The sequence below is a fragment of the Inquilinus sp. CAU 1745 genome (assembly GCF_039839375.1).
Taxonomy (GTDB): Bacteria; Pseudomonadota; Alphaproteobacteria; order DSM-16000; family Inquilinaceae; genus JBDOQU01.
Window position 1 is genome coordinate 1 of the sequence record NZ_JBDOQU010000008.1, and the last position, 55,788, is coordinate 55,788.

General features: G+C 66.8%; 56 protein-coding genes (1 of these 56 only partly in view). 34 read left to right on the plus strand and 22 right to left on the minus strand.

Annotation, left to right across the window (positions count from 1 at the left end; genetic code table 11):
• Positions 1–232: 232 nt before the first annotated feature.
• Positions 233–754, plus strand: coding sequence for a hypothetical protein (locus AAFN89_RS11200; protein ID WP_347539077.1), 522 nt, complete (start codon positions 233–235; stop codon positions 752–754).
• Here the strand turns inward: AAFN89_RS11200 and AAFN89_RS11205 are convergent.
• The gene (locus AAFN89_RS11205) at positions 711–2,009 is read right to left on the minus strand and encodes a LysM peptidoglycan-binding domain-containing protein (protein ID WP_347539079.1); all 1,299 of its coding nucleotides are present in this window, start codon (positions 2,007–2,009) and stop codon (positions 711–713) included. The two genes, AAFN89_RS11200 and AAFN89_RS11205, sit on opposite strands and share 44 nt — an antisense overlap.
• A 261-nt stretch (positions 2,010–2,270) precedes the next feature.
• Here AAFN89_RS11205 and AAFN89_RS11210 point away from each other — a divergent pair, with 261 nt between their 5' ends.
• Positions 2,271–2,855, plus strand: a complete 585-nt coding sequence (locus AAFN89_RS11210) for a TIGR00730 family Rossman fold protein (protein ID WP_347539081.1) — start codon at positions 2,271–2,273, stop codon at positions 2,853–2,855.
• 26 nt (positions 2,856–2,881) lie between these two features.
• Positions 2,882–3,622 carry a pyridoxine 5'-phosphate synthase gene (locus AAFN89_RS11215; protein WP_347539084.1) on the plus strand — a complete coding sequence of 247 codons (741 nt, stop codon included), beginning with the start codon at positions 2,882–2,884 and terminating at the stop codon, positions 3,620–3,622.
• Between the two features lie 17 nt (positions 3,623–3,639).
• Here the strand turns inward: AAFN89_RS11215 and AAFN89_RS11220 are convergent, their stop codons facing one another.
• On the minus strand, positions 3,640–3,909 hold the full coding sequence (locus AAFN89_RS11220) for a hypothetical protein (RefSeq protein WP_347539086.1): 270 nt from the start codon (positions 3,907–3,909) through the stop codon (positions 3,640–3,642).
• 187 nt (positions 3,910–4,096) lie between these two features.
• Between AAFN89_RS11220 and AAFN89_RS11225 the strand changes: the two genes are divergently transcribed.
• Positions 4,097–5,317: an NADP-dependent isocitrate dehydrogenase gene (locus tag AAFN89_RS11225; RefSeq protein WP_347539088.1), complete on the plus strand. Its 1,221-nt coding sequence runs from the start codon at positions 4,097–4,099 to the stop codon at positions 5,315–5,317.
• Positions 5,318–5,490: 173 nt separating this feature from the next.
• Here the strand turns inward: AAFN89_RS11225 and AAFN89_RS11230 are convergent, their stop codons facing one another.
• The 3 genes from AAFN89_RS11230 to alaS form a co-directional block, all read right to left on the minus strand.
• Positions 5,491–5,934: a GcrA family cell cycle regulator gene (locus AAFN89_RS11230; protein WP_347539091.1), complete on the minus strand. Its 444-nt coding sequence runs from the start codon at positions 5,932–5,934 to the stop codon at positions 5,491–5,493.
• Positions 5,935–6,200: 266 nt separating this feature from the next.
• Positions 6,201–6,542, minus strand: coding sequence for a hypothetical protein (locus AAFN89_RS11235; protein WP_347539093.1), 342 nt, complete (start codon positions 6,540–6,542; stop codon positions 6,201–6,203).
• A gap of 126 nt (positions 6,543–6,668) precedes the next feature.
• On the minus strand, positions 6,669–9,317 hold the full coding sequence (gene alaS, locus AAFN89_RS11240) for an alanine--tRNA ligase (protein WP_347539095.1): 2,649 nt from the start codon (positions 9,315–9,317) through the stop codon (positions 6,669–6,671).
• A gap of 198 nt (positions 9,318–9,515) precedes the next feature.
• On the opposite strand from alaS, the gene AAFN89_RS11245 reads away from it, so the two are divergent.
• The 3 genes from AAFN89_RS11245 to AAFN89_RS11255 all read left to right on the plus strand — a co-directional run bounded on the left by AAFN89_RS11245 (position 9,516) and on the right by AAFN89_RS11255 (position 10,495).
• Positions 9,516–9,785 (plus strand): type II toxin-antitoxin system ParD family antitoxin, encoded by a 270-nt coding sequence (locus AAFN89_RS11245; RefSeq protein WP_347539097.1) that lies wholly within the window; start codon positions 9,516–9,518, stop codon positions 9,783–9,785.
• Positions 9,785–10,090, plus strand: a complete 306-nt coding sequence (locus AAFN89_RS11250; protein ID WP_347539099.1) for a type II toxin-antitoxin system RelE/ParE family toxin — start codon at positions 9,785–9,787, stop codon at positions 10,088–10,090. Before AAFN89_RS11245 ends, AAFN89_RS11250 begins: the two co-directional genes overlap by 1 nt.
• A 201-nt stretch (positions 10,091–10,291) precedes the next feature.
• A complete protein-coding gene (locus tag AAFN89_RS11255) occupies positions 10,292–10,495 on the plus strand; it encodes a hypothetical protein (protein WP_347539101.1) in 204 nt (67 codons plus the stop codon).
• Positions 10,496–10,546: 51 nt separating this feature from the next.
• On the opposite strand, the gene recA is transcribed toward AAFN89_RS11255, so the two are convergent.
• Positions 10,547–11,623 carry a recombinase RecA gene (gene recA, locus AAFN89_RS11260; protein ID WP_347539103.1) on the minus strand — a complete coding sequence of 359 codons (1,077 nt, stop codon included), beginning with the start codon at positions 11,621–11,623 and terminating at the stop codon, positions 10,547–10,549.
• 182 nt (positions 11,624–11,805) lie between these two features.
• On the opposite strand from recA, the gene AAFN89_RS11265 reads away from it, so the two are divergent.
• Positions 11,806–12,051, plus strand: coding sequence for a type II toxin-antitoxin system ParD family antitoxin (locus AAFN89_RS11265; protein ID WP_347539105.1), 246 nt, complete (start codon positions 11,806–11,808; stop codon positions 12,049–12,051).
• Positions 12,052–12,177: 126 nt separating this feature from the next.
• Here the strand turns inward: AAFN89_RS11265 and AAFN89_RS11270 are convergent, their stop codons facing one another.
• The 8 genes from AAFN89_RS11270 to flgB form a co-directional block, all read right to left on the minus strand.
• Positions 12,178–12,336 carry a hypothetical protein gene (locus AAFN89_RS11270; RefSeq protein ID WP_347539107.1) on the minus strand — a complete coding sequence of 53 codons (159 nt, stop codon included), beginning with the start codon at positions 12,334–12,336 and terminating at the stop codon, positions 12,178–12,180.
• 107 nt (positions 12,337–12,443) lie between these two features.
• Complete coding sequence (locus AAFN89_RS11275; RefSeq protein WP_347539108.1) at positions 12,444–14,954, minus strand: PAS domain S-box protein; 2,511 nt, start codon at positions 14,952–14,954, stop codon at positions 12,444–12,446.
• A 91-nt stretch (positions 14,955–15,045) separates the two neighbouring features.
• Positions 15,046–16,131, minus strand: a complete 1,086-nt coding sequence (gene flhB, locus AAFN89_RS11280; protein ID WP_347539109.1) for a flagellar biosynthesis protein FlhB — start codon at positions 16,129–16,131, stop codon at positions 15,046–15,048.
• Between the two features lie 14 nt (positions 16,132–16,145).
• Positions 16,146–16,913 (minus strand): flagellar biosynthetic protein FliR, encoded by a 768-nt coding sequence (fliR, locus tag AAFN89_RS11285; RefSeq protein WP_347539110.1) that lies wholly within the window; start codon positions 16,911–16,913, stop codon positions 16,146–16,148.
• A gap of 15 nt (positions 16,914–16,928) precedes the next feature.
• Positions 16,929–17,198, minus strand: coding sequence for a flagellar biosynthesis protein FliQ (gene fliQ, locus AAFN89_RS11290; RefSeq protein ID WP_347539112.1), 270 nt, complete (start codon positions 17,196–17,198; stop codon positions 16,929–16,931).
• A gap of 148 nt (positions 17,199–17,346) precedes the next feature.
• Complete coding sequence (fliE, locus tag AAFN89_RS11295; RefSeq protein WP_347539114.1) at positions 17,347–17,655, minus strand: flagellar hook-basal body complex protein FliE; 309 nt, start codon at positions 17,653–17,655, stop codon at positions 17,347–17,349.
• A gap of 54 nt (positions 17,656–17,709) precedes the next feature.
• On the minus strand, positions 17,710–18,120 hold the full coding sequence (gene flgC / locus AAFN89_RS11300; RefSeq protein WP_347539116.1) for a flagellar basal body rod protein FlgC: 411 nt from the start codon (positions 18,118–18,120) through the stop codon (positions 17,710–17,712).
• 25 nt (positions 18,121–18,145) lie between these two features.
• The gene (gene flgB / locus AAFN89_RS11305; RefSeq protein ID WP_347539119.1) at positions 18,146–18,553 is read right to left on the minus strand and encodes a flagellar basal body rod protein FlgB; all 408 of its coding nucleotides are present in this window, start codon (positions 18,551–18,553) and stop codon (positions 18,146–18,148) included.
• A gap of 159 nt (positions 18,554–18,712) precedes the next feature.
• On the opposite strand from flgB, the gene csrA reads away from it, so the two are divergent.
• The 14 genes from csrA to AAFN89_RS11375 all read left to right on the plus strand — a co-directional run bounded on the left by csrA (position 18,713) and on the right by AAFN89_RS11375 (position 28,721).
• Complete coding sequence (csrA, locus tag AAFN89_RS11310; RefSeq protein ID WP_347539121.1) at positions 18,713–18,976, plus strand: carbon storage regulator CsrA; 264 nt, start codon at positions 18,713–18,715, stop codon at positions 18,974–18,976.
• A 189-nt stretch (positions 18,977–19,165) separates the two neighbouring features.
• Positions 19,166–19,495, plus strand: coding sequence for an EscU/YscU/HrcU family type III secretion system export apparatus switch protein (locus tag AAFN89_RS11315; protein ID WP_347539123.1), 330 nt, complete (start codon positions 19,166–19,168; stop codon positions 19,493–19,495).
• Positions 19,492–19,824, plus strand: a complete 333-nt coding sequence (locus AAFN89_RS11320; RefSeq protein ID WP_347539125.1) for a hypothetical protein — start codon at positions 19,492–19,494, stop codon at positions 19,822–19,824. Before AAFN89_RS11315 ends, AAFN89_RS11320 begins: the two co-directional genes overlap by 4 nt.
• 8 nt (positions 19,825–19,832) lie before the next feature.
• Positions 19,833–20,144 (plus strand): flagellar biosynthetic protein FliO, encoded by a 312-nt coding sequence (locus AAFN89_RS11325; RefSeq protein ID WP_347539127.1) that lies wholly within the window; start codon positions 19,833–19,835, stop codon positions 20,142–20,144.
• Positions 20,141–20,887, plus strand: a complete 747-nt coding sequence (gene fliP / locus AAFN89_RS11330) for a flagellar type III secretion system pore protein FliP (RefSeq protein ID WP_347539129.1) — start codon at positions 20,141–20,143, stop codon at positions 20,885–20,887. Before AAFN89_RS11325 ends, fliP begins: the two co-directional genes overlap by 4 nt.
• Before the next feature lie 2 nt (positions 20,888–20,889).
• The gene (locus AAFN89_RS11335) at positions 20,890–21,738 is read left to right on the plus strand and encodes a hypothetical protein (protein WP_347539131.1); all 849 of its coding nucleotides are present in this window, start codon (positions 20,890–20,892) and stop codon (positions 21,736–21,738) included.
• 246 nt (positions 21,739–21,984) lie between these two features.
• Entirely contained in the window at positions 21,985–22,770 is a 786-nt protein-coding gene (locus AAFN89_RS11340; RefSeq protein ID WP_347539133.1) for a lysine/arginine/ornithine ABC transporter substrate-binding protein, read from the plus strand.
• Between the two features lie 59 nt (positions 22,771–22,829).
• Positions 22,830–23,525 carry an ABC transporter permease subunit gene (locus AAFN89_RS11345; RefSeq protein ID WP_347539135.1) on the plus strand — a complete coding sequence of 232 codons (696 nt, stop codon included), beginning with the start codon at positions 22,830–22,832 and terminating at the stop codon, positions 23,523–23,525.
• Positions 23,525–24,247: an ABC transporter permease gene (locus AAFN89_RS11350; RefSeq protein WP_347539137.1), complete on the plus strand. Its 723-nt coding sequence runs from the start codon at positions 23,525–23,527 to the stop codon at positions 24,245–24,247. The genes AAFN89_RS11345 and AAFN89_RS11350 overlap by 1 nt, the downstream gene beginning before the upstream one ends.
• Positions 24,244–24,996, plus strand: a complete 753-nt coding sequence (locus AAFN89_RS11355; protein WP_347539139.1) for a GntR family transcriptional regulator — start codon at positions 24,244–24,246, stop codon at positions 24,994–24,996. Before AAFN89_RS11350 ends, AAFN89_RS11355 begins: the two co-directional genes overlap by 4 nt.
• A 22-nt stretch (positions 24,997–25,018) precedes the next feature.
• Positions 25,019–26,605, plus strand: coding sequence for a gamma-glutamyltransferase (ggt, locus tag AAFN89_RS11360; protein WP_347539141.1), 1,587 nt, complete (start codon positions 25,019–25,021; stop codon positions 26,603–26,605).
• A 34-nt stretch (positions 26,606–26,639) separates the two neighbouring features.
• Entirely contained in the window at positions 26,640–27,437 is a 798-nt protein-coding gene (locus AAFN89_RS11365) for an amino acid ABC transporter ATP-binding protein (RefSeq protein ID WP_347539143.1), read from the plus strand.
• A gap of 100 nt (positions 27,438–27,537) precedes the next feature.
• The gene (locus tag AAFN89_RS11370) at positions 27,538–28,143 is read left to right on the plus strand and encodes a flavodoxin family protein (protein WP_347539146.1); all 606 of its coding nucleotides are present in this window, start codon (positions 27,538–27,540) and stop codon (positions 28,141–28,143) included.
• 20 nt (positions 28,144–28,163) lie between these two features.
• The gene (locus tag AAFN89_RS11375; RefSeq protein WP_347539147.1) at positions 28,164–28,721 is read left to right on the plus strand and encodes a hypothetical protein; all 558 of its coding nucleotides are present in this window, start codon (positions 28,164–28,166) and stop codon (positions 28,719–28,721) included.
• A gap of 19 nt (positions 28,722–28,740) precedes the next feature.
• On the opposite strand, the gene AAFN89_RS11380 is transcribed toward AAFN89_RS11375, so the two are convergent.
• The 3 genes from AAFN89_RS11380 to AAFN89_RS11390 are packed head-to-tail and all read right to left on the minus strand — an operon-like array spanning position 28,741 to position 34,122.
• Positions 28,741–30,054, minus strand: coding sequence for an HlyD family type I secretion periplasmic adaptor subunit (locus AAFN89_RS11380; protein ID WP_347539149.1), 1,314 nt, complete (start codon positions 30,052–30,054; stop codon positions 28,741–28,743).
• A gap of 10 nt (positions 30,055–30,064) precedes the next feature.
• Positions 30,065–31,747, minus strand: coding sequence for a type I secretion system permease/ATPase (locus AAFN89_RS11385; protein ID WP_347539151.1), 1,683 nt, complete (start codon positions 31,745–31,747; stop codon positions 30,065–30,067).
• A complete protein-coding gene (locus tag AAFN89_RS11390; protein WP_347539302.1) occupies positions 31,744–34,122 on the minus strand; it encodes a family 16 glycosylhydrolase in 2,379 nt (792 codons plus the stop codon). Before AAFN89_RS11390 ends, AAFN89_RS11385 begins: the two co-directional genes overlap by 4 nt.
• Before the next feature lie 267 nt (positions 34,123–34,389).
• Between AAFN89_RS11390 and AAFN89_RS11395 the strand changes: the two genes are divergently transcribed.
• The 4 genes from AAFN89_RS11395 (at position 34,390) to AAFN89_RS11410 (ending at position 37,391) form a co-directional block, all read left to right on the plus strand.
• Positions 34,390–34,722, plus strand: a complete 333-nt coding sequence (locus AAFN89_RS11395) for a hypothetical protein (protein ID WP_347539153.1) — start codon at positions 34,390–34,392, stop codon at positions 34,720–34,722.
• Positions 34,715–35,455, plus strand: a complete 741-nt coding sequence (locus AAFN89_RS11400) for a hypothetical protein (RefSeq protein WP_347539156.1) — start codon at positions 34,715–34,717, stop codon at positions 35,453–35,455. Before AAFN89_RS11395 ends, AAFN89_RS11400 begins: the two co-directional genes overlap by 8 nt.
• 67 nt (positions 35,456–35,522) lie before the next feature.
• Complete coding sequence (locus tag AAFN89_RS11405) at positions 35,523–36,740, plus strand: adenylate/guanylate cyclase domain-containing protein (protein ID WP_347539158.1); 1,218 nt, start codon at positions 35,523–35,525, stop codon at positions 36,738–36,740.
• Between the two features lie 153 nt (positions 36,741–36,893).
• Complete coding sequence (locus AAFN89_RS11410; RefSeq protein ID WP_347539160.1) at positions 36,894–37,391, plus strand: PAS domain-containing protein; 498 nt, start codon at positions 36,894–36,896, stop codon at positions 37,389–37,391.
• Positions 37,392–37,733: 342 nt separating this feature from the next.
• Here the strand turns inward: AAFN89_RS11410 and AAFN89_RS11415 are convergent, their stop codons facing one another.
• Both AAFN89_RS11415 and AAFN89_RS11420 read right to left on the minus strand, forming a co-directional pair.
• Entirely contained in the window at positions 37,734–39,557 is a 1,824-nt protein-coding gene (locus tag AAFN89_RS11415) for an ATP-binding protein (protein ID WP_347539162.1), read from the minus strand.
• Positions 39,558–39,669: 112 nt separating this feature from the next.
• Positions 39,670–42,810 carry an AsmA-like C-terminal region-containing protein gene (locus tag AAFN89_RS11420; RefSeq protein ID WP_347539164.1) on the minus strand — a complete coding sequence of 1,047 codons (3,141 nt, stop codon included), beginning with the start codon at positions 42,808–42,810 and terminating at the stop codon, positions 39,670–39,672.
• Positions 42,811–42,879: 69 nt separating this feature from the next.
• Here AAFN89_RS11420 and AAFN89_RS11425 point away from each other — a divergent pair, with 69 nt between their 5' ends.
• A complete protein-coding gene (locus tag AAFN89_RS11425; RefSeq protein WP_347539166.1) occupies positions 42,880–45,840 on the plus strand; it encodes a bifunctional [glutamine synthetase] adenylyltransferase/[glutamine synthetase]-adenylyl-L-tyrosine phosphorylase in 2,961 nt (986 codons plus the stop codon).
• Between the two features lie 67 nt (positions 45,841–45,907).
• A complete protein-coding gene (bcp, locus tag AAFN89_RS11430; protein WP_347539168.1) occupies positions 45,908–46,366 on the plus strand; it encodes a thioredoxin-dependent thiol peroxidase in 459 nt (152 codons plus the stop codon).
• A gap of 115 nt (positions 46,367–46,481) precedes the next feature.
• On the opposite strand, the gene AAFN89_RS11435 is transcribed toward bcp, so the two are convergent.
• Complete coding sequence (locus tag AAFN89_RS11435) at positions 46,482–47,285, minus strand: class III extradiol ring-cleavage dioxygenase (RefSeq protein ID WP_347539170.1); 804 nt, start codon at positions 47,283–47,285, stop codon at positions 46,482–46,484.
• A 123-nt stretch (positions 47,286–47,408) separates the two neighbouring features.
• Between AAFN89_RS11435 and AAFN89_RS11440 the strand changes: the two genes are divergently transcribed.
• On the plus strand, positions 47,409–48,347 hold the full coding sequence (locus tag AAFN89_RS11440; protein WP_347539172.1) for a LysR family transcriptional regulator: 939 nt from the start codon (positions 47,409–47,411) through the stop codon (positions 48,345–48,347).
• A 110-nt stretch (positions 48,348–48,457) separates the two neighbouring features.
• Here AAFN89_RS11440 and AAFN89_RS11445 read toward each other — a convergent pair whose 3' ends face one another.
• The gene (locus AAFN89_RS11445) at positions 48,458–49,891 is read right to left on the minus strand and encodes a short-chain fatty acyl-CoA regulator family protein (RefSeq protein ID WP_347539175.1); all 1,434 of its coding nucleotides are present in this window, start codon (positions 49,889–49,891) and stop codon (positions 48,458–48,460) included.
• A gap of 167 nt (positions 49,892–50,058) precedes the next feature.
• Between AAFN89_RS11445 and aceA the strand changes: the two genes are divergently transcribed.
• The 5 genes from aceA (at position 50,059) to AAFN89_RS11470 (ending at position 55,379) form a co-directional block, all read left to right on the plus strand.
• Positions 50,059–51,348, plus strand: coding sequence for an isocitrate lyase (gene aceA / locus AAFN89_RS11450; RefSeq protein WP_347539177.1), 1,290 nt, complete (start codon positions 50,059–50,061; stop codon positions 51,346–51,348).
• A gap of 35 nt (positions 51,349–51,383) precedes the next feature.
• A complete protein-coding gene (locus AAFN89_RS11455) occupies positions 51,384–51,578 on the plus strand; it encodes a DUF4170 domain-containing protein (RefSeq protein WP_347539178.1) in 195 nt (64 codons plus the stop codon).
• A 156-nt stretch (positions 51,579–51,734) separates the two neighbouring features.
• Complete coding sequence (locus tag AAFN89_RS11460; RefSeq protein WP_347539180.1) at positions 51,735–52,190, plus strand: GNAT family N-acetyltransferase; 456 nt, start codon at positions 51,735–51,737, stop codon at positions 52,188–52,190.
• On the plus strand, positions 52,187–53,008 hold the full coding sequence (locus AAFN89_RS11465; RefSeq protein WP_347539182.1) for a ferritin-like domain-containing protein: 822 nt from the start codon (positions 52,187–52,189) through the stop codon (positions 53,006–53,008). Before AAFN89_RS11460 ends, AAFN89_RS11465 begins: the two co-directional genes overlap by 4 nt.
• 85 nt (positions 53,009–53,093) lie before the next feature.
• Entirely contained in the window at positions 53,094–55,379 is a 2,286-nt protein-coding gene (locus AAFN89_RS11470; RefSeq protein WP_347539184.1) for a PAS domain-containing protein, read from the plus strand.
• A 12-nt stretch (positions 55,380–55,391) separates the two neighbouring features.
• Here the strand turns inward: AAFN89_RS11470 and AAFN89_RS11475 are convergent, their stop codons facing one another.
• On the minus strand, positions 55,392–55,788 hold the end of the coding sequence (locus tag AAFN89_RS11475) for a LysR family transcriptional regulator (protein WP_347539186.1). It continues 461 nt past the right edge of the window; 397 of the gene's 858 nt are visible here — the last part of the coding sequence; its start codon lies off the right edge, out of view — the gene reads right to left on this strand; the stop codon is at positions 55,392–55,394.

Below are 55,788 nucleotides of genomic sequence, written 5' to 3' on the forward strand. Positions count from 1 at the left end.
ACGCACCCACAAATTGCGCCGCTTCACGGCGGCCCGGCCGGGCCGCCGTGAAGCAGAACAAAACCAGAAATCTGTCAACGATCCTAACGGTCTATAACGTCAACTATGTTCCCGGTTGCTCACCGGAGCGACAGCTTCGGGAAGGTGGGGGTGATCGGCTTTTACGGCTTCTTAAGCCGGGGCATTCACAGTCGCCGAACAGCCCGACAACAGCATCGGCGGTCGACTCCCCGTGTCCTCCCTGGAAACAGCCATCCGGCAGCAGCCGCTGCGCGCCCTGGCCGCCGCGCTCGCCAGCGGTGAGCATTTCAACCTGAATTCCGTCTTCGTTACGGCGGCCGGCGACCTGACGGTCGAGCGCCCGGGCCGGCCCGCGCGCTGCAAGTTCCGGCTGGACGGCCTCAGCTACGCCATGGCGCTGACGCCGGACGACGAGGGATGCGCGCTGGCGCTGGAGACCACCGTCGGCTACGTGCCCTTCACCGCCCATGGCGGCACGGCGCGCGAGGCCATGCGGCGGATGCTGGCGGCGCTGGGGACGGGACAGTCGGTGAACGTCGCGGCGGAAGACCTTCAGGCGATCATCCTGCGGGTGGATGGCAGGGTGGAAGGCGCGGTGACGCCGGTCGCCGTCATCACAGCCATCGTCGAGGCTGTGGCCCGCGCCCGCGCCTATGTCAGGCTGGTCCACGAGGCGTTGCCGCCCTCCCTCATCCCGGGGACGCGGCCCCGGACTCCCGCTCCGGCACAGTGAAGATCTGGCCCGGATAGATCAGGTCCGGATCGCGGATCTGATCGGCGTTGGCCTGATAGATCACCGTGTACTGGATGCCTTCGCCATAGAGGCGGCGGGCGATCCGCCACAGGCTGTTGCCCGGCTGGACGATCACCTGACCGTCGGCCAGCGCGGCCTGGATCGCCGCCGGATCGGCGCGCTGGAAGGGCGTTTCGGCGCGCGCGGAGACGCTGCCTTCCTCCGTCACCTCATCGACCCGGAGATGGTAGGTGCCGGTGTCGACCGGACGGTCCGGCCTGACCGTGAACGCGCCTTGGGAATCCGCGCGACCGCTGGCCACCAGCTCATTATCCAGATAGAGGCGGACCTCCGCGTCGGGGGCTGCCTGGCCGCTGACGATGATGTCGCCTTCCTGATCGTAATCGACCACGTCGATCGACACGGGCTCGTCCCCTCCGCCCGGCTCCGCTGTCATGGTGGCGGTGGAGGGTGATGCCGAGGCAACGTCGGCCGGCGCATCGGCAGGCTGCCCCTCCGGGTCGCCCACCGGCGCGGCCGGAGCCTGGAGGACCTGGGTCGCGCCCAGCTGGTCGCGCGGGACCAGAAGGGCGAGCGGCGTCGGCGCTTCCTCGCCCCCGCCCCCTTCCGTCGCGGGCTCCCCGGCCACATCGGTTCCGGGTTCGGGGACGACGACGAGCACCACATCCTCCGACAGAACGGTCTCGCCCGTCTCGTCCTCCGCCCTTAGCCCAAGCTCGCGGCTGCCGGGGGGCAGCGGCTCGTCGGAGAGGAAGACGAAATCGCCGTTGGAGTCGGTCGTTACCTCGCCGATCTCCCGGTTGCCGTCGAACACCAGGATCCTTGTGTCAGGCGCGGCGCTGCCGGCGATGATGGTGCTGCCGCGCGGCCCGATGCGCACAGCGTCGAAGCTGGGCGCGATCATGGGAGGCGCGGAATCTTCCGACGGGGTGGCCGAGGGCTCACTCGGGGCGTCAGCCGTTTCGGCCGTCACTTCCTCCTCCGCCGACGGCAGCGCCGCGACCTGTGCAGCGTCATCGGCCGGCTCCGCGTCCGGTTCGGTCGCCGGAGCGGCGTCGGATGCGGGCGGCCGGGTATCGTTCTCGGGTCCGGAAGGGTCGGCGGCGGCGGTTTCGGTCGCCGGCGCATCCTCGGCCGGCGTTGCGGCGGCGTTTTCCGGCGGCGGGGTTTCCGCCACTGTCGGCCGGAATGCGTAATAGCCGATCGCGCCGGCGGCGAAGCCGACTGCGATCACTCCCAAAACCAGATACCGTTTCACCCGTTCCCCGCTTCGAAACTTCCTGCTTCCCCGGAAACCACGGTAATCCTCGTTTCACGGGGGCGCAACAAATGGGCGGGCCCGCGTGTCGCCGGACGCCCGCCAAACGCCCCGGCGCTTGCCGGACGCGGGTGCGGCATGGTACCCGCAAGAACCGATCTTTCCTGTTACGGCGACGGCGCGCGATCGGTTTCGAGCGCAGCCGCCAACGCCGCTTTCCTCAAGGTTTTCGCGCTCATGTCCGAGATCAGTTCCATCTGCGTCTATTGCGGTTCGTCCAACCGGGTCGACCAGCGGTACAAGGATTCCGCCCGCGCGCTGGGGCAGGCGATCGCCGCGCGCGGAATCGACCTGGTCTATGGCGGTGGCCGGGTCGGGCTGATGGGCATCGTCGCCGATTCGGCCCTGGAGGCCGGCGGTCGGGTCGCCGGCATCATCCCGCAGCACATCCAGGCGCTGGAGGTGGAGCATACCGGCCTGCACGAGCTGCATGTCGTCGACAGCATGCACACCCGCAAGCGGATGATGGTGGAGCGGTCCGACGCGTTCGTGGTGCTGCCCGGCGGCTTCGGCACGCTGGACGAGACGTTCGAGATCCTGACCTGGAAGCAGCTTGGCCTGCACGACAAGCCGATCGTGATCGTCGACCAGGACGGCTATTGGCGGCCGCTGCTGGAACTGATCGACCACATGATCAAGGAAGGGTTCGGCCGGCCGGAGCATCGGAAGCTCTACCGCGTCGCGCCGGGCGTCGAGGAGGTGTTCGCCGCGCTGGCGCTGGCGCCGGAACCGGTGATCGAGCCCCAGGCAAAGTGGCTCTAGCAAGAAGAACGGGGACGGGGGCGGCCATGGCGACTTCACTCAGCGTCAACCTGAACAAGGTCGCCCTGCTGCGCAACCAGCGCGATGTCGGCTATCCGAGCGTGCTGGAGGCGGCCAGGATCTGCCTGCGGGCCGGCGCGCACGGCATCACCGTCCATCCGCGCCCCGATGAGAGACACATCCGTCGGAGCGACGTGACGGAGCTTTCAGCCCTGCTGCGCGAGGAAGCCGACGAGGCGATCGAGTTCAACATCGAAGGCAACCCCTTCCCCGACTTCATGGCGCTGGTCGAGGAGGTCCGCCCCGCGCAGGCGACGCTGGTGCCCGACGCGCCGGAGGCCGCGACATCCGACGCCGGCTGGAACATCGCGCGCGACGCCGACCGGCTGACGCCGATCATCCGCGACCTGAAGGCGATGGGCTGCCGGGTCAGCCTGTTCGTGGATGCCGACCCGTCGGTGATGCCGCTGGCGGCCGAAGTCGGCGCGGACCGCGTGGAGCTTTATACCGGCCCCTACGCCCACGCCTTCGGCGGCTCCGCCCAGCCATCGGTCCTGGCCGATTATGTCAGGACCGCCGAGGCGGCGCGCGCCTGCGGGCTGGGCGTCAATGCCGGCCACGATCTGACGCTGGACAATTTGCCGACGCTGCGGCGGGCGATGCCGTGGCTAGCCGAGGTCTCGATAGGCCACGCCCTGGTCGCCGACGCACTATGGCTGGGGCTGGAGCCAGCCGTCAGGGCCTATCTTGAGGCGCTGGCCCGCTGAGCTCTCCGGCCCGGCCGTCAGCGGTCCGCGTCGCGGCTGACCAGCTTGCTGAACCGGCTGTCCTCCTCATAGAGCAGGGCCAGATCCTTCCCGTCGAATTCGCGGAAGAACTCGTCCCAGTCGATCTCCACCAGCTCGTCATGTTCGGATTGCGGCGCGTCGGGGAACATGATGCGGACGATGCCGACATCGTCGCCCTCATGGGTGTCGCCGACCGCCGCCGGCTTACCGCCCTTGCCTTCCGCCCAGCGGCGAATGGTGTCGTGGTCGGTGGTTCGCTTGGCCATGGTCGCAAGATTCCTTCTTCGCTGTCGCCTCCTTCCCCACCTCCCTCAACACGCGAGATGCCGTTGCGTTCTTTGCCGTTGTCGGGCGCGATGCTATAACGCCGCGCGATTTTCGGGAAATCTCCCATCCAGGCGGAGCCCCAGGCCGGGCCGTCCGCCATCCGCAGCAGTCAGGAGACGTTTGAAGATGGCCAAGATCAAGGTCGCCAACCCGGTCGTCGAGTTGGACGGCGACGAGATGACGCGCATCATCTGGCAGTTCATCAAGGACAAGCTGGTGCTGCCCTATCTCGACATCGACCTGAAATATTACGATCTGGGGGTCGAGAAGCGGGACGAGACGGACGACCAGATCACCGTCGACGCGGCGAACGCGATCAAGCAGTACGGCGTCGGCGTCAAATGCGCGACCATCACGCCGGACGAGGCGCGGGTCGAGGAATTCGGCCTGAAGAAGATGTGGCGGTCGCCCAACGGCACCATCCGCAACATCGTCGGCGGCACCATCTTCCGGGAGCCGATCATCTGCCGCAACGTGCCCCGGCTTGTGCCGGGCTGGACCCAGCCGATCGTCATCGGCCGCCACGCCTTCGGCGACCAGTACCGGGCGACCGACTTCAAGTTTCCGGGCGCCGGCAAGCTGACCATGACCTTCACCCCTTCCGATGGCGGCAAGCCTGTCGAGTACGAGGTGTTCGACGCGCCGGAGGCCGGCGTGGCGATGGGCATGTACAATCTGGACGAATCGATCCGCGGCTTCGCCCGGTCCTGCATGAACTATGGCCTACAGCGCGGCTATCCGGTCTACCTGTCGACCAAGAACACCATCCTCAAGGTCTATGACGGCCGGTTCAAGGACCTGTTCCAGGAGGTGTTCGACAAGGAGTTCGCCGACAAGTTCAAGGCCAAGGGCATCAGCTACGAGCACCGGCTGATCGACGACATGGTGGCGTCGGCCCTGAAATGGGAAGGCGGCTATGTCTGGGCCTGCAAGAACTACGATGGCGACGTGCAGTCCGACACGGTGGCCCAGGGCTTCGGGTCGCTGGGGCTGATGACCTCCGTCCTGATGACGCCGGACGGCCAGACGGTGGAGGCCGAGGCCGCCCACGGCACCGTCACCCGGCATTACCGCCTGCACCAGCAGGGCAAGGAGACCTCGACCAACCCGATCGCGTCGATCTTCGCCTGGAGCCGGGGTCTTTCCTACCGCGCCAAGTTCGACGACACGCCCGACGTGGCGGCCTTCGCGGAGGCGCTGGAGAAGGTCTGCGTCGAGACGGTCGAGAGCGGGGCGATGACCAAGGACCTGGCGATCCTGATCGGGCCCGAGCAGCCCTGGATGACCACGCGTCAGTTCCTGGACACGCTGGACGCCAATCTGAAGAAGGAAATGGCGAAGGCCTGACCTTCCGCCGGAACGACGAAGGGCCCGCCGATCGGCGGGCCCTTTTCGTTTGACGAACCAACCAACTATCCCCTCACCCTCCCGCTTCGCGGGTCCCTCCCTCTCCCACAAGGGGAGAGGGTGAGTTGGTAGCCCTCTCCCCTTGTGGGAGAGGGTTGGGTGAGGGGTGGTTGTTAGCCCACGGCCTTCCGGTCTTCCTTCTTCTTGGGGGCCTGGTAGGCCATCGCGGCGTGTTCCATGCAGTAGGGCAGCCCGCCATAGACGCCCTTGCCGCAGAAGCGGAAGCCGGACTGCTTGGGGTCGCCGATCGGCCAGCGGCACATGCGTTCGGTCAGGCTGAGGATGTTCGCGCCCTCAGGGGCGGCTTCGCGGGCCGGCGCGGGCTTTGCGGGTGCCGGAGCGGCGACTGAGTCCGGGGCGGCGGCCGAGGCGGCTTCGGCCTCATCCTCCGGCTTCGCCTTGATCGGCGAGGGCCGCCCGGAGAGGCCCAGCCTGTGGGCCTTGCCGATTACCGCGTTGCGCGACACGCCCCCCAGCATGTCCGCGATCTCGCTGGCGCTCTTGCCCGAGCCCCAGAGCTGGCGCAGCCGCTCGATCCTGTCCTCGGTCCAACTCATGCCGTCTGTCCCCCTCGTTCGCAGGAAAATCGGCACGCCGGGCGGCGCTTTCGAAAGAACGCCATATTTGGTGCCGGGCTTTTGGGGATACTACAACATGGGCGACACAAGACCTAGAGGCATCCGGGACCCGCACCGCTGAAACTTGTGGATGAAACTCCCTTCAATGCCGGATATTGAGGATTCCCGCGGAGAAGCGGGCAAAGAAAAGCCCGCCCCGAATGACGGGCGGGCTTTTCCCCGGTAAAGGAGGCGGGATCAGCCGGTCACGGCATTTCCCGGATCTCTCCGGTGCGCGTGTCGAGTTCGAGCGTCACCTGGCGAAGGTCGGTGGTCGTCGCCTGGACGACATAGACATCGCCCTCGCGACGGATGCTCTGATACTGCGAATAGCCCCGTTCGGACATGTGGTTCAGCAACCGGGTCAGCGGCACCTCCGCCATGTCCTGCTGGGTGTAGGGTTCGTCGTTCGCGAAATTGTCGTAAGCGGCAGCGCCGCTCTGGGAAGGCGGCATCGCCCCCTGGGCGGGCATCGTGCTCTGGGCGTGGGCCCCGGCGCTGATGCCGGCGATGGCGAGCGCGGCGGTCAGGCAGGTCAATCGGTTCATGAGGGCTTCTCCTTCTTCTCGGCCGGAAGCAAACGGGCGCGCGTGCCGCGCCGCCGCCGCTTCCCTGCCCCCGATAAACGGGCCGCGCGGCCATCCGTTCCGCCATCGGGTAGCGGAGCGGGAGCGTCAGCCCGCCAGCGCGCCCTCGATCGCCGCCAGCGCATCGGCCGCGCGGTCGCCGTCGGGGCCGCCGGCCTGGGCCATGTCGGGCCGCCCGCCGCCGCCCTTGCCGCCGACCGCCTGGGAGCCGGCGCGGACCAGATCGACCGCGCTGAACCGCCCGGCGAGATCGTCGGTGACGCCGACGACCAGAGAGGCCTTGCCGTCATTGACCGCGACCAGCGCGACGATGCCCGAGCCGAGCGACTTCTTCAGCTCGTCGGCCATCGGCTTCAGATCCTTCGCCGGCATGTCCTCCAGCACGCGGCCGGCGAACTTCACGCCCGCGATCTCCTTAGCCTCAGCCCCCTGGGCCGCGCCGCCGCCAGAGGCCAGCTTGCGGCGCAGGTCGGAAACTTCGCGCTCCAGCCGGCGGCGATCCTCGACCAGGGCCGTGACGCGCGCCGGCAGTTCGCCGGCCGTGGCCTTCGCCGCCATGGCGGCCTCGGCCAGCAGCTTCTCCTGGAGCGCGGTGTGGGCGACGGCGTCGGCGCCGGTCAGCGCCTCGATCCGGCGAACCCCGGCGGCGACGGCGCTTTCGCCGACCAGCTTGAACAGGCCGATATCGCCGGTGCGGCCGACATGGGTGCCGCCGCACAGCTCCAGCGAATAGGCCCGGTTGCCGTCGCGGCCCATGGAGACGACGCGGACGGTGTCGCCGTATTTCTCCCCGAACAGCGCCATCGCGCCCTCCTCGATCGCCTCGTCGGGCGTCATCAGGCGGGTCGTGACCTCGGCGTTCTCGCGGATGCGGCCATTCACCTCCGCCTCCACGACAGCGATGTCCTCCGTCGTCAGCGGGCGGGGCTGGCTGATGTCGAAGCGCAGCCGGTCGGGCGCGACCAGCGAGCCCTTCTGGGTGACATGGTCGCCCAGCCGCCGGCGCAGCGCCTCATGCAGCAGGTGGGTCGCGGAATGGTTGGCGCGAATGGCGGTCCGCCGGACGGAATCGACCTTGAGGTCGACCGTGTCGCCCACGGCGATCGTGCCTTTTATACCCCGACCAAAATGGACCCACAGATCATTAACTTTCTTCTGCGTGGTGGTTATTTCAATTTGAGCATCTCCTTTATACATAAACCCAGCATCACCTACTTGACCGCCAGATTCTCCATAAAAAGGGGTTTGATTAACTACTACAGCAACCTCACCGTACTCATCCCAATTAGTTATTTCATCGACTGGAATCCCATCGACAATAATCGATTGGACAACGCCCTCTGCCTCTTCCGTCTGATACCCCAGGAACTCCGTCGCGCCGACGGAATCGCGGATTTCGAACCAGACCGATTCCGTCGCCGCCTCGCCGGAGCCGGCCCAGCTTTTCCGCGCCTCGGCGCGCTGCCGCTCCATCGCCGCGTCGAAGCCCGGCTGGTCGACCACCCGCCCCTGCCCGCGCAGCACGTCCTGGGTGAGGTCGAGCGGGAAGCCGTAGGTGTCGTAGAGCTTGAACGCGACCTCGCCCGGCAGATCACTGCCTTGCGCCAGGCGCGCCGTTTCCTCGTCCAGCAGCTTCAGCCCGCGGTCGAGCGTGGTCTTGAAGCGTGTCTCCTCCAGCTTCAGCGTCTCGGAGATCAGGGCCTGGGCGCGACCGAGCTCCGGATAGGCGCCGCCCATCTGGCCGACCAGCGTCGAGACCAGCGTCCACATCACCGGATCCCGCGCGCCGATCATGTGGGCATGGCGCATCGCGCGGCGCATGATCCGGCGCAGCACGTAACCCCGTCCCTCATTGGACGGCAGCACGCCGTCGGCGATCAGGAAGGAGGTGGCGCGCAGATGGTCGGCGATGACCCGGTGGGAGATCTTGTGCGGCCCGTCGGGGTCGGAATTGGTGGCCTCGGCCGACGCCTCGATCAGAGCGCGCATGAGGTCGATGTCGTAATTGTCGTGCTTGCCCTGCAGCACGGCGGCCACGCGCTCCAGCCCCATGCCGGTGTCGATCGACGGCCGGGGCAGGTCGACGCGCCTGTCCGCGGCCAACTGCTCGAACTGCATGAAGACGAGGTTCCAGATCTCGATGAACCGGTCGCCATCCTCGTCCGGGCTGCCGGGCGGGCCGCCGGGGATGCCGGGGCCATGGTCGAAGAAGATCTCCGAACACGGGCCGCAGGGGCCGGTGTCGCCCATCGCCCAGAAATTGTCCGAGGTGGAGATGCGGATGATCCGGTCGTCCGGCAGGCCAGCGACCTTCTTCCAGAGGGCGGCGGCCTCCTCATCCTCCGAATAGACGGTGGCCAGCAGCCGCTCCTTCGGCAGGCCGAACTCCTTCGTGATCAGGGTCCAGGCGAGGTCGATCGCCGTTTCCTTGAAATAGTCGCCGAACGAGAAATTCCCCAGCATCTCGAAGAAGGTGTGGTGCCGGGCGGTGTGGCCGACATTCTCGAGATCATTATGCTTGCCGCCGGCGCGCACGCATTTCTGGGCGGTGACGGCGCGGCTGTAGGGTCGCGCCTCGGCGCCGGTGAAGACGTTCTTGAACTGCACCATCCCGGCATTGACGAACATCAGCGTCGGGTCGTTGCGCGGCACGAGCGGGCTGGACGCCACCTTCTCATGGCCGTTCCGGGCGAAGAAGTTCAGGAAGGTGGAGCGGATGTCGTTGACGGTCTGCATCTTGATCCCAAGGCTTCGGGGTCTTCGCCCGGGCGCGGGCCCGGCCTTAGTATCAATCCGATGCGCCGGGTGTCCATCGGCGGATTTTTTGGATGTAGGCTTTTGTCGGCTTTTGTTGGCTTGGCGGCCAACATCACCAATTGTTCGAGCTGCCACTCGGTAGTATTAAGTAGGAGTCCTCCAGCAGGAGCCCCCTTCATGCAGACCGAGAAGCTGAGCATAAGCCTTCCCCTGGACATGGCCCGCATGGTCCGCCGCCAGGTCGAAAACGGCGACTACGCTTCTAACAGCGAAGTCATCCGGGACGCGCTGCGCATATGGCAGCAGCGCGAAGAGGAGCGGGCGGAGCGGCTGGAGATCATCCGCGCCAAGATCAGCGATGCGGCGGAGAATCCCGAGCGGCTGACGCCCCAGGAGGTCCGCCAGCGTCTGGACCGGCTGCACCGGCGCACGGCTGGGGAGCCCTGATGGCGTTCCTCGGTCTTGTCTACGCGATCGAAGCCGTCGAAGACCTCCAATCAATCTATCTCCACATCGCCTCGGATTCTCCTGAGTCCGCCGATCGTTTCGTGAGGGAAATCGAAGCCCGGTGCGAGATACTGCGGGAAGTCCCGGAAATCGGCGTCAGCCGCTCCGACCTACTGGAGGGCGCACGCATCCTGACTTTTCGTCGGCGGGTGGTGATTGTCTATCGGCTTTCCGCTGGAAAGATCGATGTCCTCCGCATCTTCTACGGGGGCCGCGACTATGAGGCCATTATCCTCGGCGAGTGAAGGCGAATGGTAGTTTTCGCCCCTCTCTCATGGTGAGCGTGTCGAACCATGAGAGCCCGCACCTTTCGACAAGCTCAAGATGAGGAATCTTCTGTGAAGTCATGGCAGACCCCGATCCGGCGTCGATGACGACCGAACCGTGCCCACCTCGTCGCAGGTGGTGAAGTGGAGACGGCCTATGGATTCCGGATCAAGTCCGGAATGACCAACAAAAACAATGTCATGCTGGACTTGATCCAGCATCCATGCGGCATCGATAGTGGACGAGGCCGCGCCCGGTCCTTCGCCGTTGGTGAAGCGGGTACGGCCTATGGATTCCGGATCAAGTCCGGAATGACCAACAAAAACCTCATGGTGAGCCTGTCGAACCATGTGTGCCCGGACCCTTCGACAAGCTCAAGGTGAGGCAACGGCGGGCGGCGGACCTGATCGGCGTTTCAGGTCCGCCAGAGGCGCTCACTCGTCGGAGGCCTCCCCGGAGGACTCCTCCTCCCCGACCATCATCTTCTCCGACACGAGGCCGGCGTTCTCCCGGATCTTATGTTCGATGGCGGTGGCGATCTGGGGGTTGTCCTTCAGGAAGACCTTGGCGTTCTCCCGGCCCTGGCCGACCCGCTGGCCGTCATAGGAGAACCAGGCGCCGGCCTTCTCCACCACGCCGGCCTGGACGCCGAGATCCAGCAGTTCGCCGGTCTTCGAGACGCCCTCGCCATACATGATGTCGAACTCCACCGTTCGGAACGGCGGGGCCATCTTGTTCTTGACCACCTTCACGCGGGTCTGGTTGCCGACGACGGTGTCGCGGTCCTTGATCGCGCCGATGCGGCGGATGTCCAGCCGGATGGAGGAGTAGAATTTCAGCGCGTTGCCGCCCGTCGTCGTCTCCGGGCTGCCGAACATCACGCCGATCTTGTGGCGGATCTGGTTGATGAAGATGACGAGGCCGTTGGAGCGGGAGATCGACGCGGTCAGCTTGCGCAGCGCCTGGCTCATCAGCCGCGCCTGGAGGCCGGGGAGGCTGTCCCCCATCTCGCCCTCCAGTTCCGCCCGGGGCACCAGAGCTGCGACCGAATCGATCACCAGCACGTCGATGGCGCCGGACCGGACCAGCGTGTCCGCGATCTCCAGCGCCTGCTCGCCGGCATCGGGCTGGGAGATCAGGAGGTCGTCCACATTGACGCCCAGCTTGCGCGCATAGGTCGGGTCGAGCGCATGTTCGGCGTCGACGAACGCGCAGGTGCCGCCGGCCTTCTGCGCCTCAGCCACCGCATGGAGGGCGAGCGTCGTCTTGCCGGAGCTTTCCGGCCCGTAGATCTCGATGATCCGGCCCTTGGGCAGGCCGCCGATGCCGAGCGCGATGTCGAGCCCGAGCGAGCCGGTCGATACGACCTCCGCATCCACCTGCTGGCGGGCGCCGAGCTTCATGATGGAGCCCTTGCCGAACGCGCGCTCGATCTGCACCAGAGCGGCATCCAAGGCCTTCTGCTTATCCATGGGGGTTCTTTCGACCAAGCGGAGCTGCGGGGTGGACATGGGTTGATCCCTCCTCTGTGTCCCATAGGTACGCCGGCAAGCGCAACATGCCTGATCGTACTTGTTTTGTTCTTGTGTGGAAAGAGATGATTTTCCGGTTTTGTTCTTTTTGGAACATAGTGAATTCCGGCCAAAAATCCTATATAATGGCATTTGTTGGTAACAATAGCAGGAGGCTCGAAGTGCCGAAGAACACGTCGGTTTCCCTGGGCGATCATTTCAGCAGCTTCATCGACCATCAGCTTATCCAGGGGCGATACGGATCAGCCAGCGAGGTCGTGCGGGCGGGCCTGCGTCTTCTGGAGGAACGGGAGACGAAGCTGGAGGCCCTGCGCGCGGCGCTAGTGGAGGGCGAGCGAAGCGGGCCGCCGGAGCCTTTCGATTTCGATGCCTTTCTGGAGGAGAAGCGACGGTCCCAACCGGAATGACGGCCTATCTCCTTTCGCCCGCCGCGAGGGCGGATATCGATTCCATCTGGGCCTATACCCGTCAACACATGGGGTACGAGACAGGCGGAACGCTACATCCTGTCCGTCCGAAACGCTTGTGATGCCCTAGCGCGCGGCGAGAGGCACGGCCGACCCGCAGGGGCGATTCGTCCCGATTATCTCAAGTTCGCCGTCGGCTCCCATCTGCTGTTCTATCGAACCGCCCGATCCGGCGAGATCGAAGTGATCCGCATCCTGCACCAGCGGATGGATGTCGAGGCGCAACTCGACTCCTGAGCCGCCTACTCACTTGGAATATGCCGAAGTACCCAGGCACACATGGTTCGACGAGCTCACCATGAGGGAAGAGCGGGAGAACCGCGGGAGGAGAATCACCCCGCGCGGATCACGTCCTTCACCTTGGAGGCGAGCTGTTTCAGGCTGAAGGGTTTGGGGAGGAAGTGGATGGTTTCGCCGTCGGCGTCGTCGAGATGGCGGCGGAATCGGTCTTCGGTGTAGCCGGAGATGCAGATGACCTTCATGTCGGGAAGGGTCTCCCGGACCTTTCGGATAAGGGTCGGGCCGTCCATCTGGGGCATCACCACGTCGGTGACGATGAGGTCTATGCCCGCCCCATGGGCCGCCAGCACCTCCAGCGCCCCTTCGCCGCTCTTGGCCTCCAGCACCTCATAGCCCTTGTTGCGCAGCGCGCGGGCGCTGAAGACGCGGACCGGGTCCTCGTCCTCGACCAGCAGGATGCGCCCGGCGCCGGTCAGGTCGCGGGTGACCGTCTCCGCCGTCTCCAGGGTCAGCGGCTCGGCCTCCGACCGGTTTTCATGGCGGGGCAGATAGATGGAGAAGGTCGCGCCCTCCCCCGGCGCGGAATCGACCGCGACGTAGCCGCCGGTCTGGCGGACGATGCCGTAGACGGTTGAAAGGCCGAGGCCGGTGCCCGAGCCGACCTCCTTGGTGGAGAAGAACGGCTCGAAGATGCGGTTCAGGTTCTCCTGCGGGATGCCGACGCCGGAATCGTTGACCTCGATCACCACATAGTCGCCCGGCGGCACGTCGTCCGTGCCGGCGCGGACCGGCGCGGCGGCGGAGCGGTTGAAGGTCGCGATGGCGAGCTGGCCGCCATTGTTGGCCAGCATGGCGTCGCGCGCGTTGACCGCCAGGTTGATGATGACCTGCTCAAGCTGCCCCTGGTCGACCTTGACGAGCCCGAGGTCGCGGCCATGGACCATCTTCAGCGTGATGTTCTCGCCGATCAGGCGGCGCAGCAGGTTCGACAGCTCCGCCAGCACGTCGGTGATGTTGAGCACGCGGGGCTGCAGGGTCTGCTGGCGGGAGAAGGCCAGGAGCTGCCGGACCAGATTGGCGGCGCGGTTGGCGTTCTGCTTGATCTGCATGATGTCGCCGAACGAGGCGTCGCCCGGCTTGTGGCGCAGCAGCAGCAGGTCGCAGAAGCCGATCATGGCGGTCAGCAGATTGTTGAAATCATGCGCCACGCCGCCCGCGAGCTGGCCGACCGCCTGCATCTTCTGGCTCTGCGCGAACTGGCGCTCCAGGCTCTTCTGCTCCGTCTGGTCGATGAACTGGAGGATGAGGCCCGGCGCCTCGCCCTCCCCTTCCCCCTCCCCGCCCTCCAGACGGCGGGCATAGAGGGTGGCGGCCAGTTCCCGTCCCGCGCCGCCCTGGATGCGCACGTCGAAGGGCGCGTCCTCACCGCTGTCGAGCACGGATTTGAGCCGGCTGGCGACTTCCGCGCGCATCGTCTCCACGATGAAGGCGGCGAGCGGCTTGGCCTTGAAGTCGACCGCGCGGTCGCCCAGCAGATCGCCGAAGGCGCTGTTCCATTCGGCGATCCGCGCCTTTTCGTCCAGGAGCGCGATGCCGATCGGCGCATCCTCGAAGAACCGCTGGAACCGCGCTTCGGAGACGCGCAGCGCCTCCCGCATCTGGCGTTCGGAGGTCAGGTCGCGAACGACGGAACGGGTCCAGACCGTCCTGCCGTCATCGCCATGGACGACGGTCTGGGCGATCGAGGCCTGGAAGGAATGGCCGTCATGGCTTTTCATCGCGAGGTCGACGCGGCTGACCTCCGGCTCGTCGGCGACCAACGCGTAGTCCGGGCCCTCGGCCGGCGGCGCGGCCAGGAAATCGTGCAGGCGGTAGGCGCCGCGGACGAGGTCCCGCGCCTCCACCCCGAACCAGTCGGCGAGCGTAGCGTTGGCGAACAGGAACCGGCCGTCCTGATCGACCGAATAGAAGCCGACCGGCGCGTGGTCCATGAAATCGACCAGCTTGACCTGCTCCTCCCGCAGGATGGCCTCCATCTCCCGCCGCGTCGTCACGTCCTCGATCCGCCAGTGGACGTGGCCGGGGAAGCCGTCGAGCGGCCGGGCGGCGATCAGCCACCAGTTGCTGCCGCCGTCGAGCCGGGCGTGCTGCAGGTCGACGGTGAAGGAGCCGCCGGCCTCCACCGACCGGCGCAGGCGCTGGAACCGCTTCAGCGCGGAAGGGTCGCGCGACAGCGCCTCCTCGATCCGCTCGACCCGGTCGACCTCGCCGCCGAACAGCCGGCGCGCAGCGCTGCTGGCATGGTCGACGCGGCCGTCGCGGCCGACCAGCAGATGGGCCGCCGCCGTGCCGTCGAAGCTTTCGCTGAGCAGCCGAAGCTCACGGGCCAGCGCGTCGGCGCGCCGGTCAGACCGGCGCTGGAACAGGAGGGCCGCGACCGCCGCGCCCGCCGACAGGCCGGCCAGCGCCGTCGGGGCCAAGCCGCCGCCCGACGCCAGGACCGTTCCGCCGGCCAGCACGATCGCGCCGGAGCCCGCGGCCAGCACCGACCAGCCGGGCCAGCGGCCGTCATCGGCGGAAGCGCGCGCAGGGGATAGGGTCATGGCCATGGCGTCCGAATCGTCAGCCGTTTCGACTGGGGCGGCATTCTAACGGCCGTGGGGCTCATGTCAGCCATTCCATCATTTCCCGGCATCACGACGACGGGGCCGGCAGGCGGCGGCTGCGCAGCTTGAAGATGTAGGAGATGATCTCGGCCACCGCCTTGTAATGCTCCGGCGGGATCTCCTCGTCGACATCGACGGCGGCGTAGAGGGCGCGAGCGAGCGGCGGGTTCTCCACCACCGCCACCCCATGTTCCTCCGCCACCTCGCGGATGCGGAAGGCGACGGCGTCGACGCCCTTGGCCAGCACGCGGGGGGCGCCCATCTCCCCCGGATCGTATTTCATGGCGACCGCGAAATGGGTCGGGTTGGTGATGACCACGTCGGCCTCCGGCACCGCCTGGATCATCCGGCGGCGGGACCGTTCCATCCTGATCTGGCGCAGCCGCGCCTTGACCATCGGATCGCCCTCGGACTGCTTGTATTCGTCCTTGACCTCCTGCTTGGTCATCCGCTGCTGCTTCATGAATTCGAAGCGCTGATAGAGATAATCCAGCGCGGCGACCAGCGTGACGATCGCCAGGACCGCGATCATGAGCTGGACGGAGAGGTCGTAGACCCGCTCCATCACCGTTGCGGCGTCCAGTCCGGAAAGCTGCTCCATGCCCCGGAATTCCGGGATGATGACCATCGCGGCGACGATGCCGACGATGGCGATCTTGATCAGCCCCTTGACGAACTCCGCCAGCGCCTTCAGGGCGAACTGGCGCTTCAGGCCGGCGAGCGGGTTTATCTTCTCCAGCTTCGGCTTGATGTTCTCCGCCGACGCCATGAAGCCAGTCTGGATCACGCTGCCGGCGATCGCGGCGATGACCAGCACGCCCAGCGGCGCGGCCAGGATCAGGGTTATGTCCATCGCCGCGCCGGTCACCATACCCAGCAGGGCTTCGGATTCCATGGGAATGGCGTGGAGGTTGGTCAGGTAGCCGGCCAATTCCCCGGTCATGCGGAACGCCGCGAGCGGCCCGAAGACGCCGATGACCAGCGCCGCGCCCAGCAGCACGAACCAGTGCTTGACCTCCTGGGAGGAGGTGACCTGGCCTTTCTTCCGCGCCTCGTCGAGCTTCTTCTGTGACGGTTCTTCCGTTTTCTGGCTGTCGTCCTGTTCGTCGGCCATCGCTTGCCCCGCCCCTAGACCGGGCCGCCGACGAGGCCGATCAGGCTTTCCTGCACCCGGCCCAGCCAGAAGAGGATGCCGGCCGACAGGGTCAGCGCCATCACGATCAGGCCCAGCATGATCTGCGCCGGCATGGCGACGAAGAAGATCTGCATCTGCGGCATCAGGCGGTTCAGCAGCCCGAGGCCGAGATAGAAGATCATGCCGATGACCAGGAAGGGCGCTGAGAGTCGGATGCCGATGGAGAAGCTGTCGGCGGCGAGCCTGGTCATCATGTTCGCCATGTCGTCGAGCGGCGGCAGGGCGCCCGGCGGGAAGACGGAATAGCTGTCCGCGATCGCCAGCAGCATCAGATGATGCATGTCGGTGGCGAAGAGGACCGTCAGGCCGGTGACGGTCAGGAAGGCGCCGATCAGCGTGCCCTGTGTGGTCATCGCCGGATTGAAGACGAAGGCGTTGGCGAGGCTGGCCTGGAACGAGATGACGGTGCCCGCCACCTCCAGCGCCGCCAGCAGGAAGCGCGCGATGAGGCCGAGGAAGAGGCCGATGATGGCCTCTCCCGCCACCATGATGGCGAGAACCAGCGGGTCGTCGGGCGGCGGCGGCAGCGCCGACATCAGCCCCGGCAGCAGCAGGGCGGAGAAGAGGAGCGCCAGCACGAGGCGGATGCGCGGCGTCACATAGGCGTCGCCGATGCCGGGCAGCACCATCAGGGCCGCGCCGATGCGGATGAAGACGAAGAGGAAGGCGAAAATGTCGCCGGTCAAGAGCTCCGCGAGCATGGGCGGCCGGCCGCCCTAGCCGCCGGCGACGATGGTGTCCATGAGCCCGCGCGTGAACCCGACCAGCGTGGACAGCATGAACGGCATCAGGAAGATCAGCGAGACGAAGATGATCAGGATCTTCGGCACGAAGGTCAGCGTCATCTCCTGGATCTGCGTCAGCGCCTGGACCAGCGAGATGACGAGCCCGACCGCCAGCGCGATCAGCATGATCGGCGCGCCGATCTGGAGCATGACCATGATGGCGTCGCGCGCCGTGGAAATGGTGTCGGAGGAGGAATACATCGATCCGTCCCGTTCGGCTTTTAGTGTTCCGATGCCGATGGATGGTTGCCATCCGTCGGCTGAATCGGAATACCGACTTATTGAATCTAGTGCGATTCAGCTTTCAACGCTTGGGACCCCAGTGTCGAAACCATCGCACTGGAAGCCGTCAGATGGGCATCCGGATGATCTCCTGGTACGCCTCGATCACCTTGTCCCGGATGCCGACCACCGCCTGGAGCGACAGCTCCGCATTGTTTACGGCCATGACAACCTCGGTCACATCGGCCTTGCCGGTCAAGGCGTCGGCCGAGACCTGCTCGCTCGCCTTGGCGGTGTCGACGGCGTCCGTCACCATGTCGCGGACGAGGTCCGCGAAGCTTTCGCCCGGCGTGGCGCGTGCCTCCATCCCCGGCGCCAGCCCGCGGGTCGCGGCGTTGGAATAGGCGTTAACGGCGTCGGTGATGCGGGCGACCATGGGTCTCTCCGAACTCTATATCGCTCAAAAAGGAAGCGGCGGGGCGTCGGGCCGTCAGGTCCGCAGCATGTCGATCGTCTTCATCACCATCTGCTTGGCGATGTCGACGACGCTCAGATTGGCCTCGTAGCTGCGCTGGGCCTCGCGCATGTCCATCATCTCGACCAGCGAGTTGACGTTGGGATAGAGGACATAGCCCTCCGCGTCCGCGCTGGGGTGCCCCGGCTCGTACTTGCGGGTGAAGGCGCTGTCGTCGGCGGTCACGTCGGCGACCTGGACCAGATGGGCGCCGGTGGCGCGGTCCAGAACCGATTCGAAGCTCACCACCTGACGGCGGTAGGGCATGTCGTTGGGCGTTTCGCCGGTGGAGTTGGCGTTCGCCAGGTTCTCCGCCACGATGCGCAGCCGCGTGCCCTGGGCGCGCATGGCCGAGGCGGAGATGTCGAGCGACTTCATCAAATCCATGAACGGAGTCTCCTAACCTGCTCTTCTAACGACCGAACCGGCCGAGCGCCGTGCGGATCATGCCGGCGTGCTTCTTGTAGAGGTTGATCGCGAGCTGATGGTTCATCGCGTTCTCCGTCACCTCCATCAACTGCTGCTCGATGCTGACATTGTTGCCCGAGGGCTTGACCTCGTACGGATCGTCGATGTCGGTCGAGCGCGCGACGGGGCCCGAGCCGCCGGCCGAGACGGTGATGTGCGCGGGATCGGTCGCGCGGGGCGCCAGCCGGGCGCCGGCGCGGTCCATATAGGCGTCGAAGGGCGCGATGTCGCGGGCCTGGTAGCCCGGCGTGTCGGAGTTGGCGATATTCTCCGCCAGCACCTCATGGCGCTGCGTGAGCCAGTCCATGCGCCGGGAAATCATCCGGAACAGGCCGAGATTGTTGAGATCCATGGGCTCTCGCGAGGCAGTCGCTCTGGGTCGCTCGGGCGGCGACAAGGGTCGGATGGTCAGGGGATGTTCGCAGCCGCTTGTTAACAAACTCTAAAAGTGTTTCACTTTCCATTAATCAAAACAGCGCTTTTCCCAAGCGCAGCGCGAGGCAGGACAGCCGTGCTTTACCTTACCCGCAAGATCGGCGAGTCCATCGTCATCAACGACGACATCAAGATCACCGTCGTCGAAATCCGCGGCAAATCGATCAAGCTGGGCTTCACCTTTCCGCCGGACGTATCGGTCCTGCGGGAGGAGCTCTACGAACGCATCCAGGCGGAGAACCGGGCGGCGGCGCAAAGCGACGGCGACCTGCTGGACAGCCTTGCCGGCGCCAGAGCCGATATCCCGCGGCCGGATGACGACGACGCGTCCAAGGGATAGCGTTAACCAACTTAAACATTCCTTAAGCATGATCGCGCGAGAGTGCGGGCCGGATAAGGGCCCCTCACCCTCCCGCCCCTTCGGGTCGGGTCCCTCCCTCTCCCCTGAGGGGCGAGGGTAAAAAGGTAGCCCTCTCCCCGCTGGGGAGAGGGTTGGGTGAGGGGCGGTTGGTTCAAGGTGGGGGATTCCGTGACGGGGAAAAGGACCGGGCGGCCGTTGGCGGTGGCGCTGGGGTACGATCAGCATCCCGACCATGCGCCGAAGGTGATGGCCTCGGGGCGCGGCGCGGTGGCGGAGCAGATCCTGGCCGAAGCCTTTGCCGCCGGCGTCAAGGTGCGCGAGGATGCGGACCTGGCGGAGGTGCTGACCGCCGTGGAGGTCGGGGACGACATTCCGGTCGACGCGTTCGCCGCCGTGGCCGAGGTGCTGGTCCATGTCTACCGGCTGAACGGCCGGACGCCGTCATTCGAGGACGATCCAACCATGGCGGAACCATACATGTCCGGGGACAGAGGATGAGCGCAGGGGAAGCGAAGACGGCCGAGGCGGCCCGGTCGGACCTGGAAGGCATCGGCCGCGCGCTGGCGGTCGCCCGGACGAGCGTGGCGTCGGGCCAGGCGGTCGATCTGGCGGGGCTGGAGACCCGGGTGGACCGGGTCTGCGGCGTTATCCGCGCCCTGCCCGCCGCCGAGCGCAAGCCTTTCGAGCCGGCGCTGCTGTCCCTGATCGACGAGTTGAACGGGCTGACCGAGGCGCTGTCGGCCGAGCAGGCGAAGATACACGCCGAGCTTGACGGGTCCAGCACCCACCGCGCCGCGACGAGCGCCTACCGCAAAAGCCAGCGCTGATCCCATCCATGGATTTCGCAGATTATCTCCGCTTCCTGGGGGCGCTGGTGTTCGTGCTGGCGCTGATTGCGCTGGTCGCCTGGGCCTTGCGCCGTTACGGGCTTGGCGGTGGGCTGGCGGGCGTGGCGCGCGGCCGGACGAAGAGGCTGGCGGTGGTGGAGAGCCTGCCGCTGGACCCGCGCCGCCGGCTTGTGCTGGTGCGCCGCGACGGGGTGGAGCACCTGCTGGTGCTGGGCGCGTCGGGCGAGACGGTGGTCGAACGGAGCATTGCCGCCGACCGCGCAAATCTTTCGGAGAATGCGGGAGACGTCCCGGAATGATCCGCCGTCTCCCTGCCCTGCTGGGCCTCGCCGCGCCGCTGTTGCTGGCGGCGATGCCGGCCGCGGCCCAGAGCCTGAACCTCGACCTTGGCGGCGAGGACGGGTCCACGACCTCCCTCATCATCCAGCTCGTCGCGCTGATCACGGTCCTGTCGCTGGCGCCGTCGATCCTGGTGATGGTGACCTCCTTCACCCGGATCGTCGTGGTGCTGTCCTTCCTCAGGTCGGCGCTGGGCATTCAGCAGACGCCGCCCAACGCGGTGCTGATCAGCCTCGCGCTATTCCTCACCTTCTTCATCATGACGCCGGTCTTCGAGACTGCCTACCAGGACGGCATCCAGCCGCTGATCAACAACGAGATCGACGAGGCCCAGGCCTTCGAACGGACGGTAGCGCCCTTCCGGACCTTCATGCTGGGCCATGTGCGGGAACAGGATCTGGCACTGTTCCTGGAGATGTCCGGCGAGGATGTGGAGGTCTTCGCGCCTGAGGACACGCCGATCCAGGCGCTGATCCCGGCCTTCATGATCAGCGAGTTGCGCCGGGCGTTCGAGATCGGGTTCCTGCTGTTCCTGCCCTTCCTGATCATCGACATGGTGGTGGCGTCGATCCTGATGTCGATGGGCATGATGATGCTGCCGCCGATCATGATCTCCCTGCCTTTCAAGCTGATCTTCTTCGTGCTGGTCGACGGCTGGTACCTGGTCGCCGGCAGCCTGGTGCGGAGCTACGGGACGTTCTGACGATGGTTGAGAACCCCGATAGTGCCGGGAGAGTGACGCTGAGCATTCCGCCGCCGGTCCGGGCGGAGGATCACGTCGTCGGCGTGCCGGACCTCACCCTGTTCAGGACCGCCCAGATCATAGGCCTCGCCATCATAGCTCTCCTGGGCGTGGTTCTGGTCTGGGGAAGCGGCATGATCGTCGAAGATGCTCCGCTTCCGGCCCTGCTCCTGAAGGCCGCCGTGGCGGCGATCGCGATCGGCGGGATTTTCCTGGCAAGCCGCCAGCGGTTCGACGCCTTCTGCGAGGTCAACGGCGACTATCTCGAATATGGCGCCGGCGACAATCGAAAGCGGATCTACTGGCGCGACGTCGTTCGGGACAAGACACAGCTTTTCGATGTCGAGCTGGAGAGTTCCCTCGGTCAGTACACGCGCTATCGGTGGGTTCTAAGCGTTCGCGCGAAGGACGGAACGGTCGAGCGGCACAGGGTACCGCTGGAACTGATCCCGGGGCGGAGCCGCTGTTCACGATTCAGGAACGCGTTCGAGTTGAGGCGCGCCGTCCTGCTGCGGCTGGCGACGATCCCCGGGCAGCGGCTGCGGTTCTACCCCCTGGCGTTCGCCCAGGCCGGCATAGATTTCCGGACATGGCGGCCGGCCCGGAGCCAGCCTGAATGGAAGGTCTGGCTGGCGGTGGCCCTTCTTCTGGCCATGTGCGGAGGCGTTATCTTCGCGGCGATCGAATATGGCTGGGGTCCAGGCTGGATAGCCGTCGCGCTGGTCGCCACCTTCGCCGGCTGGCTGGCCGCGATGCTCATGGCGTTCGGAGCCGCCGCCGACGACGGCGTGCGGGTCGTGCAGTTCCGCTGAGCAGGCGAGACGCGGGCGATCGTGCCGGCGCGGACATAACAGCCATCTGACAATACCGATCGATGAGGAGCCGCCCGGCCCGTCAGCTCCGGGCTTCGCCTTGACGTGTCCGATTTCAGCATGCACGATTGTATGCAATTTTACATGCGAGGTCGCGGATCAAAAACCCGGACGAGCCGCAGGAGCGACCATGAAGTGCAGACGCTTCGACGGGAAAATCAACGAACCACTGAACAGGAGGCGGAGATGAAACGAACCCTATTCGGCATGTTTGCTGTTATTTGCGCGATGGCCCTCGGGCCGACGCCGACGATCGCGCAGGATATCCCGGACACGGTGACGATCGGCACGGAGGGCGCCTATCCGCCCTTCAACTTCATCGACGAGCAGGGCGAGGTCGCGGGCTTCGAGATCGATCTCGCGAACGCCATGTGCGCCCATCTGGAAATCGAGTGCGAGTTCGTCGTGCAGGATTGGGACGGCATCATTCCGGGGCTTCTGGCGCAGAAGTACGACGCGATCATCGCGTCGCTGTACATCACGGACGAGCGCCGGGAGCAGATCGCCTTCTCAGACAAGTACTACAAGGTTCCCGCCCGCTTCGTCGTGCCGGCTGACAGCGATATCGAGATCAGCGCCGAGGGGATGGAAGGCATGGTGGTGGGCACCCAGCGCGCCACCAGCTTCGACCGGTTCATGCGTGACCAGTTCCCGGAGGTCGACCTTCGCGTCTACGCGACGATGGATGAGGCCTATCTCGACCTCGCCTCCGGGCGTGTAGATGCGGTGCTGGGCGATGTGGTCGCCATTTCGGAGGGCTTCCTGAAGACGCCCGACGGCGAAGGCTTTGAATTCCGGGGGCCGGAGTTCACGGGATCCGAATGGTTCGGATACGGCGCCGGCGTCGGCGTGCGCAAGGAGGATGCGGGGCTCGCCGACGCATTCTCCGAGGCGATCGCGGCTCTCCGGGCGGACGGAACCTATCAGGAGATCGCAGACCGCTGGTTCGGATTCGACGTCTACGGCGAATGACCTCATGAGGACCGGGCGGGAGGGGGTGCAAAACCTTCTCCCGTCCGGCGGAGAGAGCAATGCCGAATCTCGGAGGCTATGGCTGGATGCTGCTCGACGGCGTCCAGATGACCGTAATCGTCTCGATCGCATCGATGGTCGGAGCCGTCGTCCTGGGCCTGATGGCGGCGATGGGGCGTCTGGGGCCATGGCGACCGCTGCGTTTCCTCGTTGAGGCTTACACGACGATCGTGCGCGGCATCCCCGAACTGGTGATGCTGCTGCTTGTCTATTACGGCCTGCCGACGCTCATCCAGGATCTGGCGGCGAACCTCGGCTATGAGCTCATCCTCGCCATCAACCCCTTCCTGGCCGGTATCGGCACGATCACGCTGATCTATGGCGCCTTCGCCTGCGAGGTCTTCCGGTCCGCCTATCTCGCCGTGCCCAAGGGACAGCGGGAAGCCGCGCTTTCGCTGGGCCTGCACCCATGGGCCGGCTTTCGGCTGGTGGTGCTGCCGCAGATGATGCGCTACGCGCTGCCGGGCCTTGGCAATGTCTGGATGGTCCTGGTCAAGGCGACCGCGCTGATATCGGTGATCCAGCTTCCCGAACTGATGCGCAACGCCGACATCGCGGCGCGCGCGACCCGAATGCCGTTCACCTTCTTCGTCATGGCCTGCCTTGCCTATCTGGCGATCACCCTCACATCGATGTGGCTCCAGCACCGGGCGGAACGTTGGGCAAGCCGTGGCGTGGCGGGAGGACGGCTCTGATGATCGAGTTCATCGTCGAACACCTGCCCCAATTCCTGGACGGGGCGCTGATCACCATACAGTACGCAGCGATAAGCTGCGTGGCCGGCTTCCTTCTGGCGATCCCGCTGGCCCTCATGCGCCTGTCGTCGAACAGGGCGATCTTCTGGCCCGGAACGGCCTATGTGCTGTTCTTCCGGGGCACCCCGCTGCTTGCCCAGATATTCCTGATCTATTATGGAAGCGGCCAGTTCCGGCCGGCCCTGGAGGCTGTCGGGCTCTGGTCGTTCTTCCGCGAGCCGTCGTTCTGCGCGCTGCTGTCATTGACGTTGAACACGACCGCCTATACCGCGGAAATCCTGCGCGGCGCTATCCAGGGCATCCCACGCGGCGAAATCGACGCGGCGCTGGCGACGGGGATGTCCCGCCTCCAGCGGCTGGTCCATGTCATTCTGCCGCGCGCGATGGGCCTCTCCTGGCCTGCCTATACAAACGAGGTCGTCTACCAGATCCAGGCGACCTCCCTCGTTTCGATCATCACGATTTTGGACATCACGGGCGTGGCCCGCGTGATCGCCTCGCGCAACTTCACCTTCTACGAAGCCTTCGTCACGGCCGCCCTTCTCTACCTCATGATCGTCTATGCCTTCATCTTCGCCGCCCGCCGCATCGAGGCCCGTCTGCACGCGCATCTGGGCCCGAGCGTGCAGCAGGCAGGCGCCATCCGGGAGACACTCCGATGACCATCACCGAAGACGCTGAAAGCGCGCCGCGCCGCGCCGCGCCGGTCAAGCGAGGCTCCCTTCGCAAGCGCGCCTACGACCAGTTGAAGCAGATGATCCTGTCGGGCGCTCTCAGCCCAGGCGAGCGGCTATCGGAAATAAGGCTTTCCACGGCGCTGGGGGTAAGCCGGACGCCGCTGCGCGAAGCGCTCATGAGCCTCGAAACCGAAGGGCTGGTGATCGGCAAGCCGAACAGCGGGTATATCGTCGTCCAACTGGATATCGAAACGGTGCGCGAGCTTCTGGTCGCCCGCGAGGGGCTTGATGGCTACGCGGCGGAACTGGCCGCCAGGACGGCGACCAATGCCGATCTCGACCGCCTGCGTGGCGTGATGGAGCAGATCGAGGATCTGGGCCGGACGCGGACCCGCGCGCCGGAGCATATCGCGCGGGAACTCGAGCTTGGCCTGAAGGTGCATGAGGTCATCGTAGCGGCGACCGGCAACCGCATCCTCTGCGAGATGACGACGCGGATATATGAACAATTACGCACGGCGCTCTGGCTCGAGGTCCTCTGGATCGATCTGTGGGATGAGGCCGTCGCCGAACATCGCGCGATCGTCGAGGCGGTCATCGCGCGCGACGGCCCTCAGGCAAGCGAGGCCGCTCGCCGGCATGTCCGGGGCTCGATCGAGAACATCTCGCGAATTCAGAACATACAACTTCATCGGCGGCGGGCGGGCGGTCTGCTCCCACTCGCCGGCGTCTGAGCGCCAGGATCGGAGAACAGAGTTGCGTGATTTCGAACTTCCCGGACGCTCGACCGTTCATGCCGCGAACGGGATGGCGGCGACGTCCCATCCCCTGGCCACCGGCGTCGCGGTCGACATCCTGAAGGCCGGCGGAAACGCGATCGACGCCGCGATCGCCGCTTCGGCAACGCTGGCCGCGGTAGAGCCGCAATCGACCGGAATCGGCGGCGACTGTTTCGCGCTTCTCTGCCTGGCCGGCGCCGACCGCGTCCTGGCATTCAACGGATCCGGCCGTTCGCCCCGGGCGGCGACGCTCGATTTCTTCATTGAGCAGGGGATCACCGCGATCGCCCTGGATTCGGCCCACGCAGCGACTCTGCCGGGAGCCGTCGACGCCTGGATCGCGCTCCATCGCGATCATGGCCGGATGGAGTTCGCCCGGCTGATGGAGCCGGCGATACGCTACGCGCGCGACGGCTACCCCGTACATGCCAGGGTCCGTTTCGACTGGCTGAACGCGGCGGACCTGCTGCGCGGCAACGAGGAGGCCCGGAGGGTGTTCCTGCCGGGGGACAAGACGCCGGAAGAAGGCGACATGCACCGGCAGCCCAAGCTCGCCGAAACGCTGGCGGTCATCGCGCGGGAAGGGCGAAAGGGCTTCTATGAAGGACCGATCGCGGAAGCCATGGCGCGAACGTTGCGGGCGCATGGCGGCCTGCACGATGTCGAGGACTTCGCCGCCGTGCAAGGCGACTATGTCGAGCCGGTCAGCACGGCCTATCGCGGGTATGAAATCCACCAGGTGCCGCCGAACAACCAGGGGCTGACGGCGCTGATCATGCTGAACATCCTGGAAGGCTTCGACCTGGCCGCGCTGGAGCCGATGTCCAGCGACCGCACGCATCTGGAGATCGAGGCCGGACGGCTGGCGTTCGCCGCCCGGAATGCGACCCTGTCCGAACAGGTCGCGATGGGGGTTCGTGCGGAGGACCTGCTATCGAAGGAATGGGCCGGAAGGCTGAGGTCGAAAATCGTCCCGGACCGGGCGATGACCGGCATCCCCGATCTGGGACTGGGAAAGTCGGACACGGTCTATGTTTCCGTCGTCGACCGCGACCTGAACGCCGTGAGTTTCATCAACTCGATCTATCATTCTTTCGGCTGCGGCATCCTTTGCCCCGAAACCGGCGTGATGTTCCAGAACAGGGGCGCTTCGTTCCGCATCGACCCGGACCACCCGAACCGGATCGGGCCGTCCAAGCGACCGCTCCACACCATCATGCCCGGCATGGCGACGCGGAACGGCCGCGCGCTGATGCCTTACGGCGTGATGGGCGGCGACTACCAGCCCTTCGGCCACGCCCGGTTCCTCACGGGGATCATCGACTATGGCCAGGATGTCCAGCAGGCGCTCGACGCGCCGCGGGTGTTCGCGACCGGCGACATGGTCGAAATCGAGAAGTCCTTTCCGGGGCCGACGATCGCCGGCCTGATCGCGCGCGGCCATGCCCTGCGGTTGGCGCCGGATCCCCTGGGCGGCGGACAGGCGGTCATGATCGACCATGAACGGGGCATCCTGTCGGGCGGGTCGGACCCCCGGAAGGATGGCTGCGCGCTTGGCTTCTAGGCGGTTGAAATGAACGATCTGGGATATCTTCGGAATGGATGATCGGAACGCCGCCGATCCGCATCGGGACGGGCCGACCGGCGCGGCGCTCCGCACGATCGGGCTTCACAAGAGCTTCGGTGCGCTGCATGTGCTCAAGGGAATCGATTTCACCGCCCGGAAGGGGGAAGTGATCTCCATCATCGGCGGAAGCGGTTCGGGAAAGAGCACGTTCCTCCGCTGCCTGAACCTTCTGGAGCTTCCCAGCCGCGGCGCCATCGAGATCGGCGGCGATCCCTTGCCCTTGGACTATCGCGGCGGCCATCCCCGCGTGCGTGGGCAGAAGCGGGTCGAGCAGGCCAGGGCGAGGATCGGGATGGTGTTCCAGAGCTTCAATCTCTGGCCCCACATGACGGTGATGAAGAATCTCGTCATCGGCCCGGTGACGGTGAAGGGCGTTTCGAAAGGCGAGGCGCGGGAAAGGGCAGAAGGCTATCTGGACAAGGTTGGTCTTCCCGACAAGCGCGATGCCTATCCCGCCCACCTCTCCGGCGGGCAGCAGCAGCGGGTGGCGATCGCGCGCGCCCTGTGCATGGAGCCGGAGATCCTGCTGTTCGACGAGCCGACCTCCGCGCTTGACCCGGAACTGGTCGGCGAGGTCCTCAGGGTCATTCGGACGCTGGCCGAAGAGGGGCGGACAATGGTCGTGGTGACGCATGAAATGGCATTCGCCCGGGACGTTTCGGCACGCATCCTGTTTTTCGACCAGGGGCTTGTCGCCGAGCAGGGAACGCCGGGAGAGATATTCCAGACGCCGCGGTCCGAGACGCTTCGCCGGTTCATCGGGGCGTGAGCCGCCGTCGGGGGTGAGGAGGTCGACCGGCCCCCAGGGGAACCATCGCCGGGCAAGGCCATTCCGGGGGCAGTCGCACCACAACCGGAAGTTCCCGATCATGACCAAGGTCCTGGCCCTCAACTGTTCGCTGAAATCGTCCGACACCCCCTCCTCCACCAACCTGCTGCTGGCGCAGGCGCTGGGGAAGTTCGAGGAGCAGGGGTTCGAGGGGGAGATTGTCCGGGTCGCCGACCACAACATCCTGCCGGGCGTCACCTCCGACGAGGGCGAGGGCGACGACTGGCCGGCGCTGCGGTCGCGCATCCTGGAGGCGCGCATCCTGCTGCTGGGCACGCCGATCTGGCTGGGCCAGCCTTCCTCCATCTGCAAGCGGGTGCTGGAGCGGATGGACGCCTTCCTCAGCGAAACAGACGACAAGGGGCGCATGGTTTCCTACGGGCGCGTCGCGGCGGTCGCGGTGGTGGGCAACGAGGATGGAGCGCATCACGTGTCGGCGGAACTTTACCAGGCGCTGAGCGACGTTGGCTTCACCATCCCGGCCAATGCGGTGACCTATTGGGTCGGCGAGGCGATGGGCGGCACCGACTTCAAGGACCTGCCGGAAGTCCCCGACAAGGTGGAATCGGCGACCGCCATGATGGTCCGCAATGCGAGCCATCTTGCGCGCCTGCTCTCAAGCCATGAATATCCCGGATCGTCCTGACCTGATCCGGGGATAAAGGGGTGGATTTCGTGGAACTTGTATCGCGGACGGTGTTCGGGCTGGCCAGCATCGCCCTGATGCTCCTTGCCGGCGGGCTGATGGTCTTCGCCGGAAGCCAGGTGCTGCATGCCTTCCGGGTGCCCGAAATGAGCGTGGGGTCGACCCTGCTGGACGCGGTGGGCTACACGATCATCGCCATCGCCGTCTTCGACGTCGCCAAATACCTGCTGGAGGAAGAGGCGGTCCGTGGCCGCGAGATGCGGCGCACCGGCGAGGCGCGGCGGAGCATGACCAAGTTCATCTCCACAATCGCCATCGCGGTGTTCCTGGAGGCGCTGGTTTCCGTCTTCCAGGCCAGCAAGGAAGACATGAGGATGATGCTCTACCCCACGCTGCTGCTGTTCGGCGGCGTGGCGCTGGTGGTCGGGCTCGGCGTCTATCAGCGGCTGAGCGCCGGCGCGGAGCGGGAGATGGGCGGCCCGCAGGAGGAAGCCAGGGCCGAGGAGCAGGAGAAGAAGGAGAACGATGAGGAGAGCCCCATGAAGAAGAGACCTTCGCGGCGCGCGAAATCCGCCTGAGCCGGCGCCTGAGCCGGCCTCAACCTTCCTTGAAGGCGCGCCGGAAGCTGTCGAGGAACGGGTCGGCCAGATAGTCGAAGGGCGTCCTTTCGCCGGTGACCACGGCCACCTCCGCCGGCATGCCGGGGACGAGTTCGACGCCGTCGAGCGCGGCCAGATCGTCCTCATCCACCGAAATCCGCGCGAGGTAATAGGTCCGTCCCGTCGCCTCGTCGATCAGGGCGTCGGCGGAGACGGTTCGGACGGTCCCGGACAGGCGCGGCAGGTTACGCTGGGCGTAGGACGAGAGAATCACACGCGCCTCCAGACCCGGATGGACGGCATCGATGTCCGTCGGCGCGATCCGCGCTTCGACCAGCAATTCCTCGTCCGCCGGGACGATGTCCAGGATCGGCTCTCCCGCCCCGACGACCCCGCCCAGCGTGGTGAAGCGGAGATCGACCACCTCCCCGTCCAGCGGGGCGGTGATGGTCGTGCGGGTCAGCACGTCGCGGGCGGCGCGCAGCCGGTCACGCACGGCCGACAGTTCCGCCCGGATGCCGGCCAGCTCCGCCGTCGCTTCCTCCCGCGCCTGGCGGTCGAGATTGAGAATCTCCGCCTCCGTCTGGGCGATCGCCTGGCGGGCGCGGGCGATGCCGGCCCGGTTCTCCGCGCGGGCGGCCATGATGTCGGCTTCCGTGCGCTGAAGGGCCAGCAGGCGCGGCCGCCGCTCCAGCCCCTGGTCCAGCAGGGTGCGGACGGCCGCGATCTCCTCAGCGATCAGGTCGAGCTGGAGGGTCCGGGCGTCGATCTGCACCTCCAGCCCCGCGATTTCGGCGCGGTATTGGGCGATCCGGCGCTCCATCACCTCGACCAGCCCGGCACGGGAGGCGCGGCGGGCGGCGAAGCGGTCGCGTTCCGCGGCCAGGATGTCGGCGGCCGCCCCATCCTCCGACAGCCATGCGGGGAAGGAGATCGCGGGATCGCCCGCCTCCTCCGCCGCCAGCCGGGCCCGCGCCGCCGCCAGCGCTCGCCGGCGGCCGATCAGCAGGTCGACCGAGGCGTCGGCCGAAACATCCTCCAGCACCATCAGCACGTCGCCCGCCTGGACATGCGATCCTTCAGCGACGCGGATATCCGCGATGATGCCGCCTTCCAGATGCTGGACCGTGCGGCGGCTGCCGTCCGGGCTGACGGTTCCGGGCGCGAGCGCGGCGCTGGCGAGGGTCGCGGTCACGGACCAGATCCCGAACCCACCGAAGAAGAGCGCGATCACCGCCGCCGCGACCAGCAGCGGCCGGCGAAGCTGCACCAGAAGGGGCGGCGGCGCGGGGACGTGTTCGATCATCGCCATGGGACCATCCTCACCCGACCGACGCCACGCGAACCGGGCCGCGCGGCGCGAGCTCAGCCAGAACAGCGGCGCGGTCGCCATGGAGATCGATTCTGCCGTCGCTAAGGACGAGGATGCGGTCCGCCTGTTCCAGCGCCGCCGGGCGATGGGCGACGGTGACGATGGTCGTCCCCTCCTGCTTGAGTTGGGCGAGGCAGGCGCGCAGGGCCGCCTCTCCCTCCGCATCCAGGTTCGACGACGCCTCGTCCAGCACCAGCAGGGCCGGCCGGCGGTAGATGGCGCGGGCGAGCGCGATGCGCTGCCGCTGGCCGCCGGAGAGGAACGCGCCGCCGGGGCCGATCTCCGTCTCATAGGCGTCGGGCAGGCCGAGGATCATCCCGTGCACGCCGGCCAGCTGGGCGGCCTCCACGACCAGGTCGGGGTCGGGAACGTCCAGTCGCGCGATGTTGTCCCTGACCGTGCCCCGGAACAGCTCGACCTCCTGCGGCAGATAACCGACATGGCGTGCGCGGCCGGCCTCGCCCCAATGGTGCAGCTCCGCCCCGTCCAGCCGGACATGCCCCCGACCGGGGACCAGCGATCCCGCCAGCAGGCGGCAGAGGGTCGATTTGCCCGACGCCGAGGGGCCGATGACGCCCAGGCACTCTCCCGGCGAAAGGGAAAATCCGATATCGTGGAGGACCGGCCGATCCGCGCCCGGCGGGGCATAACCCACTCCCTCCACCGTCACATGTCCCTTGGCGGGCGGCAGGCGCATCGGCTGCGCCGGCGGCGGCGCGGCGGCGAGCAGGTCGCGCATCCGGCCATAAGCGACGCGGGCAGCGGTCGCGCTGCGCCAAGAGCCGATCGCCTGTTCGACGGGGGCGAGCGCCCTGCCGAGGAGGATCGACCCGGCGATCATCCCACCGGGCGTCAGTTCGTTCCGCAGCACCAGGAACGCGCCGAGGCCCAGCACGAGGATCTGGACCGCCAGACGGACGAACCGCGCGGCGGCCAGCACCAGCCCGGCGCGGCCGGCGGCCAAGGCCTGAAGGTTCAGGCTGTCCTCATTGAACGTGGCCCAGCGCCGCAGCACCGCCGGCAGCATCCCCATGGCGCGGACGGTATCGGCGTTGCGCAGCGCGGAATCGGCCTGGTCCTGCGCGGAGATGGCGGATTGCCCGGCACGACGCGACGGCGCGCGGGCGATCCTGTCGTTCGCCCAGCCGAGCGCGAAGAGGAGGAGCGCCGCGAGCAGCGCCGTCAGCCCCAGCCAGGGATGCAGCAGCGCCATCACCGCGACGAAGAGCGGCGCCCAGGGCGCGTCGAGCAGCGGGTGAATGGACGGGCCGCCGATGAAGGACCGCACCGTCGCCAGATCGCGCAAGCCCTGCCCGTCCCGCGCGCCGACGGCGGCCGACGCGCGGACGATCTCCGACCCCAGCTTCCGGTCTAGCCAGAGGCCAGTCCCGACGAGCGCCCGGCCGCGCAGATGATCGAGCGCGGCCAGCACCGCAAGGGCGAAGATCGCGACCGCGGTCAGGTAGAGCAGCGTTTCGACACGGCCGCTCGCCAGCACGCGGTCGAAGACCTGCATCATGTAGAGCGGCGAGACGAGCATCAGCAGATTGACGAACAGACTGACGCCGCCGACCGCGATCAGGGCATGGCGAATCTGGGCGGCGGCGTCGGCGAGAGGCGGCCGTCCGGTCATGCCAGCAGGATGTCCTCCGGCGTCAGCGCCCAGTCCGCGCCGCCGACGAGCGTGACCGACGCATCGCCGACGCTGACCAGCAGATCCTCGCCGGACGCCGCGAGCGAAAGGCCGGACCGGTCCGGCGCATCGAGGGCCAGACGATCCTCGGCGGGATCGAAGTCCTCGATCCGATCCTGGCCGCTGCCTGAGCGGAAGATGAAGGTCTCCGCGCCGGAGCCGGCGAGGATCGTGTCGTTCCCTTCGCCGCCATCGATCTCATGATCGTCGCCGTTCGCAAGCACGATCCGGTCGTCGCCCGCCCCGGCATCGATCGTGAATTCGGTGTAGCGGCCGCTGCCGCGCACATCGATCAGGTCGTCGCCTTCGCCGCTGTCGATCAGGAAGCTGTTGCCGTAGCGGTTCGACCAGTCGTCGCCGTTGCTTCTGGCGACGATGGAGATCTCGTCGTCGCCATCGCCGGTGGAGATCGTTCCCCGCTTGGCGTCGGTGATGGAGATGGTGGAATTCCCGCCATCGCCCAGCGCCACATCCGCCTGCACGAAATTGTCGATCGAGACATCGGCCTCGTCGGAATCCGTCACGGTCGCGGTGCTGAGGCTGTTCCAGGCGCTGACGAGGTCGATATCGACCGCGCCGTCGGCCGCCACCGCGACCTCCACCGTCGCCGCGCGCCCGAGATCGTCCTGGTCGAGCGTCATCCGCCGGCCCGGATCGGCCAATGTCGAGAACGCCTCCGTCCCGCCATGGGCGAGGGAGAGGGAGGCCGGGTCGGTCTCGGCCTCCGCCGGCGGGGCCTTGGACCAGGCGCGGATATAGTCGATCAGGAATTCCGCCGGGAATTCCGTGTCCTCACCCGGCGATCCCGGCCAGTCTCCGCCGACGGCCAGGTTCGCCAGGATGTACATCGGTTCGTGGATGAAGTTCTCCACCTGCCGGGTCTGGAGGCCGTCGACGAACCAGGTGATCGTCTCTTCCGTCCATTCCAGCCCGTAGGTATGGAAGCCGTCGGAGGTGTCGACCCCGGTATGGGAGTCGATCGGGATGTTCGCGCCATGGACGCCCTGCCAGATGCGGCCGGGCTCATGGCCCAGCACCTCGAAGATATCGATCTCGGGCGGCCACTCGCCGGAAGTCGGCAACAGCCAGAAGGCGGGCCACAGCCCCTGCCCTTCCGGCAGCTGGGCCCGCATCTCGAAATAGCCGTAGGTCTGGGCGAAGACCGCTTCGCTGGTGATCAGCCCGGAGGTGTAGTTCTGGCCGTCGATCTGGTCCTGGATGGCGGGGTCGGTGGGGCGCGCCTCGATCGACAGGACGCCGTCCTCGACGCTGAACGGGTCGATGCCGAGCAAATCTCCCGAAGGGCCGGCATAGTCCTCATCGACGTAGAATTGCTCCTCGCCGTTCCGGTCGAGCCAGCGGCCGCCGAAATAGAACTCCGTCTTCCACGTTCCCCCGCCGCCATCCAGCCGATCGAAACTGTCGAATTCGTCGGCGAAGACCATCGCATAGCCGGAGAGGTCGAGGTCGAGCAGGAGGTGGGAGGCATCGGGCGTGACCCCGACCTCATCCCGCAACGCGGCCACGGATTCGTCGCCGTCGCCGAAGCGCAGCGTCTCCACCCCCGTCACGGCGTGCGCGACCTCGATCCCCGACCCGTCGCGGGAGCGGATATAGAGCGTCGTCTCGTCGGCCGCGAAATCATAGTCGGCGAGCGTGCCCTCCAGGGTCAGGACATCCTGCCCCGCCCCGCCGTCGACCATGTCGCGACCGCCGGCCGTGGAGATGAAATCGTCGCCCTGCCCGCCATCCACATGGTCGTTCCCGTCATTCATCAGGATGATGCGGTCGTTTCCCGTCCCGGCGTCGACATGTCCCCGGGTGAAGGTCTGGTAGCCGCGCAGCGTCATCTCATCGTCGCCGCCGCCGGTCAGCAAACTGAACAGGTTGGAGGACCCGCCGCCATTGCTGAAGGCCGCCACGTCGATCCAGTCGTCGCCCTCACCCGTCTGGACCGCGCCACGCTTGACGCCGAAGACGGAGACCGTGGAATCGCCGTCGCCGCCGAGCGTCACTGCGGCCTGGACGAAATTGTTGACGGTCACCTTGCCGGCGTCGCCGTCGGTCACCTCGATGGTGCGAACGCTGGCCCATGAGGACAGGAGCCGGGCTTCCCACCCGCCCCATTCCATCGGGCTGAAGCGCACCTTCGCACTGCCGGATACGCCATCGATCTGAAGGTCATCGCCGGTCAGCGTCAGACCCTCGCCGATGGAATTGGCGGTTGTCTGATGGCTATCGCCGTCCTCCTCCTGGCTGAGAACGAACCGAGGATCGAAGACGCCGTCGGCCGCCGGCGCGGAAACGCGATTCATAACCTGCAAGATCAACCCTCTCTTGAGAAGATAGCGTTTTATCTATTTGATTTATTCTGGAACAGATTGGTTAACGATTCTTAACGATGCAACTATTTTTATAGAATGAGTTTTCTCTAAAGTTTAAATACTAAACAGATATTCAAAATGACTCATCTTTACTTTATGCTGGATTGCACGCAGAGGAAGGAACCGGACCGCAACCCTGAGCGTTTGGCTGGCCCGCCCAACTCGCGCGCCGCGCGTCGCCACGGGAAATGAGATCTTTTGAGAACTTTCCTTCTGGTAGCGCTGGTCGCCGTCACCCTCGTCTCATGGCTGCCCTTCCTGGGGCTGGTGGTCGCCAATGTCGCGTCATCCAGCCTTGGATGCCGTGTCGACGAGGTCGCGCCGCATCCCTGCATGGTCCGGGGGCTGGATTTCGGTCCGTTCCTCCATGTCGCCATGATGACCGGATGGCTGATCCTGGTCGTCTGGCCGGGCATGCTGGCGACGGCGGCGATCTGGCTGGGCCTGGCGGCATGGGCGGCGATACGGGCCTTCCGCCGCCGCGCATCGAGTTCCCGACAATCAAGAAAGGGTGGAATGGGAGATGGCTGATCAACCCACGGACACGAAGCGGGACATCGTCAAACCGCTGCTCGCCCTTGCCATGGGCCTGCTGCCCTTCGCGCTGTTCGGCGGATCGACCAGCCGGGTCGAGGTGAACGGCGAGGTGGTGTCGGAATCCAGCCTGAACCTTCTGGGGCTGGGGCTGGCGGTCGCCGGGATAATCTTCGCCTGGCGGTCCCTCGCCGCCACCGGAGGAAACCGCGCGCTGCGGTCGACGCTGGCGGGAATCACCATGGCGGTCTGCGTGATCCAGCTTCCGCTGTCGGCGGGGCTGGTGAGCCTCGACGGCATCCGGACGGCCGTCACGGGAAAGCCGCCGCTGCCGCCGGTTTCCTATGAGGGGCTGAACGAGGAGACGGAGCAGATGGCCCGGAACATTGTCGCCGACAACGACCGGGCGTATGTCGAAAACGACATCGTCAACCGCTACGCTTCCATGCTGGGCGACCTCAACGAACATGTCGCCTATGCCGATTTCTGCCATGGCGGCCAATACCGCGTGGACGTCGCCGAGAGAAGGGCGCTGCCCGATATCGTGACGCCGGAGATGGTGGCGACGATCGAGGAGCGAATGGCCTTCGTCGCGCTTTCCGAAACGCCCGAATGCAGCGAGAGCAACACGCAGCGCTACATGGCCGAGAAGGTCGGGCGCGTCCGCCACAGCCGCGACGTGCTGGCCATCGAGGTGGCGGCCTACAGCGAACGGTTCGGAGACGGTTGAATCCGGCCCCGTCCCGCGCCATTTGGGAGAACCCGGATTTTCTTCCTTCATATCGATGGCGGCCGTCATGCGCAGCGAAACCCTGCTCGACCTCAACCAGTGGATCGCCTCGGCCAGCCTGGAGGGCATGACGGAGGGAGCGTTGCTGCAAGGCCTGGCGGAGCGGCTGACGGCGGCCGGCCTGCCGCTCTGGCGCGTGTCGGCGGCGTCGGACACGCTGCACCCGGTTCTGGGCGGCCGCGGCTTCACCTGGCACAGCGCCAAGGAGAGCGTGCATGAGGGGTCTTATGTACGGTCCGACCTGAAGGCGTCGGAAGAGGTCTGGCTGCGCAGCCCGTTCCATTATCTTCTGGAACGGAACGAGAAGCGGCTCCGCCGGCGGTGCGGGGAACGGCGAAACGAACCGGCGGATTTCCCGATCCTGGAGGAACTGTCGGCGCAGGGCTGCACCGACTATGTCGCCTACGCCACGCAGCTGGGCCAGAACGCCGTGATCGGGGAGATGGACTGCATCTATTCCTCCTGGGCGACCGACCGGGCCGACGGCTTCACCGATGACGACATCGCGATGCTGGACCGGCTCATCCCGGTGCTGGCCGCGTCCCTCAGGAGCATCTCGCTGGGCCGAATCCTGGAGACGCTGGTCGACACCTATCTGGGCCGCGACGCCGGACAGCGGGTGCTGCGCGGATCCATCGGACGGGGCGTGGCGGAGAAGATCAAGGCGGTGCTGTGGTTCAGCGATTTGCGCGGCTTCACCGGGATCGTCGATTCCGTCGAGCCCGAACTGGTCATCCCGCTGCTGAACGATTATGCCGAGGCCATCGTGACATCCATCCACGATCATGGCGGCCAGGTCCTGAAATTCATCGGCGACGGCGTGTTCGCCTTCTTCCCGGTGGATGGCGATATCCCGGCGGCCTGCCGCCGATCGCTGGACGCGGCCAAGGCGATGCGGGAGCGGGTGGACGCGTTGAATCTCCGTCGCACGGCCGAGGGGCAGCCGGTCAGCGACGCCTATCTGGCCCTGCATGTCGGCGCCGTTTTCTACGGCAATGTCGGCGGCGTCGACCGGCTGGATTTCACCGTCGTCGGCCCGGCGGTGAACGAGGCCAGCCGGATCAGCGCCATGTGCCGGTCGCTGGAGCAGAACGTCATCCTGTCCTCCTCCTTCGCCAAATTGGCCGGCGAGAGCCGGGACCAGTTGGTCTCGCTGGGCCGCTACGCCCTTCGCGGGGTGGCGCGCCCGCAGGAGCTGTTCACGATCGATCCGGAACGGGGCTGAAAGGCGTCGGTCGTTTCGGTAATTTACTAAATTTGAATTTATTTGCTCCGGCGGATGTGTCAGACTTTCAGGGTCGGATCCAGGATGGATGCCGGCGGGCCCAGCCTTGGACTCCGGGACAGGGTGGCTCGAAGAGACCGCCGAGAGGCCGCCATGACAGACCCTTCGCCGTCGCCCGCGAATTCCCTCGCCGATCTGGCCGGCCGATGGGAGCGGCTGCGGCCGGAAGGTGGCCTTCCCACCCGCGCCGATTTCCCGACGGAGGCTCTGAGGCCCTGGCTGGGCAACCTGATGGTGCTGGAGGTTGTCGACGGCGAGGCCGAAGAGCCGGACTTCATCTACCGGCTGCACGGCACCCATCTGACGACGTTGTGGGGCCGCGACCTGACCGGCCTGCGCGTCACCGACCTGCCGGAGGAGGAGGCGGCGCCGCTTCTGCGGGAATACCGGGAAGCCTTCCATTCACGCGCGCCACTGCACATCCCCGGCCGCCAGATGGTCCGCAAGGATTATCTGCGGGTGGAGAAGCTGATCCTGCCCCTGACCGTGAAGGGGATCGAGGTGGAGCAGCTTCTGGTCGGGATGAACGCCGTGGGCGGTTATGCCATCCAGATCGACGCAACCGCCTTCGCCATGCGGCTGCGGGGGTAAGAAGTACGTCATGCTGGACTTGATCCGGCATCCATGGGACGGCGATGGAAGCAGGGGCGGCGTCCGCTCTTCGCCGTCGGTGAAGCGGCGGGGGCGCATGGATTCCGGATCAAGTCAGGAATGACCAACAAAAACAAGGGCATTTCAGACGCCGATCCGGAATGACCAATAAGAAGAACGTCATGCTGGACTTGATCCAGCATCCATGGGACGGCGATGGAAGCAGGGGCGGCGTCCGCTCTTCGCCGTCGGTGAAGCGGTGGGGGCCTATGGATTCCGGATCAAGTCCGGAATGACCAACAATTACAATATATTAGTCACCAAGCGGCGCCAGCGGGACAATCAGGCGACTTCGGCGATCCGGCGGACCCGGGCGGCCGGGAAGCGCACCGTCACTGTCGTCCCTTCGCCGAGCGTGCTGCTGATTTCCAGCCGTCCGTCATGCAAATCGACCAGCCCGCGGCTGATCGACAGGCCGAGCCCGGTGCCGGCATGGGCCCTGGCGGCGAAGCTGTCGACCTGGCCGAAGGGTTGCTGGATGCGCTCTATGTCGTCCTCCGCGATGCCGATGCCCTGATCGACCACCCGCACGACCAGCCCCTCATCATCGTCGCCGACCTCCACGATGGCGACCTCGACAATGACCCGGTCGCCGGGGTCGCTGAACTTCACGGCGTTGGACAGGAGATTGAGCAGCACCTGCTGAATCATCCGCCGGTCGCCGCGGAAGCCGAGCGAGCGGGGCGGGCGGACCGTGACGAGATCGACGCCCGCGTCGCGCGCGCGGTCGGCCATCAGCGTTTCGGCGAAAGACACCGCCTCCCAGAGCGGGAAGATCTCCTCCACCGGCCGGGTCTTCCGGGCCTCCAGCTTCGCCATGTCGAGAATGTCGGAGATGATCGACAGCAGATGGGTGGCGCTGCCGTGGATGTCGCGCGCATAGTCGGCGTAGCGCGGGCTGGGGCCGAACATCTCGCTCGCGATGATCTCCGAGAAGCCGATCACCGCGTTGAGCGGCGTCCGAAGCTCATGGCTCATATTGGCGAGGAATTCGGTCTTGGCGCGGTTGGCGGCCTCCGCCGTCTCCTTCGCCTCCCTGAGCAGCGCCAGGGCGGCCACGCGGTCCCGCGCCTCCAGCGCCAGGGACAGGAGGTCGCCCGCCGCGGCGGCGAAGGTCTGTTCGTCCCACGTCCATTCCCGCACGGCGCCGACATTTTCGATGCACATCACGCCGGCGACGCCGGAAGCCACCCTGATCGGGATGTCGAGCAACGAGGCGATGCCGAGGGGCTTGAGATAAGGTTCGGCCAGTTCCGACGTCCGGTCGTCGTTGACGGCGTCGGACGCGTCCAGCCACCGACCCATCTCAAGGCTGGTGAAATAGCGCGGATAGTCGACCGCGTGGATCGTCATGCCGGTTCCGGGACGGGAAGGGTCCCGGTCGTGGACATAGATCGCCTCCATGGCGATCCGGCTGTCGTCGAAGAGCCAGACCCCGACACGGGCGATGCCCAGGACGGCTGCGATCTTGACCGCGACCTCCCGGCAGGTGTCCTGGAACCGGCCTTCGGAGAGCGATCGCTGGCGGGTCAAATCCACCAGCGCCTCGCTCAACCGCCGCTGGACCCAGGGATCGCCCTCATCGTCGTGCCGGCCGCCGGTCAGGCTGACCGGCGTGGGCGGGCGGACCAGCAGGCCGCAGGCCAGGTGCGCCAGATCGACCAGCGCCGTGCGCTGATCGTCGGTGAGGCCGGCCCTGGGTTTGGTGTCGATCACGCACAGCGCGCCGATCGGGTAGCCGGCCGGATCGCGCAAGGGGACGGCGGCGTAGAAGCGGATGCCGGGAGCGTCGGTGACCATCGGATTGCGGCGGAACCGGGAGTCCGCGGCGGCGTCCGGCAGCACCATCACATCCGGCTTCAGGATGGCGTGGGCGCAGAAGGACTGGCGGCGGCTGAGGCGGGTGGCGGGCCAGCCATGGGCGGCCACGATCCGCTGCTCCTCGCGGTCGATCAGCGAGATCTGGGCGATGGGAACGTCCAGAAGCCGGGCCGCCATGGCGGCGATGCGATTGAGCGGCCCGTCCCGCCCCGCCGCGGAGAGGTCGCAGCGGTGAACGGCGCGGCAGCGCGCTTCCTCATCGCTAGGGATGGCCGCAACGATCACGGTCTGGAACCCACTTCCCCGGCTGGTGAACACCTCCAATAGAGGCAGCGAAAGCTTAAGCCAAAACTAATAGCCGGTGGGAAGGTTCCTGAAAGGGGCCCGGCGCGGCCGTCTATTCCGGCGGCGGAGCGGTGGAGCCGTCGCCCTCCAGGAAGAAGAGGTTGCGAAGGAAACCCGGCGCCAGGACGGCCAGCGGATTGACCGTAACCGTCGGCTGGGCCAGCGGCCCCTCCACCCCATAGGTGAAGGCGAAGACGCCCTGCCCTTCGCCGCCGGTCAGGATATCTCCCAGGATCGGTATCGCGCCGATCAACTGGTTGACGCCGTAAAGCGGCACGATGGTGCCTTCGACATCGACGGTGTCGGTATTGAGATCGACATTGCCGGCCAGCGTCAGCCCCATCGCCCCGCCCGAGGTACGTACATCCGACAGGCTGAGCAAGCCGTTCGCCAGCCGGTACTGGCCGACCAGCCGGTCGAAGACGATGCCGTCCGTGGTCAGGAGGTTGCCGAGGCCAGGCAGCGACAGGGCGGAGAGAAGCTGAGCCAGCCCCGGCGCCCGCACCACCCGGAAATCCTCCATCAGCACGTCGCCGGCGAAGGCCTCTACCTCCCCGGTCGCATCCATCCCGGTGGCGCGCCCGACGATCCGGAGCCGCCCGCCGAACACCGTTTCGGCCAGTCCGAAGGTGCGCAGCGCGGCCCCGGCATCCTCCGCCTCCACGTTGAGTCGCAGGCCGCCGCCATCGTCGCCGTAGAAGACGCGCAGCGCGCCGCCGGTGTCGGTGGCGGCGGCGAGGTCGATCAGATCCCACCCGTCCCCTCCGTCAGGCGACCGCACCAGCGCGCCGGTCGCCTGATAGAGCGAGCGGCCTTCCGCGACGATCACCTCCCCCACCGCGAGGGTTATCTGGAGGGGCGGGCCGTCCTCCGTTTCTTCCTCCACTTCCTCCTCCGGCGCGGGCGCGTCGCTCAGCATGCCGTCGAAGAACGGGCTGACATCGATCGCGGGTCCGCGAATCTCCACCGCATAGCCGCCATCGGCCTGCGCCATCGCCCGCGCGGAGAAGCGATTCAGGCCATAGACGACCTCCCCCAGCACCACCTCCTGCAGTTCCCGCTCCGGCCCGAACGTCGCCTCCCCCCGCACCGTCAGCCCGGCGGCGTCGAGGGCGAAGGCAGGCAGACGGTCCAGCGCGCCTTCATGCAGCGCCAGCGTGACCGACGCCGATCCCGGCGCGTCGGCCGGCTTCGACCAGTCGAAGGCGTCGATCCCGAAGCCGACGCCGGCCAGATCGGCCTCCGCCGACAGGGTGGCGGTGACGCGGTCGACATCGGTATAGACGGCGTCGACCGGCATCGCGCCCTGGAAGCCATCGGGCTCGGGAATGCCCAGCGCCGCCAGCCCTGCCGAATCCAGCGTCGCCTGCACGTCGACGCGGGTCAGGAAGTCGCCGCCGCCGAAATTCTCCCGCCAGTCGAAGGCGATAGGGACGCCGTTCAGCAGCCCCTCCCCGTCGATATCCATGCCCTGCCCGTCCAGCGTCAGCCGTCCGTCGACGCTTTCGGCGTCAAGCCCGACGGCGATTCCCGGCACGCGCACGTCGCGGAGGTTGGCGGCGGCGGCGACCGCCACCTGCTCCATCAACAGGTCCTTCTCCAACGGGAAGGCGAGGCGCAGGCGGGCCGACATGACGCCGCCGGCGGTGGCGGGATCGATGCCCAGCTTCGAGGCGTAGCCCAGCCGGGGACTGTCCAGCACCCGCAGCACGGTGGCCACCGGGCCGCCGGCCACGACCTCTATGTCTATGGTCTCGTCGCTGCCCTCCAGCCCCAATATCTCGATATCGCCGGAAACCACGGACAGATCGTCCAGACGCCCCTGCCAGGCGTCGATATGGAAGGCGTGCGGGTCGAAGATGGCGCGCCCGGCGACATCGACCACCGGCGGCATGCCGTCCAGATAGTCGACCGTCACCCCGTCGAAGGCGATCGCGCCGTAGAGGCTTTCGATCGCCGGCTGCGTGAGTTCGTCCTGATCGGCGACGGCATGGACCGACAATGTCGCCTGCCGGACGATCCCTCGAGACAAATGCTTCACCACCCAGTCGCGCGCGCCTCTCTCCAGTTCGGGCGGCCAATAGGTCGCCAGCAGGTCGGTCGGCAGGTCGCGCAGATCGGCTTCGGCGAAAAGATGGACGACGCCCGCACGATCGACGACGGTCATCGCGCCTTCGATCCGGGGGCCGCCCAGATCGACCGCGAATTGGTCGACGGCCAGCGTGCCGCCGCGCAGATCGATCCATCCCTCCATGGACAAGCCGGCGAAGCCCAGCGGCTGGGGGAAGAAATCCTCCATCCGCAACTGGCCCGCCCCGGCCTGGAGGGCGAACCGGGTGCCCGTCGGAGCGAGCCGGGAATCGAGCCCGACCGTGACCGTCCCCTGGACCGGCGTCGCCAGCGCGGCGAGCGGCGCCAGCACGGGGTCGAGGTCGGCCAGGTCCGCCGGCACGAGATCGTGGACCAGCAGCCGGACCTGGCTGGACCCGTCGGAGAAATCATGGGTGGCGTCGACGCCGAAGGCCGCGATCCTGTCGTCGACGATCACCTCCACAATGCCGACGCCGCGAAGGCCGCCGGGCACCCGCTCAAGCTCCAGATCGGCGCGGGGCGCGGTCCATTCCACGTCCAGCATGCGGTCGTCGAGCACGATCGTCGCATCCTCCACCCGCACGCGGCGCAGGCCCGCCAGCGGATGGTCCTCATATCCCGGATCGCCGCGCAGGGCGGCGATCACGTCCGCCACCACCTCCCGCGCGCCGGAACCCGAGGCGTCGTCCAGATCGTCGAGGCCGAGGCGGAAGCTGCCATCCTCCGCCCGTTCGGCCCGCAATGTCGGTTCCACCACCGTCAGCGAGCGGAGGACGACCTGCCGCCGCAGGAGGCTGTGTGCGCTGACCGCGACCGAAATCTCCGGCACCCGCGCGATCGGCTGGCCGTCATCGCCGTAGAGCGTCACGTCCGAGGCGACCAGCCGCACGGGCGATTCCACCCCGTCCCAGCGCAGGCTGGTGCCGCCGACCGTCACCTCGACCGCGCCGTCATCCAGGAAATCCTCCAGGTAGGGCGTCAGGAAATCGACCTCCACCGGGCCTTGGGACAGGCGCCAGGCCAGGATGACCGCCAGGATGACGAATCCGGCCATGAGCACGCCGGCGATTTCCAGCGTGAAGCGGGCGACGCCGCGGATCATCGCGCCTTGACCCGCCGCCGCGGGTGCCGGAGGGTTTCCCCGACCGCTTTCCGACCGATGGACGAAACCTTGCTGCTGACCGCCCCCGACTGGCCCCGGCCCGCCGATCCCGACCGCGCCCGTCTGGGTCGTGAGCGGTGGCGGGAGCGCGCAGGCTCGCTGGGCGAGGAGATCGCCTCCTTCGCCGCCGGGCTGGAGGACGCGCCGGAAGGGCGGCGGATGCTGGACGCGATCTTCGGCAACAGCCCGTTCCTGACCGAAGCGATCCTGAAGGAGCCCTCCTTCCTGAATGCGTTGATCGAGGGGCCTGTCGCGGACCAGGTCGAGACAGCGATCGCGGAGACCGAGGGTCTGGGCGCGGAGAGCGACCGGGCGAAGCTGATGGCCGGGCTGCGGCGGGGCAAGCGGCGGGTCGCGACGGCCGCGGCGCTGGCGGACATAGGCGGGCTATGGTCGCTGGAGGAAGTGACCGGCGCGCTGAGCCGTTTCGCCGAATCGGCGCTGGGCGCGGCCACGCGCCACCTTCTGCGGGACGCGGCGAACCGCGGCGCGATCGACCTTGCCGACGCGCACGCGCCGGAGCGGGGGTCCGGGCTGATCGTGCTCGGCATGGGGAAGTTGGGGGGCGGAGAGCTCAACTATTCCAGCGATATCGATCTGATCATCTTCTATGACGACGCGCGCGTCCGCACCTCACGGCCGGACGACATGGCGCACACCTTCATCCGGCTCGCCCGCGACCTGGTGCGCATTATGGAGGAGCGAACTGCCGAGGGCTACGTGTTCCGCACCGATCTCAGGTTGCGGCCCGACCCCGGCGCCACCCCGCCCGCCGTGTCGGTGTCGGCGGCGGAGGTCTATTACGCCGCCATGGCCCAGAACTGGGAGCGGGCAGCGATGATCAAGGCCCGCCCCCTGGCCGGAGACAGGGAAGCCGGGCGCGACTTCCTGAAGATGATGGTCCCGTTCGTGTGGCGGCGGAACCTGGATTTCGCCGCCATCCGGGACATCCACGCGATCAAGCGGCAGATTCATGCCCATAAGGGCCATGCGGCGATCGCGCTGAAGGGTCACAACATCAAGCTGGGGCGCGGCGGCATCCGGGAGATCGAATTCTTCGCCCAGACCCAGCAGCTTATCTTCGGCGGCCGGAATCCGCGCCTGCGCGTGCCGGCGACCTGCGCCTGCCTGGAGGCGCTGGCCGAGGAAGGCCGGGTCGACCGCGCGACGGTGGACGATCTGATCGAGGCCTACGGATTCCTGCGGCGGGTGGAGCACCGGCTGCAGATGATCGACGATCAGCAGACCCACAGCCTGCCGGAAACCGACGAAGGGTTGGACGCTATCGGCGCCTTCATGGGCTTCCGGGATGGCGACGCCTTCCGGCGGCGGTTGAGGGAAACGCTGGAATGCGTGGAGCGGCATTATGCGGAACTGTTCGAGGAAACGCCGGATCTGGCCGGACCGCCGGGACTGAACCTCGCGGGCAGCGACGACGATCCGGACACGATGGCGGCGCTGTCGGCGATGGGCTTCGCCGACCCGGTCGCGGTGCTGGGGCTGGTGCGCGGCTGGCTACACGGCCGCTATCGCGCCGTGCGCAGCGAACGGGCGCGGAACCTGATGCGGGAGCTGGCGCCGACCCTGCTGGCGGCGCTGGCGCGCACGCCGAACCCGGACACCGCCCTGCTGCGGCTGGACACCTTTCTCAGTCGGCTGCCGGCGGGCATCCAGCTTTTCTCGATGTTCCATGCCAATCCCGGCCTGCTGGACCTGGTGGCGGAGCTTCTGGGCACGTCGAACCGGCTGGCGGATTATCTCTCCCGCAATCCGGACCTGCTGGAGGCGGTGCTGACGCCCGGCTTCCTGCGGACGCTGGACGAGATGCCGGTGCTGGAGCGCGATCTTGGGGATTTGATCGCCGCGGCGCTGCATTACGAGGATTTGCTGAACAGCCTGCGCCGCTGGACCAACGACCAGCGATTCAGGGCGGGCGTCCATGTGCTGCGCCGGGTCTCCGACGCGCCGGAGGCGACGGCCTACCTCTCCGACGTGGCGGAGGTCGCGCTGCGCGCGCTGGCCCCGAAGGTGGAGGCGGAATTCGCCCGCCGCCATGGCGGGTTCGGCAAGCCGGAACTGGCGATCATGGCGATGGGAAAGCTGGGCGGGCGGGAGATGTCCATCAGGTCGGACCTGGACCTGATCATGGTCTATGATTCCGGCGGATTGCCGCCGGAATCCGACGGCGACAAGCCGCTGGCGCCGACGGTCTATTTCGCCCGGCTGATCCACCGGATCATCGCCGCCATCACCGCGCCGACCGCCGAAGGCGCTCTCTATGACGTCGACATGCGGCTGCGGCCGTCCGGCAATGCCGGCCCCGTGGCGACGGCGCTGGAGGCCTTCACCCGCTATCACGACGAGAGCGCGTGGACGTGGGAGCATATGGCGCTGACCCGCGCCCGGATCATCGCCGGACCGCCGGAACTGACGGCGACGCTGGAGGGGCTGATCCGCGGCGTGCTGACGCGACGGCGCGATCCCGACACCCTGCTGCGCGACGTGGCGGACATGCGCCGGCGGATCGGGAAGCAGTTCCCCGACCGGCCGATCTGGGAGGTGAAGCATACGCGCGGCGGCATGGTGGATATCGAATTCATCGCCCAGTACCTCCAGCTTCGAGAGGCGGCGAACCATCCCGACATCCTGTCGCCCAACACCGCGACGGCGCTGGGCAGGCTCGCCGAAGCCGGGATACTGGAGGAAGAGGCGGCCGAAGACCTCAAGCGGGCGCTGCTGCTGCTCCAGCGGGCTCAACTTTTCCTCCGGTTGACGGTGGAGGGCGCATTCGACCCCGCGACGGCGCCCGACGCGCTGAAGCAGGCTCTGGCCCGCTCCGTGTTGCGCGACGAGACGGAGACTCCCGATTTCGAGACGGTGGCGGCGATGCTGGCGGCGGCGCTGGACCGCGCCCACGGCCATTTCCGCCGGCTGATCGAGGAGCCTGCCGTGGCCGGGGCAGCGGGATAACCGGGCTTGCCCTCGGCCGGGCAATCTCTACCCTGCGTTCATCGGACAATCACGAGGACGAGGAACGATGACCGTCGAGGTCGGCCGCAAGGCCCCGGATTTCACCCTTCCCACGGCCGGCGGCGGCGAGGTGACGCTGTCGAAACTGCGCGGCCGGAAGGTGATCGTCTATTTCTATCCGAAGGCCGACACGCCGGGCTGCACCAAGGAAAGCTGCGGCTTCAACGATGCCCTGCCGGACTTCACGGGCTCGGGCGCGGAGATCATCGGCATCTCCAAGGACCCTGTGAAGAAGCTGGACAAGTTCGCCGACAAGTACGGGCTGAAATTCACGCTGGCGTCCGACGAGCCGGGCGCGGTGGTGGAAGCTTTCGGCTCATGGGTCGAGAAATCCATGTATGGCCGGAAATATATGGGCATCGACCGTTCCACCTTCCTGATCGACGAGAACGGAACCGTCCAGGCCGCCTGGCGGAAGGTGAAGGTGCCGGGCCATGTCGAGGAGGTGCTGAAGGCGGCGCGGTGATAGCGTTGCGGAGGTTCGAATTTCGCCCCGTGCCTGGCGAAGTCACCATAAGCGTCGACGGCCTATGGATTCCCGATCAAGTCGGGAATGACTTTTAGTTTGGTCGACGCGGCGTCTATGTCAGATGGCTGCAATCCCCGTCGAAGCCGTAGACATCCATCGCCAGGATGCCGTAGCGGTGGCTGCCGTGGAGGCGGTGGCCGGGCTGGCCTTCGGCGGCGCCCAGCGCGGCGAACAGGGGCAGGAGATGTTCGTCGGTCGGGTGGTTGCGGACGGCGTGGGGCGCGCGGGCGCGGTAGTCCAGTAGGTCCTCCGATCGCCCCTCCTCCACCGCATGGTGAAGCCAGTCCGCGAAGGAGACGACCCATTCCGGCGGCTCCGCCGTCGCCGACTGCCCCCTGAACTCCATCAGATTATGGGTGGCGGAGCCCGAGGCTAGGATGAGCACGCCTTCCTCCCTGAGAGGGGCCAGCGCCCGGCCGATCGCCTCATGATGCGCCGGATCCCGCCCCGGCTGGATCGAAAGCGGAACCACGGGAACGTCGGCGTCGGGATACATCAGCGTCAGCGGCACCCAGGCGCCGTGGTCGAGGCCGCGTCGAGCATCCTCCTCCACCGAGATGCCGGCCCGGCGGAGCAGTTCCGCCACCCGGCCGGCCAGCGCTGGGTCGCCTTTCGCGGGGTAGTCGACCTCATAGAGAGCGCGCGGAAAGCCCGAGAAATCGTGAATCGTGGTGAATTCCGCGGCCGGGCCGACGGTGGGGACCGCCGTCTCCCAATGGGCGGAAACCACGATGATTGCCGACGGCTTGCCGAGCGCAGGGCCCAGCCGCTCCAGATAATGGCGGGCGGGCGAATCGTCGATCGCCAAGGTCGGCGCGCCATGCGAGACGAAGAGGCTGGGAAGGCGTGACGCCATGGGAAAATCTCCACTATTGCCGTCAACGGAAAATGGGCTCCGGCGGGCGAATTGATAACACCGGCCGGCCGGACCATACTGGTTCCTGACGATTGACAATCAGACAATGGAGCGCGTGACCGGATGGACCGGCTGACCGGAATGGAGGCTTTCGCGCGGGTGGTCGAGACCGGCAGCTTCACGCGCGCCGCGGAGCAGTTGGGCATCAGCCGGGCGATGGTCAGCAAGCATGTGATGGAGCTGGAGAACCGGCTTGGCGTCCGGCTGCTGAACCGGACGACCCGGAAGCTGAGCCTGACCGAAGCGGGGGCCAGCTATTATGGCCGGACCACGCAGATCATCGCGGAGATCGATGAGGCCGAGCAGGCGGCGTCGCGGATGAACCTGCAGCCGCGCGGGCTCTTGAGGGTCAACGCGCCGATGTCCTTCGGGACACTGCATATCGCGCCCGCCATCCCCGATTTCATCGCCGCCTACCCGGACGTGACGGTCGAGCTGACCCAGAACGACCGAATCGTCGATCTGATCGAGGAAGGGTACGATCTGGCGGTGCGCGTCGGGAAGCTGCAGGATTCCAGCCTGATCGCCCGCAAGCTGGCGCCCTGCCGGCTGGTGCTGTGCGCGTCGCCCGCCTATCTGGCGCGGCGCGGGGAGCCGAAACGGCCGTCCGATTTGGCCGGACATGACTGTCTGGACTACACATATTCGGCGGAACGGAACCTGTGGCGGCTGCGCGGGTCGGAGGGCGAGATCCAGGTCAGGATCGACGGCCCCTTCCGCGCCAACAATGGCGATACGCTGCGAGCGGCCGCGATCGCGGGGCTGGGGCTGATCATCTGCCCGTCCTTCATCGTCGGCGCGGATTTCCGGTCCGGCCTGCTGAAGCCGATCCTGTGCGACTATCGCCCGCCCGAGTTCGGCATTCATGCCGTCTATCCGCACAACCGCCACGTCTCGGCCAAGGTCCGCAGCTTCGTGGACTTCCTGGCCGAGCGGTTCGGTCCCCGGCCCTATTGGGACGACTATCTGGTGGAGATGGATGCGGTGGTGCTGGCCGGATAGACCGCAGCCCCCTCACCCTCCCGCTTCGCGGGTCCCTCCCTCTCCCCGGAGGGGCGAGGGTGAAGTTGGTAGCCCTCGCCCCGCCGGGAGAGGGTTGGGTGAGGGGCGTTTTATGTCGGTTCAAACAGGTACGGCGTCGCGCCGCGGAGGGATTCGTCGACGGTGAGGCGGTGGTGGACCGGGGGGAAGGCGCGCTGGGTGCAGTCCAGCCTTTCGCAGAGCCGGCAATGCAGGCCGATCGGCACGGCGATGCCGTCATTGGCGACATCCACCCCGTCCGCGTAGACGAGTTGGGCGGCATAGGCGATCTCACAGCCCAGCGCGATCGCGTAGGTCTGGCCGGGCATGCGGAAGCCGGTGCCGGTCTTGGTCACCGTGCGGGCGATGGAGAAATAGCGGCTGCCGTCCGGCATCTCCGATACCTGTGAGAGGATGCGGCCCGGCGCGCGGAAGGCGTCATGGACGTTCCAGCGCGGGCACGCGCCGCCGAAGCGGGCGAAATGCAGCTTGTTGGCGGAAAAGCGCTTGGAGATGTTGCCCGCCTTGTCGACCCGGATCAGGAAGAAGGGCACGCCCTTCGCGCCCGGCCGCTGGAGCGTCGTCAGCCGGTGGCACACCTGTTCGAACGAGCTTTCGAACCGGCGGGAGAGTATGTCGATATCGTAGCGGACCGCCGTCGCCGCGCGGTAGAAGCGGTCATAGGGCATCAGCACCGCGCCGGCCAGGTAGTGGGCGAAGGCGATGCGACCGACGCGAGCTGCCTCCTCACCGGAAAAACGGGCCTCTGCCACCGTCCGGTCCAGGAGGTCGCGATATCGGATGAGGGCGATCTGCGCAGCGAGCTGGAAATTACGGCTGGGCGCCGACAGCATCTCCGACAGCAGCACGCGCCGGCCGTGCCGGTCGTAGCGCCGTTGGGTCGGTCCCATCACCTCCACCGGCATGATTTTGACCCGGATCGTCAGTTCGCGATCGAGATAGTCGGCCAGGCCGCGGTCGAGCGCGCCCAGCTCCAGCCCGCCGGTAGCCCACACTTCCTCCGCCGCCGCCTCCAGCGCGGGAAAGCTGTTCGCCTGGGCGTGGAAATAGTCGCGGATCTCATCCAGCGCGGCGCCGGGCGCGCCGGTCGGCGGCGCGAGTTCGGCCCCCGGCCCCTGCTCCGCCAGAAGACGGCGATCCTCGCTGAGCGCGCGATAGGCCTGGTAGAGCGTCAGGACCGCCTGGGCCGCGCCGGGCTGGCCGGCCGCCAGCTCCGCCAGGTCCGGCCGCTTCACGTCCGCGCCTTCGAAGAGGGGATCGCCGAACACCTCCTGAAGGCCGCTGGCGAGGCGGGCGGCATCATCCTCCGCGAAGCTGGCGAGGTCGATATCGAAGGTCTGGCCGATGCGCAGCAGCAGGTCGACGGTCACCGCGCGCTGGTTGTTCTCAATCAGGTTGAGATAGCTGGGGGAGATGCCGAGGCGTTCGGCAAGCTGCGCCTGGGTCAGTTCACGGTCCCGCCGCAGGCGGCGGACCTTGTGGCCGAGCATCGCCTTCTTCGCCATCACCTCACCTGCTTTACAAACATTACAAAAACGACTCACTACGCACACCTGGTTTACAGAATGACTAATTTACCGTCGATAATCTATTGATACAAGCAACTCTATTGCCCATCCTCTCATTTATGCGGCATCGCAACATTACAAGATACGTTTAGAGAGGAAAGTTCATGGCGCCCCTGGACCAGGCAGAAACACAGATTCATCCCGAAGAGCTGCACCGGCGGCGCTTCGACGGCGTCAGGCGGGATTACGGGCCGGCGGATGTCGAGAAGCTGCGCGGATCGGTCAAGATCCAGCACACGCTGGCGACGCTGGGCGCGCGGCGGCTGTGGGAGCTTCTGCACCGGCGCGATTTCGTGAATTCGCTGGGCGCGACCAACGGCAACCAGGCGATGCAGATGGTGCGCGGCGGGCTGGAATCGATCTACCTGTCCGGCTGGCAGGTGGCGGCGGACGCCAACACGGCGGGCGCCATGTATCCCGACCAGAGCCTCTACCCCGCCAATTCGGTGCCGGAAGTGGTGCGCAGGATCAACCGGACGCTGGAGCGCGCCGACCAGATCGAGCATGCCGAGGGCGGGGCGAAGCGCAACTGGTTCGCGCCCATCGTCGCCGACGCGGAGGCGGGGTTCGGCGGGCCGCTCAACGCGTTCGAACTGATGAAGGCGATGATCGAGGCGGGCGCGGCCGGCGTCCATTTCGAGGACCAGTTGGCGTCGGAGAAGAAATGCGGCCATCTGGGCGGCAAGGTGCTGGTGCCGGTCAAGACGTTCGAGCGGACGCTGAACGCCGCGCGGCTGGCGGCCGACGTGATGGATGTGCCGACCCTGCTGATCGCCCGCACGGACGCGGAAAGCGCCAAGCTGATCACCAGCGACATCGACGAGCGCGACCATCCCTTCATCGACCGCTCGACGCGGACGGAGGAGGGCTTCCACCCGATCCTGCCCGGCCGGCGCATGGAATATTGCATCGAACGCGGGCTGGCCTTCGCGGAATATGCCGACCTTCTGTGGATGGAGACGTCAAAGCCCAACCTGGAGCAGGCCAAAATCTTCGCTGAGGCGATTCAACGGAAGTTCCCCGGCAAGATGCTGGCCTACAACTGCTCCCCCAGCTTCAACTGGAAGGCCAATCTGGACGATGCCACCATCGCGCGGTTCCAGCGGGAACTGGGGGCGATGGGCTACAAGTTCCAGTTCATCACGCTGGCCGGCTTCCATAGCCTGAACCACGCCACCTTCCAGCTTTCCAAGGGATACAAGGAACGGCAGATGGCGGCCTATTCGGAGCTTCAGGAGGCGGAGTTCGCGGCGGAGAAGGACGGCTACACCGCGACCAAGCACCAGCGGGAGGTCGGCACCGGCTATTTCGACGCGGTCAGCCTGGCGATCAGCGCCGGCAAATCGGCGACGACGGCGATGGCCGAATCGACCGAGACCGACCAGTTCCATTGATCCCCCGCGAAGTCCCTCAGAAGGAGATTCAGGCCATGACCACCAAATTCTGGATCGTCGGCGGCGAGTACCACGACACCAGCTTCAGCGAGATCGTCACCGGCACCCAATGCCTGGACGGCCCCTTCCCGACCTATGAGACGGCGCTGTCGCAATGGCGGCGGATGGCCGGGGAGACGCGGTCCAACGCCTGCGCCCGCTATACGATCGCGCAGGAAACCACCCGGTAGATCTTTCCACGCGCGCGCTACCTCCCGGAGGGAGCGGACTGCGAACGCCGCCGGCCGAAGGGTCGGCGGCGCTTTTTTGCGCCTTGACGCTGTTCGGCGCGCGGCGCGTCTCGTAGCATTCGGACGGACATTCCCATTGACCGAAGGCCGCCCCGAATGACCACCATCCGAACCGTCGCGCCGACGCCCGAACATCGCGAAGCCTGGGACGGGCTCTATGCCGGCTATGCCGCCTTCTATGAGGTCGAGCAGACGGAGGAGATGCGCGACCGGGTGTGGTCGTGGCTGAGCGATCCCGACCATGAGGTGGAGGCGCTGGTCGCGCTGGACGAGTCGGGGAAGGTCATCGGCCTTGCCCATTACCGGCCCTTCGCCCGGCCTCTGGCGGCGGCCACCGGCGGCTTCCTGGACGATCTGTTCGTCGATCCCGACGCCAGGGGATCGGGCGCGGCCCAGGCGCTGATCGACGGGGTGGCCGAGGCCGGCCGCCGACGCGGCTGGTCGGTGATCCGCTGGATTACCGCCGACGACAATTACCGCGCGCGATCGGCCTATGACCGGGTGGCGACCCGGACGGGCTGGGTGACCTACGACCTGACGCTGGCGTCATGACCGCCCCCGACACGCTGGCCGGACGCGCCGTGGGTGTCCTGGCGGAGCCCGACCCGATGGGCAAGGTGCGGCTGACGCGCGACGCCATCGACGCCTGGACCAACGGCGACCTTGCAGGAGTCGGCCGCGCCGACCCGCCCGATCGGCCCGGACGCCCGCCCCGGCCCGAACTGCTGCGGCCGGCGGAGATGCCGAGGCGGCGGAAGGCCGGCAGCCTGGCCGGGCGGATCGCGCTGTTGCACGCGCTGGCCCATATCGAGCTGAACGCGATCGATCTTTCCTGGGACGTGATCGCCCGGTTCTCCGCCCCCGAACGCGCCGGGACGCCGCTGCCGGAGGCGTTCTTCACCGACTGGCTGAAGGTGGCGTCGGAGGAGGCCAAGCATTTCGCCATGCTGTCGGAGCGGTTGGTAGCCCTCGGCGCCGCCTATGGCGACCTGCCCGCCCATGACGGGCTGTGGCAATGCTCCACCGACACCGCCCACGACCTGGCGGCCCGGCTGGCGGTTGTGCCGATGGTTCTGGAGGCGCGGGGGCTGGACGTGACCCCGGCGATGATCGAAAGCCTGACCAAGGCCGGCGATCCGGAATCGGCCGCCGCGCTTCAGACCATCCATGACGATGAGATCGGCCATGTCGCCATCGGCAAGAACTGGTTCGAGCATGTCTGCGTCCAGCGCGGCGACGAGCCGATCCCGACATGGCAGGGACTGGTCAAGACCTACTTCCGGGGCGAGTTGAAGCGGCCATTCAACCGCCTGTCGCGGGACAAGGCCGGCTTCCATTCCGCTTTCTACGAACCGATCGCGGTGGGATAGCGCGAGGAATAGCGGCAGGGGTTGTGAAATGGCCGGCGGGGCACGATCCTAAGCGCGGACAATTTGAGAGAACCGGTTCCACCAGATGACCAGCGTCCCGAAGGCGTCGAAGGCCGAGACCCCGGCCGCCCTTTCCCTGCTGGACGACGCGCTGCCGGTGGGGATCGCGAGGTGCGATGAATCGGGAACCGTCCTCACGGCGAACGCCGCCCTGCTGGCGATGGTCGGTCGGCCAGTGGACGAAATGGTCGGCCAGCCTGCCACCTCCCTCCTTGACCGCCGGCGGCGAGCGCACGCGGATTCCATCCATCAGGAGGCGATGATAACCGGCGAGACGACCGCCGAGGAATGGCGCGTCCGCAGGCCGGACGGCGCGTATGTCGACCTGCTGGTCACCGGGCGGGCGGTCGATGAGAGGGAGGGCGGCGGCAGGCTTCGGCTGCTGTCCTTCGCCGACGTCACGACCTTGCGCGACCGGCAGCGGGGGGCGGAGGCCGAGCGGGCGCGCTTCGAGAGCTATTTCATGCACGCGCCGGAGAACATCTTCATCGCCCGGGTCGGCGAGAACGATTCGATCATCCTCGAGGCGCACAACCCCGCGTCGGAACAGGCCACCGGTCTGCCGAATGACGTGATCGCGGGCAAGAGCCCCGAGGACGTGCTGCCGCCGGACGTCGCGGAACGAGCGATGGCGCAGTATCGCGTGGTGCTGGCGACGGGGAAGCCGCTGGATTCCGTCGACGAATTCACCTTCGAGGGGCACAGGCGCGTCTGGCACACGATACTGGTGCCGATCCGCGACCGGGACGGCCAGATCACCCATATCCAGGGCCGATCCCGCGACGTGACCGAGGATGTCCGGTTCCGCCGGAAGCTGAAGGATGTCGAGGACCTGCTGGAATCGATCTACCAGGTCGCCGATGTCGGCATCTCCGTTGTCGACAAAGACCTGCGGCTGGTGACCACCAATCAGGCGTACGCCCGCTTCATCCACGAGACGCCTGAGAATCTGATCGGCCGCAGTGTGCTGGACCTGATTCCGGACGAAGCCCGCCACAGCGTGATCGAATGGCATCGGCAGGTGATGGCGGGCATCACGGTCCGCGACATGGAGCTGGAGGGTATCAATCCGAAGGGGGAGCCGATCATCTATTCCCTGTCGTCCAACCGGTTCATCGATGGCGGGAGCCGCCCCTTCGCCGTCACCGTCCTTTCTGACATCACGCACCTGAAACAGCTTGAGCGGGATCTGTCGGAGCGAGAGGAAAGGCTGCGGCTGGTCGCCGACAACATGCCGGCGCTGATCGGCCTGCTGGACAGGGAGGAGAAGATCCTGTTCGCCAACCAGCAGTTCCGCGACTGGCTGGGCCTGACCGGACAGGAACTGACCGGCCGCCCGATCGCGGAAATCCTTCCGCCGGGCGGCGAGGCGATCCTGCGTGCGCCGCTGCAGCGGGTACGTTCCGGCCGGGAGACGACCTTTCAGCAGACCTACCGCCATCCGCGCGGCGACGACAGGAACCTCCGGCTGAGCCTGATCCCGCGATCCCGGCACGATGGCTATGACGGGTTCTACATCTTCGCCTTCGACATGACGGCGATTTCACGAACCCAGGCGGAGCTGATCAGCGCGAAGGAGCGGGCGGAGACGGCGAACCAGTCGAAGTCGCAGTTCCTGGCCAATATGAGCCATGAGCTGCGCACGCCGCTGAACGCCATCATCGGCTTTTCCGAACTGATGGCCGACGAGGCGTTCGGGCCGCTGGGGTCCGATACCTACCGCGCCTATATCGGCGACATACTGGGCAGCGGACGGCATCTGCTGAACCTCATCAACGAGATCCTGGACCTGTCGAAGATCGAGGCCGGCCAGTTCGACCTGCTGGAGGAGGAGTTCGACCTGGCCACCGCGACGGCGGAGGCGCTGGCACTGGTCCGGGTCCGCGCGCGGCGCGGAGAGGTGGCGCTGTCGCCGGAGATCGGGACCGACGCGCCCCGGCTGAGGGCGGACCCCAGGGCGTTCAAGCAGATGCTGCTGAACCTGCTGTCTAACGCCATCAAGTTCACGCCGCCCGGCGGACGCGTCACCCTGACATCCCGCCTGAACGGCAACGACGCGCTGACCGTGGCGGTGAACGACACCGGCATCGGCATCCCGCCCCACCGGCTGGAAGAGATCGGGCTGCCTTTCGTGCAACTGGACAACGTCATGACCCGCCGGCACGAGGGCACGGGCATCGGCCTGTCGATCACCAAGGCGCTGATCGAGCTTCACGGCGGCAGCCTGGAAGTCTCCAACCGGCGCGGCGGCGGCACGATCGCCGCCCTCAACTTCCCGCCGGAACGGGTGGTCCGGGCGCTTCGGGACTGAATCACCCGCATATCAAAGCGTGGGCAGGGTTCTGCGGATGTGATCCGCGAACGCGGCGATCGCGGGGGATTGCTCCGCCTCCGCAAAAGCCAGCCTTACGCCCAGCCGCGGCAAGGGCGGAAGCGGGTCGCCCAGGATATGGAGGTCGGGTGGAACCGGCTTCCGGGTCATGACGCTGATCGCCAGGCCGGACCGGGTCACCGCGATCAGCCCGGCGATGCTGTTGCTTGCATAGGATATGTCGTAGCGCAGTCCGGCGCGGGCCAGAGCGTCGCAGGCAGCCCGATGGTCGACGGCGTTCGACGCCGAAAGCGCCAGCCGCACGCTGTCGCCGAACTCATGGAGTTCCAGTGTGGGCTTGCTTCCCACCCAGACCAGCGGCTCCGTCCTTATGATGTCGTCCGTTCCC

What these genes read in the sequence shown, in the direction of transcription:
- AAFN89_RS11210 (WP_347539081.1), top strand. Translation starts at nt 2,271, where the DNA reads ATGTCCGAGATCAGTTCCATCTGCGTCTATTGCGGTTCGTCCAACCGG.
- AAFN89_RS11215 (WP_347539084.1), top strand. Translation starts at nt 2,882, where the DNA reads ATGGCGACTTCACTCAGCGTCAACCTGAACAAGGTCGCCCTGCTGCGC.
- AAFN89_RS11220 (WP_347539086.1), bottom strand. Translation starts at nt 3,909, where the DNA reads ATGGCCAAGCGAACCACCGACCACGACACCATTCGCCGCTGGGCGGAA.
- AAFN89_RS11225 (WP_347539088.1), top strand. Translation starts at nt 4,097, where the DNA reads ATGGCCAAGATCAAGGTCGCCAACCCGGTCGTCGAGTTGGACGGCGAC.
- AAFN89_RS11230 (WP_347539091.1), bottom strand. Translation starts at nt 5,934, where the DNA reads ATGAGTTGGACCGAGGACAGGATCGAGCGGCTGCGCCAGCTCTGGGGC.
- AAFN89_RS11235 (WP_347539093.1), bottom strand. Translation starts at nt 6,542, where the DNA reads ATGAACCGATTGACCTGCCTGACCGCCGCGCTCGCCATCGCCGGCATC.
- alaS (WP_347539095.1), bottom strand. Translation starts at nt 9,317, where the DNA reads ATGCAGACCGTCAACGACATCCGCTCCACCTTCCTGAACTTCTTCGCC.
- AAFN89_RS11245 (WP_347539097.1), top strand. Translation starts at nt 9,516, where the DNA reads ATGCAGACCGAGAAGCTGAGCATAAGCCTTCCCCTGGACATGGCCCGC.
- AAFN89_RS11250 (WP_347539099.1), top strand. Translation starts at nt 9,785, where the DNA reads ATGGCGTTCCTCGGTCTTGTCTACGCGATCGAAGCCGTCGAAGACCTC.
- AAFN89_RS11255 (WP_347539101.1), top strand. Translation starts at nt 10,292, where the DNA reads ATGACCAACAAAAACAATGTCATGCTGGACTTGATCCAGCATCCATGC.
- recA (WP_347539103.1), bottom strand. Translation starts at nt 11,623, where the DNA reads ATGTCCACCCCGCAGCTCCGCTTGGTCGAAAGAACCCCCATGGATAAG.
- AAFN89_RS11275 (WP_347539108.1), bottom strand. Translation starts at nt 14,954, where the DNA reads ATGACCCTATCCCCTGCGCGCGCTTCCGCCGATGACGGCCGCTGGCCC.
- flhB (WP_347539109.1), bottom strand. Translation starts at nt 16,131, where the DNA reads ATGGCCGACGAACAGGACGACAGCCAGAAAACGGAAGAACCGTCACAG.
- fliR (WP_347539110.1), bottom strand. Translation starts at nt 16,913, where the DNA reads ATGCTCGCGGAGCTCTTGACCGGCGACATTTTCGCCTTCCTCTTCGTC.
- fliQ (WP_347539112.1), bottom strand. Translation starts at nt 17,198, where the DNA reads ATGTATTCCTCCTCCGACACCATTTCCACGGCGCGCGACGCCATCATG.
- fliE (WP_347539114.1), bottom strand. Translation starts at nt 17,655, where the DNA reads ATGGTCGCCCGCATCACCGACGCCGTTAACGCCTATTCCAACGCCGCG.
- flgC (WP_347539116.1), bottom strand. Translation starts at nt 18,120, where the DNA reads ATGGATTTGATGAAGTCGCTCGACATCTCCGCCTCGGCCATGCGCGCC.
- flgB (WP_347539119.1), bottom strand. Translation starts at nt 18,553, where the DNA reads ATGGATCTCAACAATCTCGGCCTGTTCCGGATGATTTCCCGGCGCATG.
- AAFN89_RS11320 (WP_347539125.1), top strand. Translation starts at nt 19,492, where the DNA reads ATGAGCGCAGGGGAAGCGAAGACGGCCGAGGCGGCCCGGTCGGACCTG.
- AAFN89_RS11325 (WP_347539127.1), top strand. Translation starts at nt 19,833, where the DNA reads ATGGATTTCGCAGATTATCTCCGCTTCCTGGGGGCGCTGGTGTTCGTG.
- fliP (WP_347539129.1), top strand. Translation starts at nt 20,141, where the DNA reads ATGATCCGCCGTCTCCCTGCCCTGCTGGGCCTCGCCGCGCCGCTGTTG.
- AAFN89_RS11335 (WP_347539131.1), top strand. Translation starts at nt 20,890, where the DNA reads ATGGTTGAGAACCCCGATAGTGCCGGGAGAGTGACGCTGAGCATTCCG.
- AAFN89_RS11340 (WP_347539133.1), top strand. Translation starts at nt 21,985, where the DNA reads ATGAAACGAACCCTATTCGGCATGTTTGCTGTTATTTGCGCGATGGCC.
- AAFN89_RS11345 (WP_347539135.1), top strand. Translation starts at nt 22,830, where the DNA reads ATGCCGAATCTCGGAGGCTATGGCTGGATGCTGCTCGACGGCGTCCAG.
- AAFN89_RS11350 (WP_347539137.1), top strand. Translation starts at nt 23,525, where the DNA reads ATGATCGAGTTCATCGTCGAACACCTGCCCCAATTCCTGGACGGGGCG.
- AAFN89_RS11355 (WP_347539139.1), top strand. Translation starts at nt 24,244, where the DNA reads ATGACCATCACCGAAGACGCTGAAAGCGCGCCGCGCCGCGCCGCGCCG.
- AAFN89_RS11365 (WP_347539143.1), top strand. Translation starts at nt 26,640, where the DNA reads ATGGATGATCGGAACGCCGCCGATCCGCATCGGGACGGGCCGACCGGC.
- AAFN89_RS11370 (WP_347539146.1), top strand. Translation starts at nt 27,538, where the DNA reads ATGACCAAGGTCCTGGCCCTCAACTGTTCGCTGAAATCGTCCGACACC.
- AAFN89_RS11380 (WP_347539149.1), bottom strand. Translation starts at nt 30,054, where the DNA reads ATGGCGATGATCGAACACGTCCCCGCGCCGCCGCCCCTTCTGGTGCAG.
- AAFN89_RS11385 (WP_347539151.1), bottom strand. Translation starts at nt 31,747, where the DNA reads ATGACCGGACGGCCGCCTCTCGCCGACGCCGCCGCCCAGATTCGCCAT.
- AAFN89_RS11390 (WP_347539302.1), bottom strand. Translation starts at nt 34,122, where the DNA reads ATGAATCGCGTTTCCGCGCCGGCGGCCGACGGCGTCTTCGATCCTCGG.
- AAFN89_RS11400 (WP_347539156.1), top strand. Translation starts at nt 34,715, where the DNA reads ATGGCTGATCAACCCACGGACACGAAGCGGGACATCGTCAAACCGCTG.
- AAFN89_RS11405 (WP_347539158.1), top strand. Translation starts at nt 35,523, where the DNA reads ATGCGCAGCGAAACCCTGCTCGACCTCAACCAGTGGATCGCCTCGGCC.
- AAFN89_RS11410 (WP_347539160.1), top strand. Translation starts at nt 36,894, where the DNA reads ATGACAGACCCTTCGCCGTCGCCCGCGAATTCCCTCGCCGATCTGGCC.
- AAFN89_RS11420 (WP_347539164.1), bottom strand. Translation starts at nt 42,810, where the DNA reads ATGATCCGCGGCGTCGCCCGCTTCACGCTGGAAATCGCCGGCGTGCTC.
- bcp (WP_347539168.1), top strand. Translation starts at nt 45,908, where the DNA reads ATGACCGTCGAGGTCGGCCGCAAGGCCCCGGATTTCACCCTTCCCACG.
- AAFN89_RS11435 (WP_347539170.1), bottom strand. Translation starts at nt 47,285, where the DNA reads ATGGCGTCACGCCTTCCCAGCCTCTTCGTCTCGCATGGCGCGCCGACC.
- AAFN89_RS11440 (WP_347539172.1), top strand. Translation starts at nt 47,409, where the DNA reads ATGGACCGGCTGACCGGAATGGAGGCTTTCGCGCGGGTGGTCGAGACC.
- AAFN89_RS11445 (WP_347539175.1), bottom strand. Translation starts at nt 49,891, where the DNA reads ATGGCGAAGAAGGCGATGCTCGGCCACAAGGTCCGCCGCCTGCGGCGG.
- aceA (WP_347539177.1), top strand. Translation starts at nt 50,059, where the DNA reads ATGGCGCCCCTGGACCAGGCAGAAACACAGATTCATCCCGAAGAGCTG.
- AAFN89_RS11455 (WP_347539178.1), top strand. Translation starts at nt 51,384, where the DNA reads ATGACCACCAAATTCTGGATCGTCGGCGGCGAGTACCACGACACCAGC.
- AAFN89_RS11460 (WP_347539180.1), top strand. Translation starts at nt 51,735, where the DNA reads ATGACCACCATCCGAACCGTCGCGCCGACGCCCGAACATCGCGAAGCC.
- AAFN89_RS11465 (WP_347539182.1), top strand. Translation starts at nt 52,187, where the DNA reads ATGACCGCCCCCGACACGCTGGCCGGACGCGCCGTGGGTGTCCTGGCG.
- AAFN89_RS11470 (WP_347539184.1), top strand. Translation starts at nt 53,094, where the DNA reads ATGACCAGCGTCCCGAAGGCGTCGAAGGCCGAGACCCCGGCCGCCCTT.